This window comes from Conexibacter sp. CPCC 206217 (assembly GCF_030646165.1).
Classification (GTDB): domain Bacteria; phylum Actinomycetota; class Thermoleophilia; order Solirubrobacterales; family Solirubrobacteraceae; genus Conexibacter.
Map to the genome: position 1 here is coordinate 57672 of NZ_JAUTDO010000015.1, position 42499 is coordinate 100170.

Sequence of the window (42499 nt, forward strand, 5' to 3'; positions counted from 1 at the left end):
GCCGGTGTCGACACGATCACGAGAACGACGATCGACAGAACGACGTCGATCCTCGACAGAGCGGCGGCTGCCGGCACGACTGGCACCCGCGGACCGGCGGGGCCTCCTGGTCCCAGCGGTGCGCCCGGCGCGACCGTCGTCGTGCCGGGCGGCAGCGGCAGCGCTGCGCCCGCGGCGCCGCAGGCGCGCAAGGCCACGACGCGCGACAAGGCCGTCGTCAAGAAGGTCGTGCTCAACAGAAAGCGCACGATCGCCTCGGTCACGATCGCATGCCCCAAGAGCGCTCCCGCGGTCTGCACGGTCACGGCGGGGGCGCGCCTCAGAGGCAAGCTCGCCGTCAGACGGACGCTCACGACGCGCATCGGCGCGAACAAGGCGAAGGTCGCCAAGCTGCGCCTGACCGCGGCGAGCGCCAGAGCGCTGCGCAGACGCGGCGGCACGGTCAAGGTCAACCTCTCGACCAGATTCGGGACGCAGAAGTTCGCCGCGAGCAAGACGACGAAGGTCGCCAGAGTCAAGCCGAAGTCACGCTGAACGACGCGACGAGCGGCAGCGCCCCGAGCCCCGATCGGGGGCTGCCGCAGGCGCGGTCGCTGGAAGGCGGCCCAGCAGGGGACGACGAATGGGCGAGAGCACGGATGCCCAGGGCGCTCAGGAGGTCATGCGGCAGGCACAGCCTCCGGCGTGTCGGACTCGACGGCTCGCTTGATCGAGGCGGCGAAGTCGTCGGCGGTCTTGCGCGCGGCGCGCAGCGCGAGCGGTGCGATCAGCTTGCCGAAGCCGTGGCCCTCCAGCTCGTTGAAGATCGTCACGCGCGTGCTGCCGTCTCCGAGCGGCTCGAGGTCGTAGCCGCCGACCTTCGCCGTGACCGCGTTCTTCGCGAAGACCTGAGCGATCGGACGATCGATCACGGTCGTCCCCTGAAAGCGGCCCGCCATCGCTACTCCTTCGATTGACTCAGAATCCGAGCATCATGACGGCGGGCCGCGTGGAAGGGAAGGCCTCGTCGCAGCCGTATCGTGTGAGGCCGTTGTGCGCTCCACCGACGTTGTGATCATCGGCGCAGGTGCCGCCGGGCTGATGTGCGCCCTGACCGCCGCCCAGCGGGGACGTCAGGTGCTGCTCGTCGACCACTCCAACAAGGCCGGCAAGAAGATCCTCATGTCCGGCGGCGGTCGCTGCAACTTCACCAACATGTACGCCGAACCGGCGAACTTCGCCTCCGAGAATCCACATTTCTGCAAATCGGCCCTGGCCCGCTACACGCCGTGGGACTTCATCGCGATGGTCAGCAGGCACGGCGTGCCCTACCACGAGAAGAAGCTGGGCCAGCTGTTCTGCGACAACAGGTCCAAGGACATCCTCAACATGCTGTTGGACGAATGCCGGCATGCCGGCGTTGACCTGCGCGTGGACACCGCGGTGCAGCAGATCGAGAAAACCGAGGCCGGCGGATACCTGCTGAGCACCGGCATGGGGGAGATCGCCGCGCAGTCGCTGGTGGTCGCCACCGGCGGCCTGTCGATTCCGACGCTGGGCGCCACCGGCTTCGGCTACGAGGTCGCTCGCCAGTTCGGCCACAACGTGCTGTCGACCCGCGCCGGCCTGGTGCCGTTCACCAGTTCCGGTCAGCTCAAGGAGCTGTGCGTCGAGCTGTCCGGCACGTCGGTGGACTGCGCGGTCAGCTGCAACGGCGAGAGCTTCCGCGAGAACATCCTCTTCACCCACCGCGGTCTCAGCGGCCCGGCGATCCTGCAGATCTCCTCGTTCTGGCACCCCGGCGACGCCGTGGAGATCAACCTGCTGCCCGACCGCGACACGCTGGAGTGGCTGCAGCGCCAGCAGGCCGCGCGCCCCGACAGCGAGCTGAAGACCCTGCTGGGCGAGGTCTTCAGCAAGAGGATGGCGGCCCTGCTGGCCGAGCACTGGCTCGCGTCCAAGCCGATGAAGCAGTACACCGCGGCCGAACTGCGCGCCGTCGCCGACAGGCTCGGCGCCTGGCAGGTCGTGCCGGCCGGCACCGAGGGCTACCGCACCGCCGAGGTCACCCTGCGCGGCGTCGACACGCGCGAGGTGTCGTCCAAGACGATGGAATCGCTGAAGAGCCCGGGCCTCTACTTCATCGGCGAGGTGCTGGACGTCAGCGGCCACCTGGGCGGCTTCAACTTCCAGTGGGCCTGGTCGTCGGGCCACGCGGCGGCGCAGTTCGTCTGAGCGCCCGAACGCGGATCTGCCGAGTGGCCATCGGCCGCCGCCGTCGCTCAGCTCATCGACTTCACCAGCGCCGCGCGCGACTCGGGCGTGGGGGACCCCGGCGCCAGGTCGACTGTGAACGACGTCGGGAGGCCGGCGGCGACGAAGTCCGCCGCGACGGCCGGCGGGGCGCTCCAGACCACGCGATGTCCATAATTCACGAACACGAACGCGCCCGGTCTGTCCAGTCTGCGGCTCACGGGCAGGCCGGCGTCCGGCACGCGCGCGACCTCGACGCCGGAGTACCCGGCCAGCGGCTCGACGCTGCCGCCCCACGCAGGTACGCCGGGGCTCGTGGTCGGGTCGTCGCCGCGGAAGGCGACGCCCGAGAACGTCAGCATGTACGCGCGCGTCGGGCGGGGGAGGCCGGCTCTCACGGACGCGGGCACGGGCAGCATCACCGTGACCTGTCTGCGCTCGGGGTCGAAGACCGCCTGCGCCGGCACTCCGCCTCTGGACGGCTCGAACTCCGTGCGCCGCGGCGCGGCGCCGGCGTCGCCGACCGGCTTCGTCTCGAACGCGACCCGCGACGCACGCTGCGTCAAGACGCGGTCGCCCGCGCCGACGGGAGAGGTGTTGACCGGATCGGGTCCGGACGGCGCCGGACTCGTGCGCCAACTGTCGGAGCCCCAGCTGACGTCGAACCCGAGCACCGAGCCCTCGAAGCGCCCGCTCGAGGGCCGGAAGGCGACGTTGACGCCGTCGGCGCAGTTGGACCAGAAGACCATGTGGACGCAGCCGCCGGCGCGCGCGTTGCCGCCGCGCACCCAGAAGTTCAGGCCGTTGAGCCCGACCCGCAGCGAGGCGCGCAGCTCGCCCTGCATGTAGACGCTGGCGACGTAGATGCCGACCTCGCTGCGGGGGACGTAGAAGTCGAAGTCCCATTGCTGCGGCAGCGCGACGTTGAGCGTCATGTTGTGCGACAGCGGACCGAGCTGCATCGAGCTGCACAGCCGCACGATCAGCTCCTTGCCGTCGCGGACCGGCGTCAGGCGCGAGAGCGAGCAGTCGTTGGGGCTGCCGTCGAGCCGCACGCCGTCGGGCGCGTAGGCGAACAGCGCACCGGCGCGCACGCCGAGCGGCCCGACCGAGGCGCTGTACTGGAACGCGCCGGCCGCGGTCGCGACCGAGCCGTCTCTGTACGACAGCAGCAGGCCGGCCTCGGCGCCGAGGATCTGCGTGCGGGCGCTCACGTCGGCGGCCTTGGCGGTCCACGAGCCGCCGTTCTTGGCGAACTCCAGCCGCGCGTCGACCGAGCCCTGCGCGAACGTGGTGTCGGCGAAGCGCAGGCGGCCGTTGCCGCGCAGCATCGCGCTGATCGACGTGTCGCTGGCGGCGAAGCGGCCCTCGACGTCGATCGTCGACTGGCCCGCGTCGAGCCCGCCCGCGAACGCGACGTCGAAGTGGCGGTTGGCGCCGCCGGTGTCGAGGTCGAGGTCGAGCGAGGTGCGGCGGAAGCTGACCGGGCCGGCGTCGAAGGCGCCGACGCGGACGGTCCCTCTGACGGCGAAGTCGGCGGTCCCGTGCTTGCGCATCGCGGCGGCGAACGTCACCGGCGTCGGGCCGACCTGGCCGTCGAAGCCGAGCGCGAAGCCGGGATCGATCTGGTAGCCGGGCTTGCCGGGGGAGGGGTTGCCGATCGTGCAGCCCATCGGTGCGACGACGATCTGCGCCCAGTTCGCCGCCAGCGGACCGAGCTTCAACACCGGCTGCGCCGCGACCGCCGCGCCCGGGTCGGCCATTCTGCCGATCTCCAGCTCGAGGCACGGCGCCGTCTGCGAAACGCTGAGCGTGACCTTCGCCGGCGTGCGGGCGGGCATCCCGAGCGCGCTCGTCCAGCCGTCGGGCAGCGTCGCGTCGGCGGCGATCCCGATGCTGGTGTCCGCTCCGATCGAGGCGGAGACGAGCAGCCTGCGGACGTCGAGGCCCTGCTGCCCGAACGCGTTGCGGACGGTGCCGTCCGTCAACGCCGGGTCGGTCGTGTCGACGCCGGCGCTGACGTTGACCGACGGCATCCCGAGGTTGACGCCCGCCGCCAGGAACAGCGGCGTGCGCGAGGCGGCGATGCCCTTCGCGTCGTTGGCCGGCGTCTGCAGCGCGGCCTTCGCGGCCATCTCCAGCCGCAGGCTCGTCGTCGCGCTGTAGTCGAACGAGAGGTCGACGCTCGTCACGCCCAGGCGCGCCTGGTCGGCGCGCGCGGCGGAGCCAAGCACGTACTGCGGCTGCGCGAACGTGAAGCGAGCGGCGCCCGACAGGCCGAGGCCGGAGCCCGTTCTCGTCAGCAGCAGCGAGAGGTCGGCGCGGCCGCCGAGCACGTCGCGCAGCTGCGCGGGCAGGCGCTCCGGTGGCAGGTTCAGCGCGCCGCTGAGGCGCACGTCGCCCGCTCTCAGTCTCAGCGTTCTGCCGGCGAGCGTGACGTCGGCGTCCTTGCTCGCGTAGGCGAAGCGGACGTCGTCGACGAGCGGCCGTCTGCCGCTGCCGCCGGGCAGCCCGTCGGGCGTGAACTCGCCGAACGTGCCGGCGATGCAGTAACCGGAGCGGGCGAACTCGCCGGCGGCCGTGAACGGCTCGCCGAGCAGCCTGCCGGCCGCGCTGATCGAGAAGGTCAGCTCCTGGTCGCCTCTCAGCGACGTGGCGGGTGCCGGGCTGCCGGGCGCCGGCTGGGACGCCTGCGCCGTGGTGGCGCCGGCGCCCGTGGCGCTCGCCGCGCCAGCGCCGCCGGGCTTGCACCACGCGGGCCCGTTCGTGCTCAGTCTCAGCTGGATGTTGTCGAGGTGCAGCGCGTCGGGACCGAAGTCCGACAGCGTCGCTCCGCCTTCGAATCTGACGGCGAAGGTCGAGAGGTTGACACCGGCGATCCCGTACCAGGGGATCGTCTGGTCGCGCACGTGGGCGTTGCCTCTGACCTCGAGCGCGAGCCGCACCTCTCTCGTGCTGCAGGCCGGCTCGTCGGGGGTGCACATGTTCGTGATCGCGCCGCGGACCTCGACGTCGGTCAGCGCGGACGACGGGCTCCAGCCTCTGACGGCGCCGGCGAGGCTGACGAGGAACGTGTCGGCGCCGGCGCTCGCCTGGCTCGCTCTGGCGGTTGGTCTCGTGCCGCCTCTCGCGTCGGCGCCGGCTCTGCTGGCGCTGCCTCTGCCGGCGGCGTCGGTGCCGCTGCCGGCGCCCGCATCGGCGCCGGGCGCCTCCATCAGCTGCGCGGGGTCGCCGCTGCTCGCGTCCGTGGGGTCGAGCGGCGTTCGCTCGATCGCGCCCGCGACGTCCGTGAGCGTGACGCCGTCGCCGAGCGAGAACGGCGCGCTCTGGGCGATCTCCAGGCGCCACTCGGACGTGCTCTCGAACAGGCCTCTGGCGGTCGCGGCGAACGTGCCGCGGCTGCTTCTCACGCTCACGTCGGCGCTGACCTCGATGCCGGTCGAGTCCCATCTCGCGACGGCGTTGGAGACCGCGACGCTGGAGGTCAGCGGGATCGCGCCGCCGGCGGGGTCGGTGCGCAGCTCGATCGAGCCGGTCAGCGAGCTGCCCTCGTCGCCGATGCCGGTCGCGGCACGGGCACGGGGGCCGTTGCCGGCGCTCGAGCTGCTTGCCTCGCCGCCGTCGTAGCCGGGCTCGTCGCCGCGGTCGCGGTCGCTGTTGTCGGCGCCGTCGGGATCGGTCTGCAGCGTGCCGGTGCCCGACAGCGTGACGATCCGTCCGTCGACGCCGTCGAGCTCGACGACGCGGTCGGCTCTGACGGCGACTCTGGTGGCGCCGTCGAGCGTGATGCTGCCGTCGAGCGTGACGGTGCCGTTCTGGCCGGCCGGCGCCTGCGCGACGCTGCGGAGCGCGAACGTGCGCGTCGAGGGGATGTACTGGAGCGTGCTCTCGCCCCGGCGGAAGGTCCAGCCCTCGGGCAGCGGCAGCAGCTCGACGCCGTCGTCGAGCGCGATCTGCGCGTGCAGCGGCGCCCAGGCGTCGTCGCTGCCGAGGTCGGCGCCCCACGTGCCGGCGGGGCCGGGCGTGACGCGCAGCCGCGGCGGCATGTCGCTCCACCAGCCCTCCGGCAGGCCGAGCCAGCCGGCGTCGAGCGAGATCCCTCTCGCCGTGACGCTGCCCTCGACGTCCTGGAAGCTGATGTCGCCGACGCTCACGCGCGCCCTGTCGAACGCGATCCGCGCGTCGTCGGCGGTGCAGTCCGCGCCGCTGGCGACGGCGTCGCCGAGCACGATTCTCGCGGTCTCGCCGCCCAGCACGATCGGCGCGTCCGCCGTGCCGGCGTCGTCGTCGCCAGCCGTCGCGGCGCCCCACAGTGTGCAGAAGGTGCCGCCGTCGGCGGCGGCGCTCGCGATCGCGATCGCGGCGCGCACGACGCGCGGTCTGGCGGCGCGTCTGCGGGCGTGGTCGGCGTGCAGGATGTACACCTTGCGATGGGCGCGCACGACCGTGCCGGAGATGACCGCGCGAGCGGCGATCGTCAGCGTGTCGCGGCGCGGAACGGTGAAGGAGAGCGTCTCGCGGTTGGTCGCGGTACCGCGCAGCGTGCCGCGCGCACCGCGGGCGATGACGGTCCAGCGGATGCGTTGCAAAGTGCCGCCCTGCGGCAGCGCGCGCAGCTCGACGCGCTGGCCCGGGCGCGGGCCCGCGAGTGCGGAGCCGGTCAGTTCGAGCGTGCGCACGACGCGTCTGCGCATCACGTAGCCGCGCGTGCGCGGGCTGCGGCGTCTGGGCTGGACGCGGATCCGCTCGTCGCCGTCGGCGAGCTTGACCTGGCCCTGCGGCAGCACGACGACCGTCACGGTCGCCTGCGCGGCGCCGCGCCAGTCGCGCGCGCTCAACGCGAAGCGCAGGCGGGTCGGTCTTGTGACGGCGGGCGCGTCGGCCTGCGCGGTGACGAGACGACCGGCGGCGCGGCCGGCGGTCGCGGACTGCCATCTCACGCGGGGACACGCTCTGCTCGCTTCATCGCCGTCGCCGTCGCCATCGCCGTCGCCGTCGCCGCCGCACAGCTGGCGCCAGCGGAAGTCGACCGGAATGCCCGCGTCGTAGCGCTTGAGGTGCCCAGTCAGCACGATCGGCGCGCTGTCGATGCCGGCGCCGTCGCCGAGCACGCGACGCTGGGCGGTCGTGACGCGCAGGCGGAGGGGAGGGCGGACGTCGAAGGTGGCGCTGCCCGTCGCCGTGCGCAGGCGGTCGGCTGTGGCGTCACGGCGGGCGCTGCGTCTGCTCTTCGCGCGGCCGGCCGCGGAGCTGTCGGCGTCGGCGTTCGCGGCGGTGGCGGTGGCGGAGGCGCTGCCCGCGCGGCGCGTCGGGGCGGCGGCGCTGCCCGCTCTGCCCGCGCGGCGCGTCGGCGCGACCGCGCCGCGCTCCCGCCAGCTCGCCCGCACGCGCACGTGGGCGCGGCCGGGGCGGCGGGCGACGAGGCCGAGACGGATCGCGGCGTGCTGACCAGCGGGCATCGCGCCCGGCGCGAGGCAGCGCAGCGTGCGGCCGCGGATCGGGGCGCACTGCCAGCCGGGCGCGGCGACGCGGCCGGGACGGTAGGCGGCCGGGATCGCGACGGTGACGCGGGCGTCGCGGATGGTGACCGCGCGGTCGACCTGGTGCGTCAGCGAGATCGTGACGGCGCCGCTGCCGCCGGCGCGCAGGGGGGTGTCGCCGGTCACGCCGACGCCGATCGCACCGATCAGCGCGGCGCGGCGGCCGGGCTGATCGACGGCGGTCGCGGTCATTCTCTGGTCGCTGAAGGCGTAGTCGCGCGAGACGTCGCCGAGCGGCGCGTAACCCGACGAGGTCGCCGCGGCGAACGCGAGCGGCGGCGCCATCAGGGCGGCGGGCGGGGGCGGGGGCGGGACGGCGAGCGCGGGCGAGGTGGCGGCCGCGACGGACGGCGCGACCTCGGTCGTCCCGCTCGTCGCGCCGTCACCGGCGGCGGATGCGGCGGTCGGCGCGAGCATGAAGACCGTCGCAAGCGCGGCGAAGAGGGCGAGCATGCTGCGCGCGCGGTCGCGACCACGGGAGCCTGTCGCAGGCGCGGCGAAGAGGGCGAGCGCGGCGTGGCGCGCGACGTGCGCACGGGCACGGCGCGCTGCCAGCCGGGGATGGCGGCGGGCGACGGGCATACGGGAGCGTCCTTCGGGTCGTACAGCGGCGGATCGACCGCGGACGGGCCGACCTGCCCCTTCCATCGGACGCTCGTCCGCTGCACTTGAGCGCTGGCGCGCCGCAATGACATACTTATTTCTGGCTTGTCTTTGCTCACGCGGTATGGCGCCGAACTGCTCAAGCCGGCGGGCTCGGATGACGATTCCCTGGTGCGAGATGCCTCTGCCCCATGCCTTCCCCACCCGCTCGGATTCCGCGCGCGGCGCCGTCCGCGGCGGTCGCCACCTGCGCGCCTCCCGCCGCCTGCTTGCGCGGGCGCTTGTCGTCATCCTCGGTGTCGCGCTGCTCGGCGCGCTCGGCGCCTCGTCCGCCGCCGCGTTCGGCACCGTCGACTTCATCGGCCAGCATCGCGAGCACGAGATGATCACCCGCGTCGCGTTGCAGTGCGGGAACGAGAGAGGCAGACCGATACTGCCGCCGAACTGCTTCCAACCCGCGACGCTCGACAACGTGGCGGGCAAGAAGGGCTCCTTCGGCGCGGTCGGCGCGCCGGACGACATCCCGATGCACCTGCATCAGGACAAGGAGTACTGGCATTGCGACAACACCGACTACGCCGATAGAGACGTGTACGGATTCAGAGGCGACTACGCGCAGAGCCGTGCCAGAGCGATCCGGATCCTGCGCGCGTGCGTCGAGTGGGCGCGCGACATGCTCTACAGAGGCGGCAAGAACAAGTGGAGCTTCCCGATCGCGACGCCGAACTGGGGCGCGATCGATACGGCCAGAACGCTGATCAAGGGCAACGGCAGAGCCGACGCGTCGAACCCCGGTGTCGGCATGTTCAGCCCGACGTGCACGTACAACGGTGTCCGGGGCCTGCGCCCGAAGTGCAACGTGCTCGAGTCGTGGGGCTACGTGCTGCACATGGCCGAGGACTTCTACTCGCACACGAACTGGGCCGACCTGCAGGGACCGGGCAGAGCGTCGTTCACGAACCCGATCGGCCTCGGCAACACGGAGCCGGCGCCCTTCCTCGACCTGACGAGAAGCTGGGTCGCGGCGGACGACGTGCCGCCGAACTTCACCGGCGGCTGCTTCCCGAGAAAGAGATGCGAAGGTCGGATCGTCCACGGCGAGGGCCCCGACGACCCGGGCCTCAACAAGGACAAGGGCACGATCAACCCCTTCAACGGCCTCGTCACCGACCCGACCACCCCGCGCGGAAAGATCGTCGTGGATCGCAAGTCGAACATGCAGCGCGCGGTCGACGTGGCCGTGCTCGAGGTCAGACGCCAGTGGCGCATCTTCCGCCTCGAGCTGCTGAGAACGTACCCGCAGAACGGCATGAAGATGATCTGCGTCCTCACGCTGGACCGGGCTGAGGCGTGCGACGACCCGGGGGTTCTGAGAATCCTCGCTGAGCGGCAGGCCGGGCTCAGGGGCTGACGCCCGCCGCGGGCCGGGATCGCCGCGGCGTTCCCGGTCAGCTGCGTCTGTCGTCGCTCGGTGCACCTGCGGCGCGCCACTCCCGTGGCCGCTGCGGTGTGGCGGCGGCGAGCGCCGCGCGCAGGCCGGCGACGTCGGCGTCCGCGCCGTAGGCCGGCTTGCCGGGGTGCAGGCGCCATGACTGCGCGAGCGTGCCGGCGTCGACGGGGTCGAAGCCGATGTCGTCGATCAGCGCCATCACCTTGGCCTTGGCGACGGGGTCGTCGCCGGCGACGGGCAGCGCGATGCGGTCGGGGGCGCCGGCCGGACGCGCGGCCCGCGTGAGCGTGCTCCAGAGGATTCCGTTGAACGCCTTGACGACCGGAACGCCGAGCTGCCGGGCGGTCCACTCGCTGTCGGTGAGCCCGTCCTCGATCTCGGCGATCAGCCCGTCGGCGATGCGGCCGTCGCGCGCCCACGGGTAGTAGTTGCCGGTGTCGATCACGGGCGCGTCCGGGGTGCGGCGGTCGAGCACGCCGCTGGGCAGGTCGGCGACGAACTTCTGGGGGATCGTGACGATCGCGATGTCGACGCCGTCCGCGACGGTCGCGAGGTCGCTGGCAACGGCGCCGGTCTCGGCGGCCAGGTCGGCGAGCGTGTCCGGGCCGCGCGAGTTGGCGATCGCCACCGCGTGGCCGCGGGCGGTGAGCAGGCGCACGAGGTTGCCGCCGATGCGGCCGGCGCCGATGATTCCGATGTTCATGGTGTTCTCTCGTGTCGGTGGAGGGTGGACGCCACGGGTGTCGGTCGACGAACCGTTCGGGGCCTCATGCGGGCAGGGGTGGTCGCGGCCGGCCGGGCGGCGCCGAGGTGAGCGGGGGAAACGGTCGGCTCAGCCGCCGCTGAGGCGCCGCAGGAACGCGACGCGGTCGGCGGACTCGCCGGGTGCGGGCGCCAGCAGCAGAAGTCGTTGGCCAGGGTCCTCCGCAAGCCGCAGCAGCTGCTGGGACGCGGTGACGGCGCCGACGAGCGGATGTCGCAGTTCGCGGTCGTCGGTCTTGCAGTCGCTGACGGGATGTTCGTCCCAGAGATCGGTGAAGACCTGGTCCTTGCGCGTCAGTTCGGCGATCAGGGAGCGCAGCGCGTCGTCGTCGGGATGCAGATCGACGGCGAGGCGCAGGTAGCTGACGACGTCCCGCGCTTCGCGTGACCAGTCGACGTAGAGGTCGCGTCCGTGCGGGTCGAGGAACAGCAGCCGGGCGAGATTCGGGCGGCGCTCAGGGTCGTCCGGCGCATCGGGCGCCAGTTGCGCTGCCAGGAGCTGGTGGCCGAGCACGTTCCAGGCCAGCACGTCGGTCCGCCGGCCGACGATCGCCGCGCCGAGGTCCGGCATGCCGTTCAAGAGGCGTCGCGTGGCTTCGCTGACGCGCTCCGGCTTCGCCGCCCGCCGGGCGAGCGTCGCCGGGCGCGCGAGGTGCAGCAGGTGCGACCGCTCGTCCTCTGTCAGGCGCAGCACGCGGGCGACGGCCTGGAGCACGCCGTCGGAGACGACGCCGGCCTGACCCTGTTCAAGGCGGCTGTAGTACGACTCGCTGATCCCGGCCAGATCGGCGACCTCGTCGCGACGCAGACCGGGCACGCGCCGCCGGCTCGGGTCGGTCAGCCCGACGTCATGGGGCTGCAGCCGGGCTCGTCGTGCGCGTAGGAACGCGCCGAGCTCGTTGACGGAGATGTCGGTGCGGGAGCTGCCGGAGGGCATGGGCATCACGGTGACACGTCGAGCATCGCGCAGCCACACCCTCTGCGTGGGACCCAGGCGGCGCGTGCCCGGACGGTCCTGGTCGTCCAGGGGCCGCACGCTGGCCGAACCGCTCAACGTAGCTGGCGCGTACGCGCTACACTCGGCCCGTGGTCACGACGGCGGACTTCACCGATGAGGCGCGTTTCGTCCGGTGCGTGCGTTCGCGCACATCGAGAGAAGGAGCATGAGCGATCCCCGCACGACGCTCGTGTTGATCCGGGCGGCCAAGTCCGAGACGTGGGAAGACAAGACATCCAAGATCGCCGACATCGTCGACGTCACGGTCAGGTTCGTGGGATCCGCCAAGCCATATAGATATGGCGCCGATCGGATCCGCGTGCTCGCCGAGCGCGATGCGGTGCGGTCGTCGTCGGTGAACGCCCCTCCCGCAACGGGTCGCGAGGCTCCCTGAACGACGAACTCCGCATCGGTAGGGGTTACGTTCCGATGGCGAGGACGGGGCGGCGTCGGGGCTGCCGTTCCTCGCGCTTGCGCCTCGCCGCTCAGCCGGAGACGAACAGCGAGCGGGCGGCCTCGACGGCGGCTCGGCCGGTCCCGAGCTGCGCTCGGAGGTCGAGCATCGTGTCGATGGGGCCGCCGTGGTGGTCGGCGGGGACGATCGTCCCGTGGGTGACCGGGCCGCCGAGGTTGTCGAGGAGGTCGCCCCAGTCGTGGCCGCCCGTGCCGGTCAGCGGCGGTGGGTGGATGCCCGCGCCAAGTGTGTCGAGCACCTCGCCCTCGCCGCCGATCGGCTGGCCTGCGGCGATCGCAGCGGCGATGCGGTCAAGCCACGGGCCGAGCCGGCCCGCGGCGTCGCCCAGGGTGTCGAGGTCCTCGTTGTGGTGGCTCCCGGCGGCGCGCAGCAGGCGGCGCACGAGGTTGTCGCCGAGACCGCCGTCGGGATTGCCCTCGACGGCGCCTGGGGTGTCGTCGCCGACGGGTGAGGAGGATGTGGGATGGGGATGCTCGGGGTCCTCCTCGCCGGAGGGGCCGGCGCCGCCGCCCGGCTTGGGCCCATGGACCTCCTTCGTGTCGTCGTTGGTGACCGTCCCGTCCTTGTTGCCGGCAGTGACGTGGTCGGTGCCGTTGCCGTCCTTGTCGACCGTGAGCGTGTGGTCCTCCCAGCTGCCGTCCTGCGACGTCACCCGGTACGACTCGGAGTGGTTGCCCGCGGCGTCCCGCGCGCCGTAGCCCTCGATGTCGTGACCGTCGCTGTAGTGCTCCTCGCGCCACCACGTCGAGGAGCCGTCCGGCTTGTAATCGACGCCGGTCGTGTACTGCGACGACACGCCGTTGGAGAACTTCATGCTGCCGTACTCGATCGTGCCGCGGCCGCCGTCCTCGGGCCCGATGGCGTTGCGCCCGTCGTGGGGCACGTAGATCTTCAGCCAGTCGTACGCCGGGTCCAGCGGGCTCGTCGGCACGCTGCGGCCGACCTCGTGGAAGTGGCCCGCGCCGTCGTCGTAGCGGGTGACGTCGATCGTGTCGCCGCTGGTCCCCGGTCGGTGGACGACGATGGGCGGCGTAGCGGCGGCAGGCGGGGCCAGGTCGACGCTCACGCCGTTGACGCCCACCTGGAGCACGCCGGTGCCGTCGCCTGTGATGGTCACCGTGTCGCCCGCGCTGACGATGACCCCCTGGAAGCGGTCCGAGGCGGTGGAGATGGTGACCGGGTGGGCGTGCGCGGGCGGCTGGTAGAGGTACGTCGTCTCGCCCTCCGCGTCCGTCATGGACATCAGGTAGCGGGCGCCGCCGCCCCACATGAGGGTCTCGATTCCGTCAGCCATCGTGCGACGCTACCGAAGGTCCGGCGCGCCTCGCAACCCCGCGCGGCGACCTGACCGGACTGGCTCGCCGAGCCGTGGGTGCGTGTGACGGTCAGACGGGCGCATCGCGACGTGCTGTACCGGGCGGTCGTCGCGGATCTCAGCGGCGTTGGGGGCATCTACGCGGCGTTGCGATTGCTTGATGACCTCGGTTGCGGCGAGGATGATCGCGGTGAGGAGTTTGCGAGGATCTCCAGGTCAACCGCCGGGCGGAAATCCTGTCCAGATACAAAGTCACCGCGCAAATGGCTTATGCGGCGACGTGTGAAGCGGAGCTAGTCGGGCTCGAACCGACGACCTTCGCGCTGACAGCGCGAAAGAGGCATGCTGGAGCGGGGACCTGGCTCTGGCGGATATGGGAACAAACGCCGCTGCCACGGTTATTTTGGTGGCATTTGGTACCCAAAGTGGTACCCAAATTCGTTGGTACCCAATGCGATACGGTGGCTCCGATGCCCTTGTCTCAGACACCGTCGGTCGTCGTACGGGAGTGGGTCGAAGGCAAGCCCTACTTCGAGGCGAAATGGCGCGACGCGCGGGGGAGACAGTGCAAGCGCCGCCTCGGCCAGGCGTGGGTCGAGCCCGACGGCGACGGCGGCTGGAAGAAGCGCAGAGGTCGGGTTCCCGACGGCTGGCTCGACGAGCGCGAGGGCCAGGTCCTCGCCGCCGCGAAGGTCGCCGAGGTCGAGCGTGAGCGCCTTGCGGAAGAGCGCGCCGCCGAGCGCGCGACCATCCCGACCTTCCGTTTGGTCGCCCTGGAGTGGCTCGCGTGGAAGCGCGACGTCAAGGGCGCCGCTCCGTCGACGCTGGTCAACGATGAGGCGATGCTGCGAGACGCCGGCGCTCGCCACCGCCGCGGCAGCGGCGTCGCGAAGGGCCGCATCATGGGCGCGTTCGCCGAGCAGGAGATCGACGCGATCGACGCGAGAGCGGTCTCGGGTTTCCTGCGCGAGCTCGACGCCGAGGGCATGACGCCGGCGCACGTCAACGAGCACCGCTCCGTTCTGCACGCGATCTTCAACTACGCGATGAAGCCGGACACCTACAGCTTGTCTGCGAACCCGGTCAGCAGCACCGACAAGCGAGCGACCCCACCGCCGCCGGCGCTCGACTTCTACGAGGTCGAGGAGCTGGAAGCGCTCTCGCGCGCCTGCGAGCGAGGTGAGCAGCGGGGGAGAGCCCCGCACTACAGAGGTCGCCCGAACGTCGTCTCAGAGGAGGAGGCGGCTGCGCGTCGCGCCGAGGACCACCAAGACGCCGAGCTGTTCCGCGTGAAGTTCTACTCAGGCATGCGCCTGGGTGAAGTGCTCGCGCTCAGATGGCGCCACATCCACTTCGCCGCCGACCTCTCCGGCGCCGTCCTCGACGTGCAGAGAGCGATCAGCGCCGGCGTCGAGAAGGACCCAAAGGGCAGACGCGGCCGCCAGCTCCCGCTCCCACGTCCGGGCGCCGCCGCCCTGGCCCGCCTCGGCCGCCGCGACGACTTCACCAGTCCCGACGACTACGTCTTCTGCAACCGCTTCGGCGACCACCTCGACCCGTCCGCCCTGCGCCGCCGCTACAAGCGCGCTGCAGCCGCGGCCGGCCTGCGCCCGATCAAGCTCCACGGCCTCCGCCACTCGGCGGGCTCGATCCTCGCCCGAGCCGTCCCGCTCGTGACCGTCCGCGACGTGCTCGGCCACGCGGATCTCCGCACCACGAACCGTTACCTCCACACGAAGATCGATCCGGCGGCGATCTTGGCGGTCAACGTCGCGTTCGGCGCGGAGGGGACGGACGAGCCGTCGCCCGAGCCGGACCAGGAGTGACGCTGCGCTCTCGCTCGGCGCTGCCGCCGGCATGCAGCGTCTGCTCGATCTCGTCCCGCACGAACCGCACCGCCCGCCCGAGCCGCGAGCAGGGAAGGACCCCGCGCCGCGCGAACTCATAAACGGTCGAGACGGGCAGGTCGAGCAGTTCCGCGACCTCTCTCGCGGTCATCACGTCGGCGCGCGTGAGCCGGCGGCGAGGAGGCGGGCTCGGCGAGCTTGCGGCAGGGTGGTGGGCCGACGGTTCGAGGCGCATCCTTCTCCGTCGCAGATTCGCCGAGATCCACCCCCGCGAGTTCGGTACACAACCGATACGTTCGCGGCCCCGAGACAACCTATGGTCTTCAAGTGACCTGAGAAAAGTGGGGCCCGGAGGTGCTGACACACCCCCGGAGCCCCGTGCAAAGGAGAGTTGAGGTCTCCCATGCGCGCCAAGCGTAACCCACGGCTGCGGCCCCATCGCCGTGCCGAAATTCGTCTGCTTGAGAGCGTCGAGGGCTGAGCGATGGCCATCGTCCATACGCCAGACCATCGGGCGCTTGGCAGAGCGCTCCGAGAGTTCCGCGTCCGCCGCGGCCTGTCGCAGGAGTCCTTCGGCCTCCGCGCCAGCCTGCACCGCAACTACGTCGGCGCGATCGAGCGCGGCGAGATCAACCCGACCTTCAGAATCCTGCTCAAGCTCGCCCACGGGCTCGAGGCCCCGCTCAGCGACCTGATCCGCCTCTACGAGGACCGGCTCGACGACGTGGGGAGGGGATCGAGATGACGATGCACACCACCACCGTCCGCTTCGACCCTGAGATCTGGTCCCGCCTGAAGCTGGTCACGAACGACCTCGGCATCGCCACCGCCGACTACATCCGCGCCGCGACGATCCAACGCCTCGAACGCACCGGGTACGAGCCACGGGTGCTTGCGCTGGAGAGCCGCCTCAAGCGCGTCGAGCAACTCGTCGCCCGCATCGCCCGTCACCTCCGGTTCTCGACTGGAGGCGCGTCGTGACGATCACGATGACCTTGCGCTTGGAGGAAGATCTCGCCTGTCGAGTCAGGCTCGTCGCTCGCCTGGAGGGCGTGAGCCAAGCCGAGATCGCCCGTCGCTCCCTCCGCCGCTACACCGGCCACAAGCTGCGAGACGGCGACGCCGACGAGCGTCTGGAACGCCTCCATGCGGCCGAGCGCCGCCGGCTCGGCCTCGGCGACGTCCCGCAGACGATGAGCGCGAGATAACGCGACCGAACCGATTTTCCCCGTAGGGCGCTATGCAGTTCGGTCGCCAGCGCTCAAAAAGGTGGATCTTCCCGTCCTGCTGCGATCTGGCGGACCGAACTGTTCTGCGCGCAGTTCGGTCGCAGGTAGAAGTAGATGGCAGGAGGCCGCGTTGGCGCAGCCCGCGGATACCCCGCTGTGACGGGAAATTCGCTAGAAGCTCCGCCACCCGACGACCGCCGAACAACACGGTGACTTCTATATGGAACCATCAAGGTCGTCCTCGATCCGAGGACGACACGGAGTCCGGATGCGGGGCGGACGTTCATTCCTCGCCGTCGGGCGGCATGGACGCGCCGTACGTCTCCTCGAACTCGGCGATCTCGTCAGCCGTCGCCGGTCGGCTCCCGTGATTCGCGTGGATCTCGGCGAGCGTGGGACCTCCAGGCGGTTCCAAGTAGTCGAGGACGTCGACGACGAGGCGGTAGACCTGCGGCTCCTCCATCCCCAGCCGCTCCGCGACCTCGCGTGGCGCCACTCCCTCGCCGATCAGCGCCATCGCCTGCCGCTCGCTTTCGTCGAGCGCTGGCAGTCGCGCGGCTTCGTCGGAGAGCGAGCGCATGCCGAACACGCCGACGGCAGATGGCCGATTCGTCATCGCATCCATACGCGATGCTTCGGCACCAGATTGAGACGAGCGCGGCATCCCGCACTCACCATCGCAGCAGGTCCACATAGCGGTCAACAGCGGATCGATGGGACCGACCGTGAGCGTACGGTGCATGTTCACGCGAAACGGCATCAACCGTATCGACCTCGTTGGGCATACCCAACGCGGGGTTACGCGCGACGAGCCGCAGAGAGCAAGCGCGTCGCGGTCGACAGGACAGTGAGATCGGCGAAGGCGAGATCGAGCGGTCTGTGCTCGACGACCATCGCTGCAAGATCTACGCGTCCCTCCTCGCGCTGCGCTCTCGGCGCGCTGCAGAACATCGAGAACGCGGCATCAACGTCCTGCGCCGCCGCTCTCTCCCTCGCTGTCCAGTTGAGCGCCGCGCGCGCTTGTCGCAGCGTGCTGCGTGGCACGGTGATCGCCTTCTTGCCGGGGGACGGGTACCCGTCCTCCATGTCGGCGGTGTCGTAGAGGTCGGCCACCGACGCGAGTACGAAGGCGCGCTCGACTTCCCTCGCCGTCGCGCCGGTCTTCAGTCCAACCGTCGGCAGGAAACTTCTGATGGCGGCGTCGCGGTGCATCGCCGCGGTGCGGCCGAACAGGTAGAGCGTCGGCCGAACCAACGCGCCGTTGCGGCTTCCCAGCCCGCGTGCCAGCAGGTCGATGAGGAGCTGGCCTCCACCTGATTGGTGATGCACCGCGGCACCCATCGCGGTCAGCAACAGCGGCAGTGGGATCGTCTGGCTGCGGAGCATGCCCTCCAGCGCGGACGCGATCATCGGCCAGTCGTCGGCGAACAGCGACCGCAGCCCGTCGAGCAGACTGAGTGCCTCCTCCTGCGTGCCTCCGCGCGGTCGGCCGTTCTCGAAGAAGAAGGTCGACGCCGCGCCGTCGAGAGGGTTCTCGGCCTCGTGCGTGGTGGCCAACTCGGGCCCGCGTGAGACGGCGACTGCGAACAGGTCGGCACAGTCCTCCGGGGAGAAAGCAGCGTGCAGGGCCGGTCTGGCAAGCACCCACACGCGGCTGGCTTCTGCATCGCCCGGTATGTGTTCGATGAGCGCCACACCGGCTGCTTTGGGGCTTCTGGCGATCGTGACCGCGACGCGCATCGCCGGCAGATCACATGCAATCGCGAGGAAATCGAGGCTGATGGTGATCCCCGCAGACGTTGTGTCGCACCACCACAGGGGCTCATTGCGTCGCCATCCGCTCGCCGGCATGAGGCCGGCCGCGACCGCCGCCGCGGCGCGTGCAGTGGCCAGCACCCGTCTTCCCTCCGGTGGTGGCTCCGGTGCCGCCCCGGTCGGCTCGGCGGAGTCGCGCAGCACGGCCGCCGCGGTGCGCCGCCGGTCCAGCGCGCTCGCGATCGACCCGCCGCCAGCGGCTACATGTCCGCGCCACGGTCTCAGCGCGGAGTCCCACGATGGCCGCCGGGTGCTGTCGAGCATGTCCTCGATCAGGCCGGCGACGTGCAAGTGCTCGACCTGTGCCGACAGCTGTCTCGCTACCTCGACGACATCGACCGCGGGCTGGACCAGCTGCGTGCGAGCCCGTCGCGGGGGGCCGGTGCGCCAGCAGATGAGGCTGTCGGTCTCTTCCTCAAGGTCGCTTGGATGGACCCGATGCGCGCGGGCCTCGACGCTAATCCTTCTATGAGCGTGGAGTCGGGCGGCGACGAAGCGGTTGAGCACGAACGCGTTGCGCGTGAACGGCGTCCCGCTGGTCAGCACGCGCACGTGCGTGCGGGCTGCCGCGAGAATCCGCTCATCCAGCAGTCCGAGGTCAGGGTCGGCGAGGTCGGCGAGCCGGTCGAGCGTTCCACTATCAAGGCGGTCGCGCGCCGCACGCTCGATCTCCACCACCTTGCCGCAAAGCCGCTCGAACCCTCCGAGTCGTCGATCCCAAAGCCTGCGAGGCCGCGCAGCTGCTCCTGCCGAAAGCGGAGACCGCGGCGCCGACCGCCGCGCAATGCGATTCGGAACAGTTCCGTGAGTGCGCCGTCGCCATCACCGACTACGACCGGCGATCTGTGGGCACCCGGCGGGAGCGAGGTGCGCGAGTCGCGCCAGTAACTGCCAGAAACCGTGCCGCGGACGCGCTTCTCGGGCAGGAAGCCGGTCGCGACCACCACTGCGTCGACGTCCGCGGTCCATCCCGGGCCGGCGTGCAGCAGCGCGGGGATCGACGTGCCGCTGACGCGGACCACGCCGTCGCCCTCCTCGATCGCGGTCGCCCAATGTTGTGGCGCGTAGTGCAGCCGCTCGCCGGCCTGCGCGACGAAGGCGTTGAGAAGCTGGATCCGCACCTCGTCCGCGTGTGCCGCGCGCCAGTTCATGAACGGGAGATTGCCCTCCCGCTTTCTCCACGCCTGGTTAGGCCAGTCGAATAAGTTCGGGCTGAGAAACCGTTCCGCGCTGGCGCGCTGCGTCGTGATCGGCTCCTCGTGCTCGTCGATCAGCACAACCTCCGCATCGCCGGTCGCAGCTGCTGTTACCGCGAACGTCGCGCCTGCCACGCCACCGCCGACGACCGCGACGAGGCGCTTGGGTTCCAACCGCCCGCGCGCATTCAGCGCCCAAGCCAGATTGATAGCCCGGCGCTGCTGCGAGGGCAGGCTGACGCGCCGCTCGTGAAAGCCTCCAAGCACGAACACGCTCCTGCTCGGCGCGCCAGACTCGGTGCGAGCCGCCAGCGCGCGCAGGATCAAACCGGCGTCGTCCCCTGACATCAGAACGTTACTCGGCAGAAAACAGGGCGACCTTGACTAGTTGGAGTTCTCACGGGCGTTGTCGATCCGGTCGATCCTTGAGCAGAGTTGGGTAGACGGAGACGTCGGCGGACTTCCCGCAGCACACGTCGAACGGGTGCCGCCGGACTCGGTCCGGCTGTTCGATCCGGCAAAGGAGTTCTCCGACGCTTGCTACTTCATTGGCGGTCGAGGCTTTCGTTGAGATGAGGTCCGGCGTCGGACAACCATTCGGGGTTGCCGTGGGGGCTTACGCTTCTGCCCGCGACGCGCGTCCCTGAGAGTCATATCGGTCAAAGCGGCGCGCCTTGCAGCGACCTCCTCAAGTGCTCGGGACAGGATGGTCGCCCGGTCAGTTCGCAGCGAAGGGTCCTCGTCGCTCTGCGCGCGTGTTGCGAGCCACTCCTCGGCTCGCTCGACCCGTTGGAGGAGTTGTTCCAGACGAGCGACATCGGGCGACTCGTCGTTGCCTGAGGTGACGTCGAGTGTTCGGCGAAGAGCATCTGCATCAAGTTCGAGTACCGCCCCAAACAGCCAGATCTCGCTTTCATCCTCATGAAGAGTCTCGAGTGCAACGAGCGTCGAGAGCCACGGTGCGAGCCGTACATCGGCTTTTTCGTCTCGTACTGCGGCTGTCCCGTCGATGCGGTCCATAACGTCCCGGAACGCTCCAGGTGGCCACCCACCTGGCCACCCACCGCGTGCCTGCCAGAGCCGGGCGATGAGCAAGGAAGCAGTGTCTCGAGCCGCCTCACGGTCTGCGGCAGCTCTAGCGGTCTCCGCGATTTGCAACTGCTCAGCGAGATAGTGTGATACCCAGTGGACAAGGAGATTCTCAGCCCGGCGATCTCGTCCGAGCTGGTCAAGGATGTACTCGCCGAGTCTCGCTAAATCAGGCCAAGAATCCAGAGTCTGGATCGAAGATGTAGACGCGGTGGATTGTTCTCTCATGGATCGCCTTTTCCTCAGCACGGTCCTCCGACGCCGTCTTTCGGCGGACTGCCCATGCTCTGATGACAAGAAATGAGCCGGTGGCGCGAAGGAAGTCACACAGCGCCTTGCGGCGCACAAAGACTTGTCGGCCTTCCGTGCCTCGTGAATCTCGCTCGTAGGCTGAATCGATGTCGCTCCACGATCGCTGCCAGGCGATCAGTGCCCCGTCGTTCCCCAGTACGCGTCGGCCACCGCGTTCCGCGTGCCCGCGGCATACCTCCATGAAGCGGTCTCCTGGGTGGACGACGACGGGCTCGATGCGCCGCAACGGGTCGTGCTTTTCAAGACCCGCATCGTGATGCTCTTCGTCGATCCAGCCTTGGAGCCAAAACCCGTCGCTGTCGATGTCATCTTGGTAACCCGATCGACCGCTTCCTTGGGGAAGTCCGAACTCTCGTGGATCCTCCGGCGAGCTCAGGGCACGAGCCAGTGCGGGAGCCGTCTCAGGGCTGACGATTGCGCTGCTCACGTACGTGGAACCCCAGCCAACGTTTGCGAACAGCTCTATCGCCGCGTCGACGATCAACGACTCTTGGTCGAATGCGCCGATAGCGGTCTCAAGGTCTGTCTCGGTGAGTTCGGGCCACTCGCCGCGCCTCAGGTTGTGCAGCAGCAGGGCCGGAGACGGCGGTACCGGCTCCCGCTCGTCGACGAGCCAGCCGTACTCTGCCGAGTCAGTCCAGCTGCCAATCCAGTCGGCCCATGGATCGCGAGGCTCTCCACCACTCTCCGCTTCGATGACGGCACCTTCGTCACAGAGGCCGCCAGCGACCAGCTGAAGCGCATGGTCTTCCAGCATCTGATGCCATGACTCGGCGCGTGGTGAGGCCCCATGGCGGTTGTTCCGGTCGTGATACTCAACGTGCGCTAACCGGCGATCGCTCTCGCGGAAGTCCGCAAGTCCGAGGCGGTCCACAATCCAATGTTCGGCTCGGTCACACACCTCGTCGACGTTAAGGCCAAAACGTTCTCCAAGAGGTCCGTAGACGTAGGGAATCGTATCCATGGAATTGAAATGGAACCGTTCTCTATCGTACTCGCGGTTACCGGATCCAGTTCGATAGAAATGGTTCTCGCGGAGAGTTCTGCACCCTCTCGGTGAGTTAGCGACCAACAAGTCCTCGATGGCGTCCCTTCGAAGCGCGTCGGGAGACGCTGCAACGAGCCGCAACGCAGCCCGTCGTGCAAACTCGCGCAGTCCGGCATGCGGCCAACTCGTATCGGTAGCGATTCTCGCTAACTCGGGTGCCAGCTCCATGACGCTCTCCGGGGCGTCTCTCGCGACACGGGAGATGACCATCAGCGCCCAGACCTGCGCTGAGAGCCAAAGGAAAGGCAAAGCATCTGAACCGAAAGCGCCGCTGTCGTGGGTCATGCAACGATTGAGCAGCGCTCGGCCCATGGGCTCAGCGCTCTCGACCATCAGCGAACGCGCTGCGTGGGCTGCACGCCAGCGTGTGACTTTGTCTGGCGCGCCGAACAGCGAGCAAAGGAGCCCACTAAGTACCTCGGCACGCTCCTCTGAAATTTCCGGAACCTTGACCGGCTCTGGCTCGAACGCTTCGAGGGACCAAGCGAGGAGTGATGCTTGCTCGCCAGTCTTCAGGACGAGCGCGAGCTGGGAGGCAGTCACGAAGAGTGCTGAGGCGTCGAGGTGCTCCAACTTGCTGCTCGCAGCCCGAAGGACACTGCCGGCGGGGTCGTCAAGCAGAGCGAGCCTCAACAGCTTGCCGAGAGCCTTTTCAGCAACCTCTGGGTACCGCGTCAACTCACCGAAATGGGTTTCGAAGAAGCGAGCGATAGCCGCGCTTACGTGGGATTGCAGGTCTTGAGACCCTGTCCACTCTTGGGCGGCGGCACACAACGCTTCGAACACGTCTACGGCGTGAAAATTCGCGATCGGATGATCAGCGCGGATTGAGCCAAGGGTGTCGATAAGCTCAGACCGCCGGGATGGCACTACCGAATCGGCGACCCGCGCTAAGTACTCCGAGACACGACTTGATCCGAAGAGGTTCGCAAGTTCCCTGAGATCGGATTCTACAACTGCGGGATTGCCCACCCTCGCGCGCTCAACGATCTCGTCGGCCTGTCGTGCCCGCCGATCCCAGTCGGTCTCGCCCCCCTGCCATTCCCGGGTGTGAGCCGGCGTGTGTTCCTCTTCCTCGGTCGGCGAAATGTAGGCGTGCAACGCGGAGATCGTCGCCATGGATGAGACTCCTCGACCTTCGGCCCAGTCGAGGAGCGTTTGAGCGGCGCTAGACCGAGTGCCCGGCAGGAGGTCGCGACGAATACGCAAGCTAAGTGCGGCAAGTGCCGAGGTGAAGTCGGGACCTGGCGGCAGAAGATCAAGCAGTTCGGTAGCAACGTCGATCGCGCCGATCGCTTCGCCTGCAAGCAGGAGCAGGCTCATGGCCTGTACAGGCGTTAAGAAGCCCGTTCTGGCGAGCGGCCCAGCAACGACTGGAACGCTCTCGTGAAGGCCCATATGGCAGTCGTCCTCGAACCGCGCCACAAGCGCAAGTGCCGTCTGAGGATGAAGAATCGCGATTGCCGCAAGCGTCTTTCGCCACGGCAAGCGTTCGTCATCGCTCACACGGTTTCGGTATGCCACCAGCGCTTGAGCGGTCCGCCATGCGAGCGGTGCGGCGTCCGGTATCCCGGTGACATTCGCCGCGACCCGGGCATGCAATTCGAGTCGCCCTACGGCTTCGTCGTCGAGTCCTTCTGCTGCGCGAATCGCACGGGCATGGAGATCTCGCGCATGCTCGGCATCCACTGGGTCCACCATTGAACAGGCATCAAGCAGCGAATCGGCCTGTTGGCTGGCAGGCCACTCTTCCGCCTCTATGGCGACTGCTGCACGTTCCACGAGCTTCAAGGCCTCACGCTGGTATCGAGCGTCGTTCAAGAGCGGGCGGGCGGCAGCGAGCCAACAAGCAAAGGCGCTCCTGCCTGCGCGGCGCTCGCCGGCGTCGGAAGCAAGCCGCAACAATTCGATGTCAGTACCGTCGCATGCGAGCAAGGCGTCGGTAAACGCAGCGACCCAAATTGTGTGGTCGTAGTCGTGTTCGCGGCGGTATGCAGCTTGCTCTCGAAGTTCCCTCTGCAGTTGGTCTTCCCATTCGGCACGCAGTTCGGAAACCGGAGGGCGTAGAAGCAGCGCCCGAGCCCGGCTCGCGTAGACGCGAAGGTAGCGTCCAACGTTTTCGTGCATCTGGCGCCGCTCCGAGTCGACTCGGCTGGAGCCGCGGCGGTCGTCTCCCGGCTCGGTCACGCTCTTGGGCATCAACTCCTCGAGCTGAAGCTCCCGCCCTTGGATCGCAGCTCGCAGCGCCGCGACGCGAAGTGGAGCGCGGTACCAGTCGAGTCGGTCGAAGCTGCCCGGCGCACTAGTCGGTTGTGGCAACCGGAGAGCCTTGACGAGCGCCAGGATGCGACGTCGTCCGACTCCCACGTAGGCTGCCAGCTCGGCACATGCGGCAACCCACCAGCCATCGTCACTGCCGATAGACGGCTGGTCCTCCACAAGCTTTCTGACGATAGTGCGAACCGTCGAGGCTCTCGGAACGGCGCCGGCATTGAAGGCAGCTGCTGTCAATCGTCCGAGCACGTCCGCCGGCAATTCTTGCTTGGTGATAAAGGCACCAAGCTCGTCACCAGGTACGGTCCGCGCGAGTCTTCTAACGAGCGAGATCGCTGCATCAACGGCGAAGTCGGTTGGCCGCCACGAACTCAGGTACCTCGCGGCCTCTTCCGGACCACGGACGTGGAACCAAGCTTCGGCGAATGCGCCGACATCGTCGGCTTCGATCGGCCAGACGTCATCTTCCTCGTGTCGGCGGAGCAGCCACGCTTGTGCGGCACGACCCTCCTCTCGCGCGCGCTCAAGGTCACCCATGCTGGCGTACAGTCCTGCCAACCGCATATGGATGGGGCCCCGCCACTCCGGCTGAGCGGCAGTCGAGTACACCCGCATGACTGCTTCCGGGTCGCTGTAGCGCATCCCGAGATCCGGTCGCCGTCGCAGGATTTCGGTTACAGCCCCGTTTTGGCGGGCGGCTTCACCAGCGAGAACGACAAGCCGGCAGGCGGCTGCGCGATCTGCGACGTTGGCTGCATGCCGCATGGCAAGTGTGAGGCGACGGCGATATGTCTGCTGGCGAGCGAGCCCGTCTGCGACCGCCGACGGGCTTCCGCTCAGCGCGAGCGCTACAAGGTCAGCACCGCGTCCGGCGTTGTGCAAATGGTCGGCAACGACAGTTGCTGCATAGGCATCATCAGGTTGGGACAGAAACAAGTCGGCCAGTCGGCCGTGCGCTCGAGCCGCGTCGTCTTCTCCGACTCTGTCGCGCAGGAAGTTCGCGAAGTCCTCGTCTCGGAAGGAGATCACGCCGCCGTCGATCAAGACCCCAGGGACGAGATTTTCGCAAAACGCGTGCACGCGTGTGGCAGCCATCCCGGACACGGCTTGGAATCGGCTCGTAGTGAGCGGCTTCGTCAAGCAGACAAGCTCCGCCATGTGGTCCCGTGCTGCCGCCTCGTCTGGCGCGTGTGAGACCGCGGCAGCGAGCAGGTTCTCGAAGAGAGTGCTCGGCGTCAGGTCGGCTTGAGCAATTGCCTGGCTGGTCGACGTCGCCGAGTCGGCCCGGTTCTCGAAGAGGGCATAAAACTGGATCCGTGGGTTGCCTCTGCTGTTTTCGTGGAACGCTCGGGCCTCGTCATCGGTGGCGCTAGGGAAGCGCTCGCGCAGATACTGTCCTGAGGCTCGCTCATCGAACCCGTTCATCGTGACCTGAGTCACGCTAGGGGGCGCCTCGACAACGTTGCGCCGGCCCGTGCGACACGTGACGATCAGTCCCGCCCCTGCCGGAATAGGCTGAGCCCAGAGCCGGCGGAGAAAACAGTCCTCGTTGAAGAGTTGAGCTGCCGCCGCGCTGTTATCTGCTGCGTCGACCACCACAACCAGCTGTGCTCCTTGTTCCCCCAAGAGTCTCGCTGCGGCTTCGAGGCGCCGCTCGAGTTCTCGCCACAGGTCGTGCACCGATGTTGACGGCTGCACGAGCACTGGCAGACCGCAACGTGCTGCAATCTCGTTGCAGAGTTGCAGCGCAAACCGCAGGGGCGAGTGGCGTGCGGCCGCGGGAGTGTCGTAGTCACCGTCTCCGAAGCAGTCATACGTGATGACCACAGAGCCGCTCGGCAGCGCGTGCTCAAGCGCGAGCACCGTCGTCGTCTTGCCAACGCCAGCTGCGCCGTGTGCGAGGACCCGTCGATCCTCAGCGGCCAAGAGCTTGGCCGCGATGCGAGCGGCGTCTGGAGTCATCACGCGATGTGCGGGAGGCGTGAAGCGTGCCGGACATGGCAGGAGGTCTTCCTCAGATGCGACATCCAGCGCGGCGAGGACGTCGGCTCGCTCGATCGGCAAGCCCTCGCCCTCTGGCAGCCCACGGTGTCGGACCAAGTCAGCGAGTTTGAGCGAGGCGTGCCGGAGGTCCGCCATGACGTGATCGGCAAGCGCTGTGGTCACTCGGAGGCTCTGCTCGGCGCGGCTTTCCGACCCTGTATGGTCGAGATTGAGGACGCGCAGAAAGTCGGTAAACGCAAAGCTGCTCAGCCCCGACGCGTCGGACAGCTGCTGAATCTGCCTGCGTGCAGGTTCGCTCAACGCTCTCAGCAGGGCTGCGCGCGCGGCCCTTGCCGGATGCGCGTCAAGCCATTCCCTGGCGTCGGCCATCGCATCGGAGAGGCCGTCGGCACAGGGCATGTTGCTCACGAGTCGAATCTCGAGGCGCGCGAGGACTTCATCGCGTGTCCCCGTCCCCGAGACTGCAAGGGAGAGGTCGGCCAGGCGTGCGATGACCCCCTTCTTGCCTCGTGAGTTCTTCGCTGCCAACCGGGCTGCCGTCCAGCTGCGGTCCGGATGGCGATGGCTGTACTTGAGCTGCGAGATGACGACACGGCTGGCGCTTGCGAGCTCGGTGCCGCCATAGAACTCCGTCAGGTCCGCTCCCAGAAGCAGCTCCGGATCCACTCCATCCGGTGGAACCGGCGTGACGTCTTCCATGACGATGCGCTGAAGGCCGCTTGCTGCATCGAGAAAGGCCAAGACACGACGTACGGCCCACAAGACGTGGAACTCGTCGCCCGCAGACGACTCCCGAGCGCCTGGCAACGTGGTCGACACGTGCGGAAACCTAGCGTTCGCTGGGGATGCCGCGAGCCAGCTCAGAGATTCGGCAGGGAACAACCTTGTGGGCGTGAGCTAGCACAGTGGGTGGCAGCAAGCGCATCTCCGAGTACCGGCGCATCTTGAAAAATGGAGCACTAGCGTTCGCCGCTATGGTGCGCAAACGACCGGTGCAGAAGCTGACGGTGTCGCTTTTGAAGGACGACTGCTCCCGTGACGATGCCTTTCGCGACTGGGACGAGCTGGAGCCGTTCATGGTACCGGCGCTCGATCCCCAGCAAGAGTGCCTGTTCATCAAAGCCCGCCAGCCACATCCGCCAAGATGGACGAGATACCTCGCGGGGCACGTACAAGGTCCGCTCGAAGGACTCTTTGCTGCGTCGGCTGCCGCCGTGCTGCTGTTCGAGGCGGAGGGCCGGCTCTTCGCCGTGACGTTCGGACAAGGTCGTCACCTTCTCGAGCAGGAGGCATTCGAGAAGGACTTCGGGCTCAAGGTCGTTCTCAACTCGGTTGCTCCGGACCAGTTGAAAAGTGTCGACGCCAAGACAATCGACGAGACACCCGTTCACACCCGCCGGGACCTGAGCAAAGACTCGTCCTTTTCGGCGTTCGGGCTCGATCCGAGTCGCGACTTGCTGCGTGCGGTGACTGGCAGACCACGTGACACGGAACTCGCTCACCGCCTTGCCGGTTCCGACGCGCTGACGATCCACACGCGGGAGGAGTTGACGAAACTCCCAGAGCTGGGAGCGCGCCTCCTCGTTGCATATGGCGCCGACGACTACAAGGAGCACTTCGAGTTCATCGACTTCCTGCGTCCCGTAAGAGACAAGCTGCAGGTTGAGAGGCTGCAAGTGCTGCTGGTCGATGCTCTCCGAGGTCGCGACTGGACAGACGTTCACCTTGCGGCTCCGGAAACCATCGACTGGCAGGAGTTCGACGGATTCCGCTTCTCAACGCAGGCGTCCGATGACTCCGCCAATGATCCGAGCATTCGAACTTACATCGCGACTCGCGACGAAGATGTCGCCCTCGATGTCCTCAAGCACGACCGGTTGGCCGCCCTGCGGGCATCGGATGGCGAGGTGATGGCGAGCTGGCCGATCTACCGATGCATCGTGTTTCAAACGGAGCTCGACGGGTTCCTGTACGTGCTCTCAGATGGTGACTGGTTCCGGGTCGACCTGGACTATCGGACGAGACTCGAGGCCGAGGTGAGGGCGCTTCCGCTCTTCCACGGCATGCCCGACGCCGCGCCCGGCAGCAACGAGGACGCCTACAACCTTGAGGCTGCAAGGGCGATGGGCGCTGTGTGCCTCGACAAGAGATTCGTCTATGACGGCGGACCCGACAAGATGGAGATTTGCGACCTCCTCACCCGGGACGGTGCGCTGATTCATGTCAAGCATCGTGGGAGCTCCGCAACCCTCAGCCATCTCTTTTCTCAAGGCGTCAACAGCGCTGAGCGTCTCCTGACCGACGAGGACTTTCGGAAGAAGGCGGCCACAGTGATCCAGCGCGAGAGCAACGGCAACGGCCCAAGCTGGCCGCTTCATCGCCCCAGACCGGAGGACTACGAGATCGTGTTCGCTGTGATTACGCGAAGCACGCGCAGAACCCCGCTCACGCTGCCGTTCTTCAGTGTGGTCAGTCTTCGCGCTGCGGCAAAGACGCTGCAGGGCTTCGGGTTCAAGGTTTCGACTGTCGCAGTTCGTGAATGTTGATCTCCGTTCGCGCCGAACTTGCTGGGCAGCGATGAGTCGCCGAACCGCCGCGACGTCGATCTGCACGTGAGGCAGATAGTCGGAGCGACGCTTCGGCTGTAGGAGGCGCCTAGGCACGTCGTAGTCGGGTTGAAGCCTGCTCCTTCGGGTTCAGGCTCGCCCGAGCGCGAGAGCGCGCTGCAGTCCGTCATCAACCTGCGCCATCAGCCATTCGGGCAGGGTGTCGATCTGCTGCTCGAGGGCGCCCCGGTCCACCGTCGCCATCTGCGTCACGTTGACGACCGAGTCCTTCGGAAGCCGCGTGGCCTCGGAAGGGATCGTGACGTTGCCGGGGAGACGGGCCAGCCGGGCGTTGGTCGTGATGACTGCGACAGTGACTGTCTTGAGGTTGGAGCGGTTGTAGGCGTCCGCGCTGACGATCAGCGCCGGCCGACGCAGAGCAGGCGCTGATCCGCGCGGCAGACCGAAGTCGACCCACCAGACTTCGCCGCGGCGCATCAGGCGCGGTCGTCTCGGATGAGCGCGGCGGCGGCGGCGTCGGTGAACGCGTGATCGTCGGGGAGGCCGGCGATCGCATCGTTGATCGCCGCGGTCGTGCCGTCGTCGTCGAGCGTGTCGAGCCACCGCTCGGCAGCGCGAGCGAAGAACTCGCTGCGGGAGACGCCGAGTCTTCTCGCCGCACCATCGACGCGATGGAAGGTCTCGTCGGGGACGGAGATCGCGGTCTTCATGACCAAGAGTATAACCGGGTAATACTCGACCTCGCGACTGGGACGGAGGCCGTTTGGTACCCAATCCTGGTACCCAACGCCCGCGCACCACCCAAGTTCGCCTCCCCCCAAAACGACGGAACCCCCGCATTTGCGGGGGTTCCGTTCCAATGGAGCTAGTCGGGCTCGAACCGACGACCTTCGCGCTGCCAGCGCGACGCTCTCCCAGCTGAGCTATAGCCCCGGGGGATCTGAAGTGTACAAGGCCCGCGCGCGGGATGGCGGGAGGTCCGCGGAGCCCTGGAGGAGGCGCGTCAGCGCTGGGGGATGAACTCCGGGACGTCGAGGTCGTCGTCGCTGCGGCGGTGGGTGCCGTTGCGCGGGGCGGGGTCGCGGCGGGAGCGGTCTGCGGCGCTGGAACGCTCGCGGCGGGGCGGCTCGACCGGGCCCGGGTCGACGTGGTCGATGTGGTTGGTCAGCTGGGTGTGGACCTTCAGGACGTCGCGCAGGAGGCGCTCGGCGTTGGCTCTCAGCGACCCGCCCAGCTCGCGCAGGTTCTCCGTCAGCTCCATGCCCTCGGCGCGGACCTCGCCGGCGACGACGCGGGCTTCGCTCGTCAGATCGCGGGCGCGGCGCTCGCCCTCGGCCGTCTTCTCGGCCGCCCAGGTCTCGGCGTCTCTGCGGATCTCGCGCGCCTCGTGTTCGGCGCGCGCTCTGATCTCGCCCGCCTCGGCGCCGGCCATCGTCTTCATCCGGGCGATCTCGCCTCTGGCCTCGCCGATCAGGCGCTCGGCGATTCTTCTCGCCTCGGCGATGATCTCGGCGGCTTCTTCCTCGGCCGCCGCGACACGGAAGTCGGCGGCGCGTCTGCCCTCCGCGATCCGCTCGCGCATCTTCTGCTCGGCGTCCTCGCGCAGCTTCGTCGCCGTGTCCTCGGCCGCGGAGATGATCGCGGCGACGCGGTTGGCGGAGACGGTGGCGGGGCCGCGCTGCGGTTTCGCGGTCGGCTCGGTGGGGGAAGACTCGGCGGCCATCGTGCGCATGGTAATCGGCCGGGCGTCGTCGTTCCTTCAACGTGGACGGGCGTCTCAGGCAGCCGCCACCACCTGTCGCCGCCCAACCACCACCAGCGCGCCGCCCAACACCGCAGCCAGCGCCACCCACGTCACCGCATAGCTCGTCGCGTCCGCGATCCCGCTCCCGGCCAGCGCGCCGACGACCTGTCCGCCGGCCCACACCAGGTTCACCAGCGCGAACGCCATGCCCTGCTCCAGTCCCGCGGCCGCCGCTCCGTCGGACAGCAGCGCCATCGCGGGCGTGTACAACGACCCGACGACGACGAACGACAGAACCACCAGCGGCGCCAGCGCCAGCGCCGACCCGGGCACCGTCAACAGCAGCATGCAGCCGACCGATCCCGCCAGGCTGATCCGCAACAGCGGCGCGCGGCCCACACGATCCGACGCCCGCCCGACGAACAGCTGCACGGCCGCCTCGATCGCCGCCGCCACCAGATACGTCGCGCCGACCGCCAACCCGCCGGCGCCCAGCCGGTCCAGCTCCAGCGGCGTCAGCACGTTCATCGCGCCGAACGCCAGCGCCGGCAACAGCACGAATGCCATCCCGGCCTGCACGGCGCGCAAGCCGACCGCATCTCTCACGCGCACGCGCGCGTGTGCAGCCAACAGCGCGGGCGGTGCCGGCAACCGCAGCGACAACCCCATCAGCAGCACGCCGATCACCGCGACCGCGCTGAACGGCACCTCCGGCCCGATCTGCCGCGCCAGCGTCCCCAGCACCGGCCCCAGCAGCACGCCCGCGACGCCGGCCACCATCGCCGCGCCGATCGTCTCGCCGCGTCTCTCGGCCGGCGCGACGCTGAGCAGCCAGCCCATCCCGCCCGCGTAGGAGCACGCGCCGCCGATCCCCTGCAGGAAGCGCGTCGCGTCGAGCACCAGCACGTCGCGGCCGAACGCGAAGCCGAGGCTCGCGACCGCCATCAGCGTCAACCCGAGCAGCACCGTCCGGCGCGGTCCCCAGCGCACGGCGAGCAGGCCGCTCGGCAGCGCCGCGAGCAGCGTTCCGGCCGCGTAGGCGGCGCCGAGCACGCCCGCCGCGGTGGTCGACAGGCCGTAGCGGTCGGCGTAGTCCGGCAGCAACGGCGTGATCGCCGCGTAGAACATCATGTCGACGAGCACGATCGTCCCGACGAGGAGCAGCAGCCGGCGCACCTGCTCACGGTAGCCTGTCCACTCCGATGAGCGATTTGCGCGAGCTGAGATACGAGCCGAAGGCGATCGAGCCGAAGTGGCAGCAGGTGTGGGCCGACGAGCAGACCTGGGAGGTCTCCAACGAGGACGACGGCCGAGACGGCTACTACGTGCTCGAGATGCTGCCCTACCCGAGCGGCGAGCCGCACATGGGGCACCTCAAGAACTACGCCCTCGGCGACGCCGTCGCGCACTACAACCGCCGCATCGGCCGCAAGGTCCTGCACCCGATGGGCTACGACGCGTTCGGCCTGCCGGCGGAGAACAACGCGATCAAGACGGGCGTCCATCCGCGCGAGGCGACCGCCGCCTCGATCGCCTCCTTCCAGCGCCAGTTCCGCGAGTGGGGCATCTCGATCGATTGGACGCGCGAGTTCGGCACGCACGAGCCGCGCTACTACAGATGGACCCAGTGGCTGTTCCTCCAGCTCTTCGAGCGCGGGCTCGCGTACAAGAGAGAGGGCGCGGTCAACTGGGACCCGGTCGAGGAGACCGTGCTCGCCAACGAGCAGGTCGTCGACGGCCGCGGCGAGCGTTCCGGCGCGCTGGTCGAGATCCGCCAGCTGGACCAGTGGTTCTTCCGCATCACCGACTACGCGGACCGCCTCCTGGACGACCTCGACTCGATCCAGTGGCCCGAGCACGTCAAGACGATGCAGCGCAACTGGATCGGTCGCTCGGTCGGCGCGCACGTCGTCTTCCACAACGCTGAGCTGGACAAGGACTACGAGGTCTTCACGACCCGTCCCGACACGCTCTTCGGCGCGACCTTCTTCGTCCTCTCGCCGCAGCACCCCGACGTGCTGAGACTGGCCGCGGGGACCGAGCACGAGCAGGCCGTCGACGACTACGTCAGACACGCGCTGACCGAGTCCAACAAGGAGCACGGAGCCTCCGACAAGGCGAAGACCGGCGTGCCGCTCGGCCGCAGCGTGATCAACCCCGTCAACGGCGAGGCGATCCCGATGTGGGTCGCCGACTACGTGCTGATGGAGTACGGCACCGGCGCGATCATGGCCGTCCCCGCGCACGACTCGCGCGACTTCGAGTTCGCAGAGGTCCACCGCCTGCCGATCCGCCGCGTGATCGAGGATCCGTCCGGCTCCGACGAGCTGCCCTACAGCGGCGACGGCCCGCTCGTGAACTCCAACCCGGAGTTCGACGGCACGCCCAACCGCGAGGCGCTGGAGCGGATCGTCGAATGGCTCGACGGCGACGGCAGAGGCAGAAGAGCGATCAACTACCGCCTGCGCGACTGGCTCGTCTCACGCCAGCGCTACTGGGGCTGCCCGATCCCGATCGTCTACTGCGAAGAGCACGGCGCGGTCGCGGTGCCGGCGGATCAGCTGCCGGTCGAGCTGCCCGACGTGACCGACTACAAGCCGAGAGGCAAGTCCCCGTTGGCCGCGGTCGAGGACTGGGTCGCGACGACCTGCCCGACGTGCGGCGGGCCGGCCCGGCGCGAGACGGACACGATGGACACGTTCGTCGACTCGTCCTGGTACTTCCTGCGCTACACCGACGCGAACAACGACACGGCCGCGTGGGACCGCGCGGTGACCGATCGCTGGATGCCGGTCGACCAGTACATCGGCGGCGTCGAGCACGCGATCCTGCACCTGCTGTACGCGCGCTTCTTCACCAAGGCCTTCCACGACATCGGCCTGCTGAGCGCCGACGAGCCGTTCCAGGCGCTCTTCACGCAGGGCATGATCACGCGCGACGGCGCGAAGATGTCGAAGTCGAAGGGCAACGTGATCAGCCCCGCGACGTACGTCGACAGATACGGCGTCGACACCGCCCGCTGCTACGTGCTCTTCATCGGCCCGCCCGACCAGGACGCCGACTGGTCCGACGAGGGCGTCGAGGGCGTGCACCGCTTCCTCGCGCGGCTGTGGCGCCTGGGCATGGAGGTCGGCCGCGGCCCGGCGGACTCGCCGTCGGCCGGCGCGTTCGCCAACGACGCCGACGCGGCGCTGACGCGCAAGGCGCACTGGGCGATCGACAAGGTGACGAGCGACATGGGCGGCCGCTTCGCCTTCAACACGGCGATCTCGGCCGTGATGGAGCTGGTCAACGAGGCCTACCGCCACCGCGAGGGCGCCTCTCCGGAGGTGCTGCGCTTCGCTGCCGCGACCGGCGCCTCGCTGATCTTCCCGTTCGCCCCGCACACCGCGTCCGAGGTCTACGAGACCGCGACCGGGCTGCGCGTCTGGGAGCAGCAGTGGCCCGTCGCCGACCCCGCGATGCTCGTCGCCGACACGTTCGAGCTGGTCGCGCAGGTCAACGGCAAGGTGCGCGAGCGGCTGACGGCGCCGGCGGACGCGACGAAGGAGCAGCTGGAAGCGCTGGCCCGATCCGCGCCCAACGTGCAGGCGCACGTCGACGGCAGAGACGTCGTAAAGGTGATCGTCGTCCCGGGCAAGCTCGTCAACATCGTCGTTCGCTAGGCGCGGGCGAGTGCGGCGGCGCGACGGCGGCGGCGGGGCGGGCTTGAGCGAGCGGAGCGCCTCGGGCGCGTCCAATCGCTCGTCGCCGCTGCGGTGGCCGTCATGAGCGCGCTGAGAGCGACCGGCGGCGAGGGCGGCGGGGCGCGCCCGCTCGACCGGCCGCACGTCGCGGTGGTCGGCGGCAGCGACGCGGGCGCGGTCGAGCGGGCGCAGGCGTTCTCCGTCGGCGAGGCGCTCGCGCGCGCGGGAGCTGTCGTCGTCTGCGGCGGCGGGGGCGGCGTGATGGAGGAGGCGTGCCGTGGGGCGCGCCTCTTCGCGGACGGGATCGACGGCGCGGGCCGCGGCGGCCGGATGGACGTCGCGACGATCGGGATCCTGCCGGGACCCGACCGCACCGCCGCGAACCCGTACGTGGACGTGGCGATCCCGACCGGCATCGGCGAGCTGCGCAACGGACTGATCGTGCGCGCGGCAGATGCGCTGATCGCAGTCGGCGGCGCGTTCGGCACGCTGTCGGAGATCGCGCTCGCGCTGCAGGCGGGCAAGACGGTGGTCGGACTCGGCACGTGGGAGCTGGCCCGCGACGGTCTGCGCGACGAGGCGATCGTCATCGCGCCCGACGCAACAGCCGCGGTGCGAATCGCGCTCGCCGCTGCGCAATTGCGTAGCGATCACGCGTAGCGCTGTGACAGCGATCGGCCGTAGCGTGCCGGACCGTGCCGCAGCCGACCAAGCCCCAGCTCGCCATCTACGCAGCCCTCGCGATCGCCGTTCTGCTGATCGGCGCGCGGTTTCTGCGGACGAGTGAGGGTGGGGGCGGGGTTGGCGACGTCAGCGCCGCTGCTCCGCTCCCAGACGGTGGCGGCCTCGGGGCGCCCGACGGGAACGGCTCCGCTCCCGCCATCGAGGAGGAACCGAGAGAAGCCGGTGTCGTCGTCGACGTCAAGGGCGCGGTCCGGCGGCCGGGCGTCTACCGACTGCAGGGCGATGCCCGCGCGCTCGACGCCGTACGACGTGCCGGCGGCCTCAGCGCGCGTGCCGACCGCCGCGGAGTGAACCTCGCGGCGAGAGTCGTCGATGGCGGGGAGGTCGTCGTACCGCGCAGGGGCGAGCGAGTGGCTGTCGGTGGCGGGAGCGTCGCCGGAGCCGTGCCGGGCGCTGGCGCGCCCCCCGCCGCGGCCGCGGACGGTGCGGCGGTGCCCGGTCAGCCGCTCCAGATCGACCTCAACACGGCGACCGCACAGGAGCTGGAAGTGCTCGACGGCGTCGGCCCCGCGACGGCCGCGAAGATCGTCGCGTACCGCGAACAGAACGGCGGCATCGGCTCGATCGACGAGCTGGACGAGGTCTCCGGCATCGGCGAGGCGAAGCTGGCCGCGATACGCGCGCAACTGGGCAGATGAGCGCGACGGGCGCGCTCGAGGAGCTGCGCCGGCATCCGCGTCACCTGGTGCTGGGCGGACTGGTCGCCGGTCTGCTCGCCGTGCCACTCCCGCCACGAGCGATTCTCCTGCTCGCACTCGCCGCGGCCGCGCTCGCCGGTCGCAGCGGTCTGGCTCTGCTCGCCGCGACGGCGGTGCTCGCCGGCGCGATCGGCGGCCAACTGCGCCTCGCCGCGCTCGATCGCACTCAGCTCCCGCCCCTGATCGGCCGAACCGTCGCGGCCGACGTGACCCTGCTCGAACAGCCGCGTCCGGTGCAATACGGCAGCACCGTGCTGGTGCAGTTGCGGGCGCTCGCTTCAGAAGGCCACTACGTCGACGGCGCCGGCGAGCGCGTGATGGTGCGCATCCGAGAGGCGATCGCTTGGCCGGCGGCGGCGACCGGCGCGGTCGTGCGGGTGAAGGGGCGGCTGCGGGCGCTCGGGCCGTTCGAGCAGCACTATGCGCGCAAGGGTGCGCATGCGGCGATCACGATCGACGCGGCGGCACCGACCGGCGCGCGGCGCGGCGGGGCGTGGGGACTCGTGGACGAGATCCGCGGTCGCGCGGAGCACGCCCTGTCGCAAGGGTTGCAACGGCCGCAGGCCGCGCTGCTGCGCGGCATGGTGCTCGGCCAGGACGAGGCGCTGAGCGAGCGCACGCGCGACGAGTTCCGGGCGTCGGGTCTCAGCCATATCTTGGCTGCCTCCGGACAGAACGTCGCGCTGCTGCTTGCGCTCGCCCTCCCGCTGCTGACCGTCGCGGGGCTCGGGTTGCGACCGCGTCTGAGCGCCGCGCTCGCGCTGATCGCGCTCTACGTTCCGCTTGCCGGCGGCGGACCGTCGATCCAGCGCGCGGGCGTGATGGGCGCTGCGACGACGGTCGCGGCACTCGCCGGTCGAGCGGCGTCGCGGTGGTACGCGCTGCTGCTGGCGGCCGCGGCGACGCTCGCGCTCAACCCGCGCGCCAGCGGCGATCCCGGCTGGCAGCTCAGCTTCGTCGCGGTCGTCGCGATCGCACTCGCCACGCCGGCGCTCAGCGCGCGCTTGCGCAGACGCCGCGTCCCGGTGGCTGTCGCGGATGCCGCGGCGATGTCGCTCGCCGCGACGCTCGGGACCGCGCCCTTGCTCGCGCTCCACTTCGAGCAGCTCTCGCTCGTCTCGCTGCCCGCGAACATGCTCGCGGCCGCCGCGATCGCGCCGATCATGTGGCTCGGGATGCTCGCCGCGGCGCTCGGTCAGCTCGCCGCCCCGCTCGCGCTCCCGCTCAACCTCCTGAACGCGTTCCTGCTCGGCTTCGTCGGCGCAGTCGCCCACACCGCCGCCGCGATCCCGCACGCGAACCTCAGAGTCGGCCTGCCCGGACCGGTCGCGCTCGCGACCGTCTACGCGGTGCTCGCTGGGCTCGTCGTGCTGGTGCGCCGCAGGCGCCCGCCACCCGACCCGGCGCGCGATCGACGGCGTCGCCGATGACCGGCAGCTCAGGTGCGCGCCGATCCGCCGCCGATCCGCTCCAGGAACGGGGTGAGGATCTCCGGTACCGCCTCCTCGGCGAACGCGATCCCCTCGCCCTCGGCGACGTCGATGACCTCGTAGCCGCCGCTGCCCGCCGCGGTCGTCGCGGTCAGCGTCATCAGCCCGACGCGGCGCTGGAAGAACGAGCGGCGCACGTTCCAGCCGATCACGCCGTCGCGTCTGAGCGCGTGCGTGCGGCGCACGAAGGTGCCCTGACGCGTCACGAGGTAGCGGCCGGCGACCTGGTGGCCGAGCGAGCGATACGCGTCGCGGCCCAGCAGCAGCGCCGGCCACACCAGTGCCAAGCCGACGATCCACCACCAGTCGGCGATCACGTCGAGCACAGGTCCCAGCAGCACGAGCGCCGCGATCGGCAGCGCCGCGCCCGCGACGGCGCGGTTGTAGCGTCGCCGCAACGCCGCGGCGGGATGCGCACGCAGTTCGCTGGCGCGCATGCTCGAAGCGGGCCGGTCCGTCGGTGCAGCGAGCGGCTCCTCCAGCACCTCGGCGACGATCCGGTCCGCCTCGATGTGCGGGACGTTCGGGAGCAGAGCGTCGGCGCGAGCCGCTCTGCCGTCGTTGCCGGACCGCAGTCCGCTGACGATGGCGCGGACGCTTGCGCCGCCGACGGCGCGCTGCGGCAGCGGTTCGGAGATCGTGATCCCGCGCAGGCGGCGCTGCTCGATCGAGATCGAGCGTGCGGTCAGCAGGCCGCGCCGGACGTGGAGCGTGCCGCCCGGCTCGCGCGCGAGACGGAAGTCCCACCAGCTCTCGAGGAACTGCGCGCTCGCGCCGACGGCACCGATCAGCAGCAGGCCGATGGCGACGGCGAGCACGAGCAGCACGATCTGCCACACCGGCGCGCTGTCGGCGCGGTGGACCGAGTCGACAGCGGCGCCCTCGACGACGTCGCGCACGCTGTCCTGTATCCCGAACTGGTCGAGCGTGTTGACGAGCGCCCCGAACCCGATCACCGGCAGCACGAGCGTCCACGGCGAAAGCAGGTGATACGGCAGCCACCGCAGGCGCAGGCGCGCCAGGATCGCTCCATCTGGCTCGTCGGCGGTGTCGGCCGTGACGCCGTCGCGCGCGTGGGGTCCCGCCAGGCTGCCCGTCGGCGAGTCGCTCGCAGCGAGGACGCCCGCATGCGAGCCTCCCGCCGCGGGGCCGCTCGCGTCCGCAGATCCCGACGCCACGCCACGTTCCAGCAACGCCCGGCGCAGACGCGCCGCCTCGTCGACTGGCACGGCGTCGAGCTTCAACCGCTTCTGCTCGCGGCTGCCCGTGCCGATCTCGACGGTCGAGATCCCGAACGCGCGCTGCAGCGGCTTGGCGGTGAGGTTGACGGTGCGCACGCGGTCGCGCGGGACCGACAGCTCGCTGCGCTGCAGCAGGCCCGATCTCAGCTCGACGCGCTCGTCGCTGACGCGGTATCGCGTCGTCACCCACGTCAGCGCGTCGCGCGCGGCCGACAGTGCAGCGCCGCCGGCGATGAACGCGATCGTGATCTTGACCGTGCTGTCGAGCGCGCCGCCGAGCACCAGCACGAGCGCGATCGGGGCGAGCGCGCCGGCCAGTCGCACGACGTGCAGTGCCAACACCCGTGCGGCGAGCTGCCGCCAGCCGTCGTCGACGACACGCTTCGCGCCGGCGCCGTTCTCGCCGGGCAGCGCCGGTTCCCTGCCCTCGCTCACGTCGCGTCGCCCGGGATCGCCTGGGTCGTCTCGGTCAGGCGGTGCACGACCTCGACGGCGAGCGTGCGGTCGAGGCCGTCGATCTTGATCTCGCCCTTCGAGGAGGCGGTCGTCACCGTTACAGAGGCGAGGCCGAAGAGTTGTTGCAGCGGGCCGCGCTGGGTGTCGATCGTCTGCACGCGCGAGAGCGGAGCGACGCGCCATTCCTGCAGCACCCAGCCGGACGCGGCGTAGACGGCCTCGGGTGTCGTCTCCCAGCGGTGCACGTGGTAGCGCCAACGCGGCATCACGATCACGTAGACGACGCCGCCGATCGCGACGATCGCGAAGACGAAACGAAGCCAGTCGCGCGCGTCCGCCAGCAGCACGTAGCCGACGACGATCGCGGCGAGCAGCGGCACCACGTGCGCCAGCGCCTGCGTCGTCCACCAGCGCACCGCGCGCGGGTCGACGCGGTTGCGCGGCGGGCGCAGGCGCAGCTCTGGCTCCATCGCAGCAACCTACCGGGCGCACGCGCGGGGGCGGGTGCGGGCAGCCCCCGGAGCGCCCGCGTCACCAACTAGACTCGCCAGCCGTGCCGCCCAGCTTCAAGCCCGCGTACCTGATCTACGGCGACGACCATGGTCGCCTGGCCGAGCGGCGCGCGAGATTGCGCGCGCTGGCGGAGCGCGAGAGCGGGTCGCAGGGGACAGAGGTCTTCGAGGGCGACGCCGCCACCTCGGAGGCGGTCGCCGGGGCGCTGTCGGCGATGACGTTCGCGATGGGGCGCCGCTTCATCATCGTGGACGGGGTCGAGCGCTGGAAGGCCGCCGACATGAGACTGCTGGAACCGTCGCTGAAGGCGCTCCCGCCCGACACGACGGTCGTCTTCTTCGGTCGCGAAGAGGGGCGCACGAAGATCCCCGAGAGATTGATCGCAGCGGTCAGAGCGGCCGGCGGCGACATCAGCACCGAGCTGACCGTCAAGCCGTGGGAGTTGCCGAGATGGGCGGTCGGGCAGGCGAGAGCGCTCGGGTTGGAGCTGCATCCCGCCGCCGCGAGAGCGCTTGTCGCGCACGTCGGCGAACGCCAGCAGCGGCTGCTGCGCGAGCTGGAGAAGCTGGCGCTGGAGCTGGGGGAGGGCGCGCGGATAGACCTCGACCAGATCGACGAGATCACCGCCAGCTCGGCCGAGCGCAAGAGCTGGACGCTCGCCGACGCGCTCGTCGCGCGCGACGGCGCCGCCGCCACGCGCTCCTACCTGGAGCTGCGCGAGCAGGGCGAGCGGCTCGCCGGGCTGCTCTACACGATCGCCCGCCGCCTGCGTGACGCGCTCGACGTCGCCGAGCGGTTGGAGTCGGGCGAGTCGGTGGCGCAGGTGCGTCGCGGGCTGCGGATGCCGCCGAAGATCGCCGAGCGCTTCATCGCCGACGTGCAGCGCACCGACGTAGGCGGTCTGCGCGCCGCGATCACGATCGTCGCCGACCTGGAATTGGCCTCCCGCGGCGGCGCCGGCTCGAAGCTCAGCGAAGACACGCTCGCGATCGAAGCGATCGCCCGCATCGCGGCCTGATCCCGGCGACGACGAAAGACCCGCTCGCGCGGGCCTTCGCCGTTCCTGCTGGTACGTGCCGAAACACGCAAACGGGCCGCGCAGAACGCAGCCCGTCGTGATGGTTGAAGGAAGGAGCGGGTCCTACGCGTCAGTACCGCTACCCGCAAGAATGCGGGCGGCACGCGACTTCTTGCGCGCGCCGTTGTTGCGGTGGAGCGCGCCGCGCTTGACGGCCTTGTCGATCGTCTGGACCAGTTCACGGTGCACCGGAGCGGCGTCCGTTCTTTCGTCACCCGAGACGACTGCCTCGAGACGACGGAAGTAGGTCTTGATCTTCGACGTGTAGCGGCGGTTTTCGAGCCGCTCACGCTCAGCGCGGAGGATGCGCTTCTTCTGGGAGTGGATGTTGGCCATAAGGTTTCGGTCACGGTCAGGGCCGCGACGGCGTCGTACTATAGCGCGCTCGTGACCGCCGAGACAGCTGACGAACCCACCGCCGCGCAGGCCGGCACCGAGCAGGCCCGCCGCGGCCGCCGCGCACGCAACACGATCATCTTCTCGGCAGCCACCGGGCTGTCGCGGATAGCGGGTCTGATCCGCGAGATCGTCGCCTCCAGCTACTTCGGCACGAGCGGCGCGTTCTCGGCCTTCACGATCGCGTTCCAGGTCCCCAACCTGGTCCGCAGCCTCTTCGCCGACGCTGCCCTCTCGGCCGCGTTCGTGCCGGTGTTCACCGAACTGCTGGAAAGAAGACAGCAGAGAGAGGCGTTCCGGCTCGCCTCGACGCTGGCGCTCGTGATCCTGTGCGCTCTGGGGGCGATCACCGCCCTCTTCGTGCTCGGCGCCGGCCTGATCATGCCGCTGTTCACGAGCTCGACGTTCGACGCGCATCTGGACTCGCTGACGATCGGCCTCAGCCAGGTGCTGTTCCCGATCGTGGTGCTGCTCGGGATCAACGGGCTCGTCGTCGGAATCCTCAATACGTACGACCACTTCACGATCCCCGCGATCGCTCCGCTGGTCTGGAACGTCGTGATCATCGCCGTGCTGATCTTCGGCCGCTCGTTCTTCAGAGGCGATCAGCAGATGTATGCGTACGCCGCTGGCGTGCTGCTCGGCACGATCGTCCAGCTGGGGATGTCGGTGGCGGTGTTGCCGCGCGTCGGCTTCAGATTCCAGCTCGCCTTCGACTGGCGCGACGCGCGCATCCTGCAGGTCTTCAAGCTGATGCTGCCGGTCACGATCAGCCTCGGCATCATCAACTTCGACCTGCTGATCAACTCCTCGCTCGGCACGCTCGTGAGCGAGGAGGCACCGCGCGCGATCGACGCCGCGTTCCGCATCTACATGCTCCCGCAGGGCATGTTCAGCGTCGCCGTCGCGACGGTCCTGTTCCCCGTCCTCAGCCGCTACGCCGCCCGCAAGGACATCGACGGGCTGCGCGCCACGATGGCCAGCGGGATGCGGCTGATCTGGCTGCTGCTGACGCCCGCGGCGGCCGTCACGCTGGTGCTGGCGGAGCCGATCACGCGGCTCGTCTACCAGCGCGGCGCCTTCGACGACAACTCGACCGAGCTGGTCTCGAGCGCCCTCTTCTGGTTCTCCTTCAGCCTCCCGTTCTCGGGCCTGAACCTGCTGCTGTCGCGCACGTTCTTCTCGCTGCAGCGGCCGTGGATGCCGACCGCGCTGTCGCTCGGCTCACTCGTCGTGAACGTGATCGTCAGCCTCGCGCTCTACAAGCCGTACGGCGTCGCCGGCCTCGTGATCGGCACGGTCGTCTCCAACATCGCGATGGCGGGCGGCCAGCTGTGGGGGATCCGGCGGCTGCTCGGCGGCCGGGTCGACGGCGCCGCGACGCTGAAGTCGATGATGAGAGTCACCGCGGCCTCGGCGCTGATGGGCGCGGCCGCGCTGTTCGTCTGGTGGGGCCTGGACGGCGCGCTCGGCCGCTCGCTGCCGGCGCAGATCATCAGCGTCGGGATGGCGATCGCGGCCGCGGTGGCGTTCTACGTCGCGGCGATCCTGCACTGGCGCGAGCCCGAGGGCCAGATGATCTACAGAATGGCGGCCGGCCGGCTCGCCGGGCGGCGCAGAAAGCCGAAGCGCCGCGTGCCGCCGCCGCGTCCGCGCGCGCCGCGGCAGCCGCGCCGCCAGGGGCCGCCGCGCCGCCAG

At 69.6% G+C, this 42499-nt stretch carries 31 protein-coding genes and 1 tRNA gene (1 of these 32 running past the window's edge); 15 read left to right on the plus strand and 17 right to left on the minus strand.

Features of this window, described 5'->3' with window-relative positions:
• Positions 1-534: the end of a hypothetical protein gene (locus Q7L65_RS26310; protein WP_304726259.1), read on the plus strand. 768 nt of this gene lie to the left of the window's left edge; the window shows 534 of its 1302 coding nt (coding positions 769-1302); the start codon falls outside the window, past its left edge; it ends in the stop codon at positions 532-534.
• A gap of 125 nt (positions 535-659) precedes the next feature.
• Here Q7L65_RS26310 and Q7L65_RS26315 read toward each other — a convergent pair whose 3' ends face one another.
• Positions 660-938, minus strand: a complete 279-nt coding sequence (locus tag Q7L65_RS26315) for a hypothetical protein (protein ID WP_304726260.1) — start codon at positions 936-938, stop codon at positions 660-662.
• A 94-nt stretch (positions 939-1032) separates the two neighbouring features.
• On the opposite strand from Q7L65_RS26315, the gene Q7L65_RS26320 reads away from it, so the two are divergent.
• Positions 1033-2214 (plus strand): NAD(P)/FAD-dependent oxidoreductase, encoded by a 1182-nt coding sequence (locus tag Q7L65_RS26320; protein WP_304726262.1) that lies wholly within the window; start codon positions 1033-1035, stop codon positions 2212-2214.
• A gap of 47 nt (positions 2215-2261) precedes the next feature.
• Here the strand turns inward: Q7L65_RS26320 and Q7L65_RS26325 are convergent, their stop codons facing one another.
• Positions 2262-8354: a hypothetical protein gene (locus Q7L65_RS26325; protein ID WP_304726265.1), complete on the minus strand. Its 6093-nt coding sequence runs from the start codon at positions 8352-8354 to the stop codon at positions 2262-2264.
• Between the two features lie 199 nt (positions 8355-8553).
• Between Q7L65_RS26325 and Q7L65_RS26330 the strand changes: the two genes are divergently transcribed.
• Entirely contained in the window at positions 8554-9786 is a 1233-nt protein-coding gene (locus Q7L65_RS26330; RefSeq protein ID WP_304726267.1) for a hypothetical protein, read from the plus strand.
• Between the two features lie 37 nt (positions 9787-9823).
• Here the strand turns inward: Q7L65_RS26330 and Q7L65_RS26335 are convergent, their stop codons facing one another.
• Together Q7L65_RS26335 and Q7L65_RS26340 are read right to left on the minus strand one after the other, a co-directional pair.
• Complete coding sequence (locus tag Q7L65_RS26335) at positions 9824-10528, minus strand: NADPH-dependent F420 reductase (RefSeq protein WP_304726268.1); 705 nt, start codon at positions 10526-10528, stop codon at positions 9824-9826.
• Between the two features lie 129 nt (positions 10529-10657).
• Positions 10658-11524: a helix-turn-helix transcriptional regulator gene (locus Q7L65_RS26340; RefSeq protein ID WP_304726270.1), complete on the minus strand. Its 867-nt coding sequence runs from the start codon at positions 11522-11524 to the stop codon at positions 10658-10660.
• 226 nt (positions 11525-11750) lie between these two features.
• On the opposite strand from Q7L65_RS26340, the gene Q7L65_RS26345 reads away from it, so the two are divergent.
• Positions 11751-11978, plus strand: a complete 228-nt coding sequence (locus tag Q7L65_RS26345; protein WP_304726272.1) for a hypothetical protein — start codon at positions 11751-11753, stop codon at positions 11976-11978.
• Positions 11979-12069: 91 nt separating this feature from the next.
• Here the strand turns inward: Q7L65_RS26345 and Q7L65_RS26350 are convergent, their stop codons facing one another.
• Positions 12070-13353, minus strand: a complete 1284-nt coding sequence (locus tag Q7L65_RS26350; RefSeq protein ID WP_304726274.1) for a hypothetical protein — start codon at positions 13351-13353, stop codon at positions 12070-12072.
• Between the two features lie 491 nt (positions 13354-13844).
• Between Q7L65_RS26350 and Q7L65_RS26355 the strand changes: the two genes are divergently transcribed.
• Entirely contained in the window at positions 13845-15200 is a 1356-nt protein-coding gene (locus Q7L65_RS26355; RefSeq protein ID WP_304726277.1) for a site-specific integrase, read from the plus strand.
• Here the strand turns inward: Q7L65_RS26355 and Q7L65_RS27735 are convergent.
• A complete protein-coding gene (locus Q7L65_RS27735; RefSeq protein WP_370552633.1) occupies positions 15139-15732 on the minus strand; it encodes a helix-turn-helix domain-containing protein in 594 nt (197 codons plus the stop codon). The two genes, Q7L65_RS26355 and Q7L65_RS27735, sit on opposite strands and share 62 nt — an antisense overlap.
• Here Q7L65_RS27735 and Q7L65_RS26360 point away from each other — a divergent pair.
• The 3 genes from Q7L65_RS26360 to Q7L65_RS26370 all read left to right on the plus strand — a co-directional run bounded on the left by Q7L65_RS26360 (position 15706) and on the right by Q7L65_RS26370 (position 16429).
• Positions 15706-15966 carry a helix-turn-helix domain-containing protein gene (locus tag Q7L65_RS26360; protein ID WP_304726279.1) on the plus strand — a complete coding sequence of 87 codons (261 nt, stop codon included), beginning with the start codon at positions 15706-15708 and terminating at the stop codon, positions 15964-15966. The genes Q7L65_RS27735 and Q7L65_RS26360 overlap by 27 nt on opposite strands.
• On the plus strand, positions 15963-16202 hold the full coding sequence (locus Q7L65_RS26365; protein ID WP_304726281.1) for a hypothetical protein: 240 nt from the start codon (positions 15963-15965) through the stop codon (positions 16200-16202). The genes Q7L65_RS26360 and Q7L65_RS26365 overlap by 4 nt, the downstream gene beginning before the upstream one ends.
• 71 nt (positions 16203-16273) lie before the next feature.
• A complete protein-coding gene (locus Q7L65_RS26370) occupies positions 16274-16429 on the plus strand; it encodes a hypothetical protein (RefSeq protein WP_304726283.1) in 156 nt (51 codons plus the stop codon).
• Between the two features lie 304 nt (positions 16430-16733).
• On the opposite strand, the gene Q7L65_RS26375 is transcribed toward Q7L65_RS26370, so the two are convergent.
• From Q7L65_RS26375 to Q7L65_RS26385, 3 genes are all read right to left on the minus strand, one after another.
• Positions 16734-17210, minus strand: coding sequence for a hypothetical protein (locus Q7L65_RS26375; RefSeq protein ID WP_304726286.1), 477 nt, complete (start codon positions 17208-17210; stop codon positions 16734-16736).
• A 1594-nt stretch (positions 17211-18804) separates the two neighbouring features.
• Complete coding sequence (locus Q7L65_RS26380; RefSeq protein ID WP_304726288.1) at positions 18805-19809, minus strand: FAD-dependent oxidoreductase; 1005 nt, start codon at positions 19807-19809, stop codon at positions 18805-18807.
• A gap of 910 nt (positions 19810-20719) precedes the next feature.
• A complete protein-coding gene (locus Q7L65_RS26385; protein ID WP_304726290.1) occupies positions 20720-27007 on the minus strand; it encodes a hypothetical protein in 6288 nt (2095 codons plus the stop codon).
• An 86-nt stretch (positions 27008-27093) separates the two neighbouring features.
• On the opposite strand from Q7L65_RS26385, the gene Q7L65_RS26390 reads away from it, so the two are divergent.
• A complete protein-coding gene (locus tag Q7L65_RS26390) occupies positions 27094-28734 on the plus strand; it encodes a DUF6119 family protein (RefSeq protein ID WP_304726293.1) in 1641 nt (546 codons plus the stop codon).
• A 150-nt stretch (positions 28735-28884) separates the two neighbouring features.
• On the opposite strand, the gene Q7L65_RS26395 is transcribed toward Q7L65_RS26390, so the two are convergent.
• The 5 genes from Q7L65_RS26395 to Q7L65_RS26415 form a co-directional block, all read right to left on the minus strand.
• Positions 28885-29232, minus strand: coding sequence for a type II toxin-antitoxin system PemK/MazF family toxin (locus Q7L65_RS26395; RefSeq protein WP_304726296.1), 348 nt, complete (start codon positions 29230-29232; stop codon positions 28885-28887).
• Positions 29232-29465 carry a ribbon-helix-helix domain-containing protein gene (locus Q7L65_RS26400; RefSeq protein WP_304726298.1) on the minus strand — a complete coding sequence of 78 codons (234 nt, stop codon included), beginning with the start codon at positions 29463-29465 and terminating at the stop codon, positions 29232-29234. Before Q7L65_RS26400 ends, Q7L65_RS26395 begins: the two co-directional genes overlap by 1 nt.
• Before the next feature lie 150 nt (positions 29466-29615).
• Positions 29616-29688 (minus strand) — tRNA-Ala (locus tag Q7L65_RS26405).
• A gap of 70 nt (positions 29689-29758) precedes the next feature.
• Complete coding sequence (locus tag Q7L65_RS26410; RefSeq protein ID WP_304726299.1) at positions 29759-30478, minus strand: hypothetical protein; 720 nt, start codon at positions 30476-30478, stop codon at positions 29759-29761.
• Between the two features lie 54 nt (positions 30479-30532).
• Positions 30533-31675 (minus strand): MFS transporter, encoded by a 1143-nt coding sequence (locus Q7L65_RS26415; RefSeq protein WP_304726300.1) that lies wholly within the window; start codon positions 31673-31675, stop codon positions 30533-30535.
• Between the two features lie 26 nt (positions 31676-31701).
• On the opposite strand from Q7L65_RS26415, the gene leuS reads away from it, so the two are divergent.
• From leuS to Q7L65_RS26435, 4 genes are all read left to right on the plus strand, one after another.
• Positions 31702-34164, plus strand: coding sequence for a leucine--tRNA ligase (gene leuS / locus Q7L65_RS26420; RefSeq protein WP_304726301.1), 2463 nt, complete (start codon positions 31702-31704; stop codon positions 34162-34164).
• Between the two features lie 102 nt (positions 34165-34266).
• On the plus strand, positions 34267-34845 hold the full coding sequence (locus tag Q7L65_RS26425) for a hypothetical protein (protein ID WP_304726303.1): 579 nt from the start codon (positions 34267-34269) through the stop codon (positions 34843-34845).
• 35 nt (positions 34846-34880) lie between these two features.
• Positions 34881-35567 carry a helix-hairpin-helix domain-containing protein gene (locus Q7L65_RS26430; RefSeq protein WP_304726305.1) on the plus strand — a complete coding sequence of 229 codons (687 nt, stop codon included), beginning with the start codon at positions 34881-34883 and terminating at the stop codon, positions 35565-35567.
• Positions 35564-37057 (plus strand): ComEC/Rec2 family competence protein, encoded by a 1494-nt coding sequence (locus Q7L65_RS26435; protein ID WP_304726307.1) that lies wholly within the window; start codon positions 35564-35566, stop codon positions 37055-37057. Before Q7L65_RS26430 ends, Q7L65_RS26435 begins: the two co-directional genes overlap by 4 nt.
• An 8-nt stretch (positions 37058-37065) precedes the next feature.
• Here the strand turns inward: Q7L65_RS26435 and Q7L65_RS26440 are convergent, their stop codons facing one another.
• Positions 37066-38793, minus strand: coding sequence for a PH domain-containing protein (locus Q7L65_RS26440; RefSeq protein WP_304726309.1), 1728 nt, complete (start codon positions 38791-38793; stop codon positions 37066-37068).
• Positions 38790-39284 (minus strand): PH domain-containing protein, encoded by a 495-nt coding sequence (locus Q7L65_RS26445; protein WP_304726312.1) that lies wholly within the window; start codon positions 39282-39284, stop codon positions 38790-38792. The genes Q7L65_RS26440 and Q7L65_RS26445 overlap by 4 nt, the downstream gene beginning before the upstream one ends.
• 83 nt (positions 39285-39367) lie before the next feature.
• Here Q7L65_RS26445 and holA point away from each other — a divergent pair, with 83 nt between their 5' ends.
• Entirely contained in the window at positions 39368-40345 is a 978-nt protein-coding gene (holA, locus tag Q7L65_RS26450; protein ID WP_304726313.1) for a DNA polymerase III subunit delta, read from the plus strand.
• A 123-nt stretch (positions 40346-40468) separates the two neighbouring features.
• Here the strand turns inward: holA and rpsT are convergent, their stop codons facing one another.
• Complete coding sequence (rpsT, locus tag Q7L65_RS26455; RefSeq protein WP_304726314.1) at positions 40469-40741, minus strand: 30S ribosomal protein S20; 273 nt, start codon at positions 40739-40741, stop codon at positions 40469-40471.
• Positions 40742-40792: 51 nt separating this feature from the next.
• Between rpsT and murJ the strand changes: the two genes are divergently transcribed.
• Positions 40793-42499: murein biosynthesis integral membrane protein MurJ (gene murJ, locus Q7L65_RS26460; RefSeq protein ID WP_304726316.1), on the plus strand; the 1707-nt coding region annotated here is incomplete at its 3' end.

Coding starts and splice junctions, on each gene's coding strand:
- Q7L65_RS26330 (WP_304726267.1), top strand. CDS start 8,554: ATGCCTCTGCCCCATGCCTTCCCCACCCGCTCGGATTCCGCGCGCGGC.
- Q7L65_RS26380 (WP_304726288.1), bottom strand. CDS start 19,809: ATGTCAGGGGACGACGCCGGTTTGATCCTGCGCGCGCTGGCGGCTCGC.
- Q7L65_RS26315 (WP_304726260.1), bottom strand. CDS start 938: ATGGCGGGCCGCTTTCAGGGGACGACCGTGATCGATCGTCCGATCGCT.
- Q7L65_RS26355 (WP_304726277.1), top strand. CDS start 13,845: ATGCCCTTGTCTCAGACACCGTCGGTCGTCGTACGGGAGTGGGTCGAA.
- leuS (WP_304726301.1), top strand. CDS start 31,702: ATGAGCGATTTGCGCGAGCTGAGATACGAGCCGAAGGCGATCGAGCCG.
- Q7L65_RS26425 (WP_304726303.1), top strand. CDS start 34,267: ATGAGCGCGCTGAGAGCGACCGGCGGCGAGGGCGGCGGGGCGCGCCCG.
- Q7L65_RS26340 (WP_304726270.1), bottom strand. CDS start 11,524: ATGCCCTCCGGCAGCTCCCGCACCGACATCTCCGTCAACGAGCTCGGC.
- Q7L65_RS26375 (WP_304726286.1), bottom strand. CDS start 17,210: ATGCCGTTTCGCGTGAACATGCACCGTACGCTCACGGTCGGTCCCATC.
- Q7L65_RS26445 (WP_304726312.1), bottom strand. CDS start 39,284: ATGGAGCCAGAGCTGCGCCTGCGCCCGCCGCGCAACCGCGTCGACCCG.
- Q7L65_RS26360 (WP_304726279.1), top strand. CDS start 15,706: ATGGCCATCGTCCATACGCCAGACCATCGGGCGCTTGGCAGAGCGCTC.
- Q7L65_RS26350 (WP_304726274.1), bottom strand. CDS start 13,353: ATGGCTGACGGAATCGAGACCCTCATGTGGGGCGGCGGCGCCCGCTAC.
- Q7L65_RS26365 (WP_304726281.1), top strand. CDS start 15,963: ATGACGATGCACACCACCACCGTCCGCTTCGACCCTGAGATCTGGTCC.
- Q7L65_RS26325 (WP_304726265.1), bottom strand. CDS start 8,354: ATGCCCGTCGCCCGCCGCCATCCCCGGCTGGCAGCGCGCCGTGCCCGT.
- rpsT (WP_304726314.1), bottom strand. CDS start 40,741: ATGGCCAACATCCACTCCCAGAAGAAGCGCATCCTCCGCGCTGAGCGT.
- Q7L65_RS26345 (WP_304726272.1), top strand. CDS start 11,751: ATGAGCGATCCCCGCACGACGCTCGTGTTGATCCGGGCGGCCAAGTCC.
- Q7L65_RS26435 (WP_304726307.1), top strand. CDS start 35,564: ATGAGCGCGACGGGCGCGCTCGAGGAGCTGCGCCGGCATCCGCGTCAC.
- Q7L65_RS27735 (WP_370552633.1), bottom strand. CDS start 15,732: ATGGTCTGGCGTATGGACGATGGCCATCGCTCAGCCCTCGACGCTCTC.
- Q7L65_RS26335 (WP_304726268.1), bottom strand. CDS start 10,528: ATGAACATCGGAATCATCGGCGCCGGCCGCATCGGCGGCAACCTCGTG.
- Q7L65_RS26410 (WP_304726299.1), bottom strand. CDS start 30,478: ATGGCCGCCGAGTCTTCCCCCACCGAGCCGACCGCGAAACCGCAGCGC.
- Q7L65_RS26400 (WP_304726298.1), bottom strand. CDS start 29,465: ATGAAGACCGCGATCTCCGTCCCCGACGAGACCTTCCATCGCGTCGAT.
- Q7L65_RS26395 (WP_304726296.1), bottom strand. CDS start 29,232: ATGCGCCGCGGCGAAGTCTGGTGGGTCGACTTCGGTCTGCCGCGCGGA.